Origin of the sequence: Actinoplanes sp. NPDC020271 (genome assembly GCF_044388125.1) — a bacterium.
Classification (GTDB): domain Bacteria; phylum Actinomycetota; class Actinomycetes; order Mycobacteriales; family Micromonosporaceae; genus Actinoplanes.
Genome location: NZ_JBIRWQ010000004.1, coordinates 1 through 56,847 on the forward strand (window position 1 = coordinate 1; position 56,847 = coordinate 56,847).

A 56,847-nucleotide genomic window follows, 5' to 3' on the forward strand; every position below is an offset into this window, starting at 1 on the left:
CTCCCACTGACCACCAAAGCGATCAGCCGGGGTATTGCCATAATTGGCACTGGCTTTTAAAGCACCCTGTTGAGTTCTCAAAGAACAACCGCACATCAAACTAGAATCCCCATTCGGAGATCCTCGTCCGAGGCAACCGTTCAAGCTTACCTGGTCGTTTTCGCGCGGCGCGATCCGGGGATCTCGCTGGCCTCGCCCAAGTAGTTTCCCGCTGTTACGCGGAAGCGGCTCAAGCAGACCGGCCGACAAACTTCGTCCGCCCGGTTCCTGCTGGCCTGGTTACTCTACCCGGTTGGTTTCGCATCCGCAAGACCAGCTGACTGGATCTTTGCTGTGCACCACCCGGCGCTGCAGCAAGCGTAACTCGCTCCAGCGGCCCTTGAGGTCGCGATCCGGATTGTCACTTTCGTGGCCGTCCGTACCGGTTTCTCTCGGGCAGAGAAGAAATTACTTGACCACCCGTCCGGACTGCAAATCGACGAACATGCCCGCGACCTCTGGCGCGCTGGCACACAGCGACAGGAAAGCGTGACAGAGTGGCTTCATGGACGCATCCGAGACGCTGGCGGTCGACGCGTTCCTCGGCATGCTGGTTCCGCTCTGGCAGGTGGTGATCGGCCTGCTCGTGCTGGTCACGGTGGCCGTCTCGGCGCGCAAGCTGCTCCTGCGCGGTCCGTCCCGGATGGGTGGCGCGCTGCTGCTGGTCGGCTCCGCGGTGGTCGGGCTGGCCGTCGTCAGCTACCTGCTGCAGAGCTTGTGACGGCCGATACATTCCGATCAGAGGCGCCGGTTCGCCAGGCTCGGTAGTTCCGCACGGATGGTCTCCAGCCGGCTCAGGTCGAGATCCGCGAGCACGACTCCCTCGGTGTCCGGCGCCTGCGCGAGCACCGTCCCCCACGGGTCGATGATCATGCTGCGTCCAAAACACGTACGCCCGGGGTCGTGATCTCCGATTTGCCCTGCGGCCAGGACGAAGCACTGGTTCTCGATCGCACGGGCGCGGAGCAGCACCTCCCAGTGGTCCCGCCCGGTGTGGAGCATGAACGCCGCCGGCACCACGAGAATCTTGGCGCCGGCGATGGCGAGCTGCCGGTACAGCTCCGGGAAGCGCAGGTCGTAGCAGATGCTCAGGCCGGTCGGCACACCGTTGACCTCGGTGACGACAACCTCGGCGCCCGGCGCGACGGTGCGCGACTCCTGGTACGAGACACGGCCGGCGATCTCCACGTCGTACAGGTGGATCTTGCGATAGCTCGCCGCGAGCGAGCCGTCGGGCCGGAACAACAGTGTGGTGTTGAAGGTGCGCCCCTCCTCCGGGCCGGTCTCGTGGAAGGAACCGGCGTGCACCCAGATGCCCAGCTCGCGCGCGGCGGCCGCGAAAAAGGCGGCGAACTCGCCGTCGGGCCCCTCCGGCTTCGGCGCGTCGGCCGCGCGGCCGAGGAAGTCCACATATTCCGGGAGGACGGCGAGCTCGGCGCCGCCTGCGGCGGCACGCTCGAGCAAAGATCTCGCGACGGAGAGATTGTGGGCGCGGTCATCCCGCGCGTTCAGCTGGCAGACGGCGACACGCATGAATTCGAGGGTACGGCGTGAGCCCCCGCCCCGGGCATCACCAGCCCGCAGTGCCCGGCATCAGCAGGACCTCGGAGCCGACCGGCTGGAATCCGGCGGCCAGCAGCACGCGCAGACTCGCGGAGTTGCCCGGCGCGCACTGCGCCCAGATCGGCCTGTCCCCCGCGATCAAGTGCCGGGCGGCCGTGGCCAGCAGACGGCCGTGACCACGCCCCTGCGCGGCCGGGTCGACCTCGAAAGCCACCTCCCAGCGCCCGGCGAGGCCCCGGCCGACGACCAGCAGCCCGTGCTCGGACTCCCACAGCCGCACGTCGGTCCGGTATCGATGGGCCCGCAGCGCGCGGGGATGTTCGCTGGCGTCGAGCGGGGTGAGCGGAAGCGGCGGATCGCCCGGCAGCGGAGTCGCGAGCAGGGAGACGTCGAACGCCCCGGCGTGGAGGCCGAAACGGTCCTCCAGAGCGGTCAGGAAGCGCGGGCCGGTCGGTGCGGCGAAGTCCTCACCGGCGAGCTTCTCCGCCCAGCTGAACTCGACGTCGGCCGCGACGACGACATGGCTCGGGAACGACACCACCGCCGCCCGGTCGGGCGACGGTGGTGGAACGACCTCGAGCCACGGGACCGGGACGTGCCGGTCGCCGCGTTCGATGCCGGTGAGGATGTCCGCCAGATCGCGGGACATGCTCAGGCCGATTTCTCCTCGCGGGCGTGCCGGCGACGGCCGACGAACTCGCGCGGGACGATCGTCGGGATCACGTTCTCCACGACGACCTCGCGGGTGATGACCACGCGGGCGGCGTCGGGGTTGCTCGGGACCTCGAACATCACGTTCTGGAGGACTTCCTCCATGATCGCGCGCAGGCCACGGGCACCGGTGCCGCGCAGCATGGCCTGATCGGCAATGGCTTCCAGCGCGCCCTCGTCGAACTCCAGCTCGACGCCGTCCAGCTCGAACAGCCGCTGGTACTGCTTGACGTAGGCGTTCCGCGGCTCGGTGAGGATCTTGATGAGCGCCTCACGGTCGAGGTTGCGCACCGTGGTGATCACCGGGAGACGGCCGATGAATTCGGGGATCAGGCCGAACTTCAGCATGTCCTCCGGCATGACCTTGCTGAAGACGTCGTCGGTGTTCTTGTCCGAGATCGAGCGCAACCGGGCGCCGAAGCCGACACCGCTCTGGCCGACCCGCTGCTCGATGATCCGCTCCAGGCCGGCGAACGCGCCGCCCACGATGAACAGCACGTTCGTCGTGTCGATCTGGATGAACTCCTGGTGCGGGTGCTTACGGCCGCCCTGGGGCGGAACGTTCGCCACGGTGCCCTCGAGGATCTTCAGCAGGGCCTGCTGCACGCCCTCGCCGGAGACGTCCCGGGTGATCGACGGGTTCTCGCTCTTGCGGGCGATCTTGTCGACCTCGTCGATGTAGATGATGCCCTGCTCGGCCCGCTTGACGTCGTAATCCGCCGCCTGGATCAGCTTGAGCAGGATGTTCTCTACGTCCTCACCGACGTAGCCCGCCTCGGTCAGCGCCGTGGCGTCCGCGATGGCGAACGGCACGTTCAGCATCCGGGCCAGGGTCTGCGCCAGGTGCGTCTTGCCGCAACCGGTGGGGCCGATGAGCATGATGTTGGACTTGGCCACCTCGACGTCGCTGCCCCCGCCGGGAGCGCCGCTCGATTCGGCCTGGATCCGCTTGTAGTGGTTGTAGACCGCGACGGCGAGTGCCTTCTTCGCCTGTTCCTGGCCGACCACGTAGTTGTCGAGGAACTGGCAGATCTCCATCGGCTTGGGAAGCTCTTCCCACTTCACCTCGCCGGTCTCGGCCAGCTCCTCCTCGATGATCTCATTACAGAGATCGATGCACTCGTCGCAGATGTAGACCCCAGGGCCCGCGATGAGCTTCTTGACCTGCTTCTGTGACTTCCCACAGAAGGAGCACTTGAGTAGGTCGCCACCGTCACCGATCCGTGCCACCTACGTTCTCCTTGCGCTCAACGACTGACCACTGGCCGGTCCGTGTACGAGGACGGAATGCCTCGTTGCCATCTCATCGTCTGCCGACCCGCGTAACTGAGGCTGCTGGCTCGACGTTACCCGCAAAGGGGCTGTTCTCCGACCCCCCAAAACGGGCGTGTCAGGGACCGGCCAGTCTAGTCCGACCGGTTCGGCCCCTGACATCGAGTGTCTCAGCTGCCGGAGCCGACGGACTGCAGGCTCTTCTTCCGGCTGACCAGCACCGTGTCGACCAGGCCGTACTCCTTGGTCTCCGCGGCGGTCATGATCTTGTCGCGGTCGATGTCCTTACGGACCTTCTCCACCGACTGACCGGAGTGCCGGGCCAGCATCTCCTCGAGCTGGGTCCGCATCCGCATGATCTCGCGGGCCTGGATCTCGATGTCCGACCCCTGACCGTAACCACCCTCGGTGGCCGGCTGGTGGATGATGATCCGCGAGTGCGGCAGCGCCATGCGCTTGCCCGGCGTGCCCGCCGCCAGCAGCACCGCGGCCGCGCTGGCCGCCTGGCCGAGGCAGACCGTGCTGATGTCGGGCCGCACGTACTGCATGGTGTCGTAGATCGCCGTCATGGCGGTGAACGAGCCACCGGGCGAGTTGATGTACATCGTGATGTCGCGGTCCGGGTCGGTGCTCTCCAGCGTCAGCAGCTGGGCCATCACGTCGTTGGCCGACGCGTCGTCCACCTGGACGCCGAGGAAGATGATCCGGTCCTCGAACATCTTGTTGTACGGGTTGGACTCCTTGATGCCCCACGAGGTGCGCTCGGAGAACGAGGGCAGCACGTAGCGGTTGTGCACCGGAGCGAAGCCGGGAGGCATGGAGAGGTCGGTCATGGGTCAGCTCCTCAGTTCAGCGTTCCGGCACCGTCCGGGACCTGGACGGCCCCGGTGATCACCTTGTCGATGAAGCCATAGTCTTTTGCTTCGGAAGCCGTGAACCAGCGGTCCCGGTCGAAGTCGGCGGCGATCTGCTCCTGGGTCTGGCCCGTGTGGAACGCGATCCGCTCCTGGAACATGCGCTTGGTGTACAGCATCTGCTCCGCCTGAATGGCGATGTCGGCGGCGGTGCCGCCCATCCCGCCGGACGGCTGGTGCATCATGATGCGCGCGTGCGGGAGGGCGTAACGCTTACCCGGCGTCCCGGCGCAGAGCAGGAACTGCCCCATCGATGCGGCCATGCCCATGCCGACCGTCGACACGTCGTTGTCGATGAACTGCATCGTGTCGTAGATGGCCATACCCGAGTAGACAGAACCGCCGGGCGAGTTGATCCACAGGTGGATGTCCCGCTCCGGGTCCTCGGCGGAGAGCAACAGGAGCTGCGCGCAGATGCGGTTGGCGACCGCGTCGGTCACCTCGCTGCCGAGGAAGATGATCCGCTCACGCAGCAGGCGGTTGAAGACCGAGTCGTCGAGGTTGCCACTCAGGGAGTCGCCACCGCGCCGCGACACCGGCTCGGCAGGGATGTGGAGATCGGTCATGGCAGCCCTTCACAGCTTGCTGTGTCGGCCGAGAATCCGGCCGGCAGGTTGTCCGTCGTACGACCAACCTAACCGGTCGATTGCGCATCAGCTTCCCGCTCAGGCGGGTGTTCGCTGACAGCGCACCGGCCCCCGGCCGTACCTCTGAAAAGACACCGGCCACCGCGCACCGGAAGCGGTGCGCGGTGGCCGGATGAAGCGTGTTCCGATCAGTGGTTGTGACCGGCGTGCTCGTCCTCGCTGGCGGCGCGCAGGTCGTCCAGGGACAGCACGTTGCCCTCGCTGTCCTTCATCGTGACCTGCTCCATGACCGACGCGAGAGCCTTGCCCCGGCGCACGTCGCCGAAGACGGCGGCCGCGGCACCCGAGCGGACCAGCTGGTCGTAGTACTGCTGGGGCTGCATCTGGGCGCGCTGCGCCCGGTGCACGATCTCGTGGCCGAACTCGTCGTCGGTGACCTGCACGTCCTGCGCGTCGGCGACGGTGTCGAGCAGCAGCTGGATCCGGACACCCTCCTGGGCCGCCTCGGTCAGCTCCTGGTCGATCTGCTCCTCGGTCTTCTCCTCGGAGGCCAGGTAGTCCTGCAGGGTGGCGCCGATCCGCTCGAGCTGGTCGGTCATCGCCTGCTTGCGGCCCTCGACCTCGTCCTTCACGACGCCCTCGGGCGCCGGGATGTCGGCGGCCTCGACGAGCTGCTTGAGAGCCTCGTCACGGGCGGCGTAGATCTGCTCGACCTTCTTCGCCTTGGAGAGCCGCTCGCGCAGGTCGCCCTTCAGCTCGTCGAGGGTGTCGAACTCGCTCGCCAGCTGGGCGAACTCGTCGTCGATCTCGGGGAGCTGCTTGTCCTTGACGGTCCGGACGACGACCTTGACCTCGGCGTCACGGCCGGCGAAGTCGCCGCCGACGAGCTGCGTGGTGAAGGTGGCCTCCTCGCCGGCGGACAGGCCGACCAGCACCTCGTCCAGCCCCGGGAGCAGCTGCTTGCTGCCGACCTCGTGGGAGATGTTGGTGGCCGAGCCGCCCGGCACCTCCTCGCCGTCGACCGTGGCGTTCAGGTCGAGCTGGACGTAGTCACCCTCCGCAGCGGCGCGCTCGACGGTCTTCAGCGTCGCGAAGCGCTCACGCAGGCCGCTGATCTGCTCGTCGATCTCGTTGTCGCCGATCTCGACAGCCGGGACCTCGACCGTGATCGCGGACAGGTCGGGGATGACGATCTCGGGGCGGACGTCGACCTCAGCCGTGAACTTCAGCGGCGCGTTGTCCGAGAACTCGGTGATCTCCACCTCGGGGCGGCCGAGCGTCTTGACGTCGTGCTCCTGAACCGCGGCCAGAATCTGCTGCGGAATCGCCTCCTGGACGGCCTCGTTGAGGACCGCGCCACGGCCGACGCGCTGGTCGATGACCGCCGCTGGGATCTTGCCCTTTCGGAAGCCCGGCACCTGAACCTGCGCGCCGATCTCCCGGTACGCCTTCTGCAGGCTCGGCTTGAGCTCCTCGAACGGCACCTCGATGGCGAGCTTCACCCGAGTAGGGCTCAGAGTCTCGACGGTGCTCTTCACAGGCGTACTCCTTGTTGCTGCGGATAGTTGATGATCAGTCGGGGTGGCGGGATTTGAACCCACGGCCCCTCGCTCCCAAAGCGAGTGCGCTACCAAGCTGCGCCACACCCCGTGGCGTCGGCCAGTGTATGCGGTCTGCTTACCCGCGTGTGCGCTGGAGTCACCTGCTGGGGAATCCGGTTCGCGCGGAGGGCAGATGATTCAGTAAGCTGTGCCCGAGACCCGGGAAGTTCGCCGGGCCTTGCGGGCGTAGCTCAATGGTAGAGCCTCAGTCTTCCAAACTGATTACGCGAGTTCGATTCTCGTCGCCCGCTCCAAGCGTTTACGCTGGTGACAGCGTCCTAGATCTAGCTAGACATCGATAGTCTTCTATTGCTTAGCCAGATTGCTAGGGCTTTGCTAGGGATCTTGGCCCCGTGCTACCCAGCCCGCCGCCGGGGAACCACGGCCGCCGCCGCTTCGGCGGCGGTTTTGCCGACCGACCCGACCAGATGACCGTAGGTGTCGCTCGTCAGGCCGATCTTGGAGTGGCGGAGCCTCTTGGAGACCACCGCGATGTCGACGCCGGCCTCGATCTGGAGAGATGCCGCCTCGTGCCGCAGGTTGTGGAGGGGGACGTCCGGCATGTCGTGCAGTTTGATCAGGCGTTTGAAGACCCGGTAGACCTGAGTCGGGTCGAGGGGTGATCCGTCGGCCTTGGTGAAAACGAGGTTCTCGGCATTGCGGTGTGCCCGTCCGAGCGCAAGCCGCTCCTTCGCCTGTGCCCTTCGCCACGCGCGAAGTACCGCGACCGTTTCCGAATCGAGATCAACCGGGAGATCCTCGCCTTCGCTCGTCTTGAGGCGAACCCGATACTCGATCTTCAGTCCTTCCTTCTCCGCCCTCCGTGCCTTCCGGTAACTGATGCCGGTAATCTGCCAGCCAACGACGATCCGTGCCGCGTCGAGGTCCACGTCGTCCCAGCTCAGTCCGCACAGCTCGCCTCGCCGCAACCCGGCGAACACCCCCAGGTGAAACAGCGGGTACAGCCGTTCGGCCTCGATGGCGTCGAGCCACTCCCCCAGCCGCTCAGGGCTCCACGGCTTGACGCGCCGACGCCGGACCTTCGGCACCGTGGCGAGCGCGGCGACATTGCGCGGAACTTCCTCGGCGCGCACAGCGGCGTTCAGCGCCGCCCGGAGGGTAGCGCGTACGCGTTGAGCGGTAGCGGCACCGAAGGGACGCGGCACCGGAACTCTCTCCGGCTTGACGGGCCGCTTGCGGCCAGCGCTAACCCGCTTCTTATCGGCCTTCGCCGCCTCGCCCGCATAGCGGGCATTCAGCTCGACGGCCGCATCGATCTGCTTCTGCCGTTCGCGCATGAGGGTTCGCAGAGTGTCGGTGACGTGGCGAGGGCGGAGGTCAGCCAGCTTGCGGTTGCCGACGCTCGGAATCCAGTAGCTCTCGATGTGGCGCCGATAGTCCACGATCGTGCCGTCGCGGAGCCCGACAAGTTCCTCCTGTGTCACGAGCCAATCCCGCAGCCACTGCGTGACAGTCAGCTTGCCGTTCTGCGGCAGGGTTCCCTCTCGATGTTTGCGCTGCACTTCAGCCCGCGCTTCGGCGGCGTCCTTGCCGCTGGCGAAGCCTCCCTTGGTCTCCTGTCGGCGGCCCCCATCCGGCTCGGCCAGCTCCACGATGAAGCTCCACTTGTGGCCTCGCTTGCAGGCGGTCTCCGGGCAGTCCTTCTGACAGCGTTGAAACACGCCGGGCACCCGGTTGCCCCGGCGGACATACGGTCGATTCACGCTTTCCTCCAGATCGGCGGCTCTCACGAGCCAGGCGACCGGGCGCTGAGGTCCTCCTAACCTCAGCGCCCGCACGTCACCTACTCGCCGTCGTCGGATATGCCGAGCGCGGCGAGTAGGTCGGCGCGTCTGACGATCAACTTCCGTCCGAGCCGTATCGGAGTGATGGGAAGCTGCCCGGCCGCGAGCGCCCGGTAGGCCGCGCTGCGGCTGATTCCGAACGCCTGCCGTACGGCCGGATCGAACGGGAACGCCACCGGCAGTGACCGCAGTTGGGCGGGCGTCATCCCACCGTCGTCTGGTCCGGACGGCATGATCGACATACGCGCGGTTAATGGACGCTCCGCCTCGTCGAGGCGGTCAAGCCTGACGTCGCCGGTCACCTCGGCACCGCCCCACCTCGTCGGAGGATCAGGACGTCTTCGTGCTGTGGGAGCCATTGCGGGTCGCCGTTGGCGATGGCGTCACGGACGTTTTTCTGCTGGAAGAAGGAGGCCCTCGGGACGAGGAGGCCGTTGCGAACCCCGGCCATCAGGGCTACGCATTCCTCGACCAGTTCGAGTCCGGCGGTTTCTCCGGCGGCGACGACCATGCCGGGAATGTCGATAAGTTCGCCGTGGCGGCGGTAGGGGCGAGCGGTGACGACGACGTGGCCGCCGGGGCGCAGGATGGTCCGACATCCGGTGAGGATTTCGGTGAAGCCTTCGGCGAGGGTGTCGTGGTCGCGGTAGGCGAGGTTGTCGCTTCCGCCGTATCGATGGTGGATCTTGCGGACCTTGCCGCGTCGGGGGCCGGGGGTGCGGACGTGGCCGTGGGTGGAGGACCCGTACGGGGGCGAGGTGACCACGAGGGCGACGCTGCCGCGGATCTGCGCGGGCAGTAGCGAGGGTAGCCGTCGGGAGTCGCCGGTGTAGATCTCGCCGGTGCCGGCCGCGCCGTTCTTGATGGCGAGGGCGATGTTCACGGCGGCCAGGGCCGCCCAGCGGTCTTCGTACTCGACGCCGATGCCGCGTCGGTTGAGGTGCATGGCTTCGACGACGGTGGTGCCGATTCCCGCCATCGGGTCGGCGACGAGGTCGCCGGGTTCGGTATAGGTGTTGATGGCGTAGCGGGCGATGGTGGGCAGCATCTTGCCGGGATGGGTGATCGCCTCGGCGACGTAGCGGCCTTTACGCAACTCCCGAGAGGGCTGCTGACCGGTGAGCCAGACCGAGCCGGGATAGCCCTGGGCCAGGAGCCGATCCACGGCGGGGTTGCCGTTCTCGGTGCCGTGACGGGAGGCGGACGGTGTGTCAGGCATCGGTGGCCTCCGGGGTGGTCGAGGCGAACGCGAGCAGGTCGCGGTGGGCGCGGACGTGCTTGCCGTCGAGCAGCGGCGGCCGGCTGGCGGCGTCGAGTCCGGTGCGGGGCTCGGCCTCCGGCAGCGGTGCGAGCAGCGCCGGGATGTGCTGGTGGTAGACCAGTCCGGCAGCGCGGGCGGCGGCGATGATGCTCGAGCGATGCCCGATCGTGCCGGTGCCCGGCCCGGCGGTGAGCAGTGTGAGCAGGTACCCGCCGGGGCGTAGATACGCCCGCCACACATCGATGGCGTGGCTGAGGGCCGGAGTGTCGCGGCTGTCGACATCGAGGCGCGGGAGGGTCGCGACGACCAGCCCGGCCGAGGGCGCATCTGACGCGATGTGCGGCTCATCAGGCACGGACGGTGCCTCACGCTGCGTGTGCCGAACGGCCGTCCGGCGGTGTAGGTGGCGGGCGGCTGCGGCGATGGTCGGGTGGGCGTCGAGGTCGAGCACGGTGTCGCCGTCGCGGGTGTAGCGGGCGATCAGGTGAGCGACGTGCTGGGGGTGGATGCCGTACCAGTCGGGCAGGGTCGCGCCGGAGTGCTGGCGCGGTCGGTGGGTGTGCGCCGGGACGAGCAGCAGGCCGATGGGGGCGCGAGGTAGGCGATTGCTGGTGGGCTGGGTCTGCGGCATGGGTGGTGGGCCATGTCCGCCGACGAACGCTGACATATAGAGATACAGATTCCGGCCCAGTTTTCGACATCGAGCCGTCGCGTAACTCCGGAACCCCTGGGTCACAAGCGCAAACGTGGCTCCCTGAACAAGATCCTCTAGAGGTTGAACACCCAGCTCACAGCCATGATCGTCCGGCCTATCTCTTGCCGTGGCGCTGGCCCACTCGGAATTTTCAGGTAGCTACGTGGACTGCACGTCTCAGCCCTGGCTTGAACAAGATCATCAAACTCCTTGAACAAGATTCAGAGGCTCTTGAACAAGATCAGGCTGGATGCTGAACAAGATCAACTACAGGGGCATTTGCCCTCAACGGGCTTGAACACGCCATGCCGCGTCGTCCCTCCGAAAAGACTTTGACGCTTTCACCGTTCCGGACTGCATCGATGTTCACGCCCGCCGTCGCCGTTTAGTGCGTACGTGTTTCCTGCCGCCGCGAAGGCGTTGAACAGCGAGGCGTGGGGCCAGGAACACGGCGAGACCGGTGGACCGGATAGCCCCTTGTGCTCGATGCACCTGCCGTCATCGCGTACGCAGAGTGACTCATTGAACAAGATCGGCGTGTTCAAGATCTGTTCAACCCGAGTGGCGGGATGGGTGTCGTTCCCGCCGGGCGGCCAGTGAGCCGCCGGGCATTCGTCACCCACATCTCGGGGGATTCCTGATGTCCAAGTCTGTTCGCTCCGCCGAGCCCGCCGGCGTCGACGCTCCGCGTCTGGTGCTCGGTGAGCAGCCCTTCGACGTGGCCGCGACGGCGCTGCGGCTGCTCACCACCGGCCCGGAGCCGCTGTCAATGGACGGCGCGGCGCTCGGCGGTGGCCTGCCGCGCCGCCGGATCGTGCTGTCGGAGCTGGCCTCGATCCTGATGCACCCGTCCTGCGGGCACATCACCAGTGACCAGGTGTGGCGGCTGCTGATCGAGCGCGCCCGCGCCGACGGCCCGGCCTGGGTGGTCGGCGCGGTCGGGGTGGCGCTGCCGGGCCTGCGGCAGGCCGCCTACCGGCTGCGCCGCTACTCCGGCGACGTGCAGGCCGAGCTGCTGACCGGCTTCGTCGCCGCGTTGCGCACGGTCAACCCGGCCGGTGCCCGGGTGGTGCAGCGCCTGCTCAGCACCGCGTTCACCGCCGCCCGGACCGAGCTGCGGGCCAGCGAGCCGCGCCGGGAGGCCGACTACCTCGACAGCACGGCGCTATGGCCGGGAGCCGGGCACCCCGACGTGGTCTTGGCCCGTGCGGTCACGGCCGGTGTGATTACTCTCGCTGACGCGGAGCTGATCGGCGCGACCCGGCTGGGCGGAACGCCGGTCGCCAGCTACGCCGAGAGTCTCGGCAAGGGTGCCAAGGCGATCTATCAGGCGCGGGGCCGGGCTGAGCGTCTGCTCGTGGCGGCCGTGAACGCCGGGTTGCTGTCGGACCCGGACGAGCAGGTCATCGCCGAAGCAACCATGACCCTGCGCGCCGATTTCTAAACACCCGCGCTGACCTGGGCCTTGTCGAAAATCGGGCCGAAATCTGTATCTCTTAGTGCGGGACTTTTCCGCACCTGGTGACCCCGCTCGACCGGCCCCGCTGACGGCGCTGACAACCCGTGACGGCTCGCCCCTTCCTGATGAGGAGGACGGCCATCCGCGCCGGTCGCACTGGGTTCACCGCATCCCTTCACCCGTGCCGCCCGGCCCTCGCGCGCTCTGACGCCGGGGCCGGGCCACCCGGAGGTGCTCACGTCTCATGAACCGCCACCCGTTGAAAAGGCCCACCCCGCCGCCGCGCCGACCGACCGGCGACCGCCGCCACCAGCTCATTCATGCCGTCCGACTCTTGAGCGCCGCCGCCATTGCCGCCGCGGTGCTGGTTCTCGGTGCGGCGCCGGAGGCGGCCTTCGCCGCCGCGCCGGCCGACATGGTGCTCGCCGCCGACTCCATCGCCACGGTCTTGGGCAACGTCCGAGCGTGGGCGATGACTTTTCTCGCCGCCTGGGCGTCGTTGTGCCTGACCATCGGTTTCCTGCGCTACACCAGCGGCGAGCCCGGCGAGGTTGAGCGCGGCAAGACGGCGTTCCGTAGTGCCGCGATCGGCTACGCCGGAGCGCTGCTGGTTCCGCTGCTGCTCACGATCATCGCCGCGTGGACTAAGTGATGGGCCGCCACCCCACCGTGCGCCGCCTGCTCGGGGCTGGGCTCGTTCTCGCCGCGATGCTCGTCGGTCTGGCCGCTGCCGAGGCCGCGTGGGCGGACCCGTCCCCGGCTCCCGCCCCGGCCGCGAACGTGCCGTCCCCGACGCCGTCCCCCACGACGAACACGCCGTCCCCGATTCCGACGCCTCCGCCGAACGGCCCGAGCCCGACGACGCCGTCGTCCCCGCAGGTGCCGCAGCCGTCCCCGCAGCCGTCCCCAACTCCGGGCAGCGGGGACGATGACGATCCGGGGCTATTCGACATCCCCGGGCAGATCCGTAAAGCGATCAACGACTTCTTGATCTGGGTCGCCAAGAAAATCATCGACCCGGTCCTGACGGCACTCGGTTCCACGGTGCTGTCCACACCTGATCTCACCAGCAATCCGGCGGTGAAGGCCGTGTGGACCACGAGCATGGTCACCGCCAACGCCCTCTACGGGCTGCTCGTGCTGGCCGCCTGCTTCATCATCATGTCCCGCGAGACCGTCCAAACCCAGTACGGACTCAAGGAGATCGCACCTCGGATCGCCGCCGGCGCGCTGCTCTCGAACCTGAGCCTGATCATCTGCGAGAAGATCATCGAGGTCGCCAACGCGCTGACCGTCGGCGTGATGAGCGAAGGCGTCGACCCGCAGGCCGCCGCCGATGCCATCCTCGAATACCTGATGTCGGCGCTGACCGGCTCCTCGGTCAACATCATGTTCGGGCTGCTCGGAATCGCCGCCGCCGCGCTGGGCATCGTCGCACTGATCACCTTCGTGGGCCGAGTCGGCGTGTTCATCGTGCTGGTCGGCATCGGCCCGATCGTCCTGGTCCTGCACGCCACACCGCAGACCGAAGGCATCGCCTACACCTGGTGGCGAGCCGTCGGCGCTTGCGCGGGCCTTCAGGTCGGTCAGGCCGTGATCGTGCTGTCCACGGTCAAGGTGTTCCTGACCCCCACCGGCATGAAGGTGCTGGGCATCCCGGCCAGCACGCAGGGCCTGCTCGGTGTCCTGGTCTGCATCACGATGCTGTGGCTGCTGATCAAGCTGCCCGGCCTGATGAAGCAATTCGTCCTCGCCCCGATCGGGCTGCAAAGCCAGGGCCGAGGGCTGCTCGGGCAGCTCCTTCAGGCATACATCACCTTCAAGACCCTCGGCGCTGCCGCCGGGCTGCTCGGCGCGAGCCGCACCGCCGCGACGAGCCGGGCCGCCACGAGCACTGCCAGGGCGGGGACGGCAACCCGGCCCGTCCCCACCCGGCGAGTAGCACCGTCCCCGGCCAGGTCACGGCCGGGGACGGCCGCCCCCGTGCAGTTCAGCCATGCTCCGGCCGCCCAGACCCCGCTACCGGCACCGGCAGGGGTCAACGGGCCGCCCGCGTTCAGCAACCCGGCGCAGCCTGCTACACCCGGACCGACCCCGTCCGGCCCCGCTCCGGCCGCGTCGTTCTCCCACCCGCCCACGCCCGGCCCGAGCACCGCCCGGCCGAGCACCCCAGCCGGAAACCCGGCCTTCAGCAACAGCGCCTCTGCGCCGTCGAGCCCGTCGCCGAGTGGGCCGCCACCTGCGGCAACGTTCTCCTCGGCGGAGAAGCAGATGGCACCGCGTCGGCCTCCAGCCCCATTCACACCGGTGTTCTCCAATGCGCCGGCCGCGCGGCCGAGCCCGCCGAGCACCTCGAAACCGGCGGCGAACCAGGGAACGGCGAAGAAGGCCCCCGCGAAGCGGCCGACCGCGGCGCGGCGAGCCGCCGACCCGCCGGCCGCGCCGAGTCCCGGCCGCTCCACCAGCACGCGGCGGCAGGCACCTCCGGCCACCGGAGCGGCATCGACACCGCTACCCGGCTCGTCGGCGCAGCCGCCCCCGCGACCCGCGCCGCGCGGCACCACCACACCGGTGTTTCGCCCCGCCGCGCCACCGCCATCTTCGCAGGCCAGAGACACCGGGACGGAGTCGTCCCTGGAGTCGTCCCCGCCGTCCCCGCCGCCGGTGCGGCGCCGTCCCCGAGGAGGTAAATCGTGAGCCGTCAGAGCGACGAGCCGCCGATGCGCGCTCGTATCCCCGCTGACGTGGACCGCGAAGATCGGGTCGCGTTCGGCATGACCTGGCACCAGCTCGTCATCCTGACCATCACCGGCTTGCTGCTCTACGCCGCCTGGACCGCCGTGGCCACGCTGATCCCGCCACTGCTGTTCCTCGTCCTGGCCGTCCCGATCGCGGGAGCAGCGTTCTTCCTGGCCGTCGGCCGCCGCGACGGCATCAGCCTCGACCGGTGGCTGCTCCACGCGCTCCGGCACCGCCGCGCACCGCACCGGCTAGTCCCGGCCGACGGCCCGATCCGCCCGGCCCCGGCCTGGGTCGCCACCACGGCCGGGCCGGGCGACCGGCTCGCGCTGCCCGCCCCGCTGCAACTCCCGGCCCGCGGCATCACCGACGACGGCTTGATCGACCTCGGCCCGGACGGCACCACCGGCCTGGTCAGCGCCTCGACGGTGGCCTTCGGGCTGCGCACGGCCGCCGAGCAGAACGGCCTGGTCGCCGCGTTCGCACGCTGGCTGCACAGCCTCGACGGCCCCACCCAAATCCACGTCCGGGCTCAGCGCGTCGACCTGACCCACCTCGCCGATCGGCTCCGCGCCGACGCGCCTGGCCTGCCGCACCCGGCCCTGGAAGAGGCCGCCCGCGCGCACGCGGCGTTCCTCGACGACCTCGCCGCCCGGCGGGAGCTGCTGCACCGGCAGGTCACCGTCGCGGTGCGCAGCACCCGCAGCCCCGGCAACACCGTCCACCAGGCCGCCGAGACGGTCCGGGCGCTGTCCGGCTGCGAGGTCTCCGCCCGAGAGCTCGGCCCGGAGGACACGGCCTCGATGCTGGCCGGCGCCCTCAACCCTTCTGCTCATCTCGGCCCCGCTGCCCACAGGTCGGGTGCCGCCTTCGAGGAAAGCGAGCAGCCGTGAGTTTGTTGTCGCGTCGCCGTCCCGGCGTCGTCCCCGAGCTGGGGACGGTCGTCCCCGGCAGCCCGGACGCGGTCGAAGTTGGGGGACGATCCGTGCGGGTCGGGGACGGCTACACCGCGACCTTGGCCGTGACCGGCTACCCGGCCGAGGTCGGTCCCGGCTGGCTCGAGCCGCTGCTGTCTTATCCCGGCCGGGTCGATGTGTCGCTGCACATTGAACCCGTCCCGCCGGTCATCGCCTCCCAAAGGTTGCGTAAGCAGCGCTCGCGGTTCGAGGCATCGCGCCGGCAGGACGCAGGCAAGGGTCGTCTCGATGATCCGGAGCTGGACGCGGCCGCGGCTGATGCCGCCGAGCTGGCCTCGCGCCTGGCCCGAGGCGAAGCCCGCCTTTTCCGCCTCGGCCTGTACCTGACGGTGCAAGCCGACAGCGAGCCGGAGCTCACCGACCGGGTGACCGAGGTTCGCGCCCTGGCCTCGTCGCTGCTGCTGGATGTCGCCCCGGCGACCTGGCGGCAGCTGCAGGGCTGGATCACCGGCCTGCCGCTCGCCTTCGACGCCCTCGGCGTAACGCGGATCTTCGACACCGACGCGCTCGCCGCCGCGTTCCCGTTCACCAGCCCTGACCTGCCCTCCACCACCGGCGAGGGCGTGCTGTACGGGCTGAACCTGCACTCGCCCGGGATCGCGATCTGGGACCGCTGGGCCCAGCCGAACTACAACTCCGTCATCCTCGCCCGCTCCGGGGAAGGCAAGTCCTATTTGGCGAAACTCGACCTGCTGCGCAACCTTTACCAGGGCGTCGAGGCGTTCGTCATCGACCCCGAAGACGAGTACGTGCGGCTGGCCGAGGCGGTCGGCGGGACGATCATCCGGCCTGGCGTCCCCGGCGTGCGGATCAACCCCCTTGATCTGTCGGCAGGTGACGGCGAGGACGCGCTCGTACGCCGGGCGCTGTTCATGCAGACCTTCGTCGCTGTGCTGACCGGCGGGGCCGGGGTGTCGCCGGAGGAAGCCGCCGCGCTCGACGTCGCGGTGCTGGCCGCGTACCGGGCCAAGGGCATCACGAGTGATCCGCGTACGTGGCGGCGGCCCGCGCCGCTGCTGGCTGACGTCGCCGCCGCCCTGGACGAGTCCGGCGAGGCGGGCCGCGTGTTGGCCGCCCGGCTCTACCCGTACGTCGCCGGGTCGTTCAAGGGCCTGTTCGACGGCCCGACCAGCACGGCCGCCGCCGGGCACCTGGTCGTGTACGCGATCAAGGACCTGCCGGAGGAACTGAAACCGGTCGGCACGCTGCTGATCCTCGACGCGATCTGGCGCACCGTCAGCACCTCCCACCACGCCGGCACCCAACGCAGACGCCTTGTCCTGGTTGACGAGGCATGGCTGATGCTGCGCGCGGGACTCGGGGCGCAATTCCTGTTCCGCCTGGCGAAGTCAGCGCGCAAATACGACACCGGGCTCGCCGTGATCACCCAGGACGCCGCCGATGTCCTGGCCACCGATGTGGGCCGGGCAGTCGTCTCGAACGCCGCCACGCAGGTGCTCCTACGGCAGGCGCCGCAGGCCATCGACGCCGTCACCGAGGCGTTCGGGCTCACCGACGGCGAACGCGCCTTCCTGCTGTCCTGCCAACGCGGCGATGCGCTGCTCGCCGCCGGGGCCTCGCGGGTGGCGTTCCACAGCATCGCCTCCGACGACGTCGAACACGACCTCGTCGTCACCGGCCCCGCCGGGCCGCGCCGCTGACCCCTCTACGGATCGGAGACCCCGTCATGATCCTGTCCGCTCTGTCGTCCCCGCTCATCACGCTGTCGTCCCCGCTGCTGGGACCGTCGTCCCCGGCGTCGTCCCCGTCCCCGCAGCCGTCCCCGCTCGGCTGCATCCCCGGGCAGAACGGCATCCCCGGCTCTGTCATCGGCGAGCTGCTGTGCGGCACGTGGGGCCAGCACGCCCCGGAGGCGCTGTGGCTCAGTCTGCGCGACTGGTGGCCGCTCTGGGCGGCCGGCATCGCCGTCCTCATCGCGCTCATGGTGGCGTGGCGAAGCTGGAAGCGCCGGGTGTGGCGTAAGCACATCCGGGCGGCCCGGTGGTTGGAAATCATCCCGCCGGTCTCGGCGAGCCCGGCCGCCACGATCGGGCTGTGGCGGCTGCTCGCCACGCTGCTGCCCGCACCGGGCCGGTGGGCGCTGCGCCCCGCGCGCCTCGTTTGGGAGGTCCGCGCCGACGCGCACGGGATGCGGTGCGGCCTCTGGCTGTCCCCGGGGATCACCGCAACCTCGGTGCGCCGCAACCTGGAGAGCGCCTGGCCCGGTGTGCGGGTCGAGGAGGCTGCCGCGCCGCGCGTCGCGGTTACCGCGACGTCGACCACCGTGGCGCTGCGTCCCACCCAGCCCGATTGGCTACCTCTCGTCGAGGACCCGCCGACCGCGACACCGCGCTCCTGGGCGAACGCGCAACCGGACGCCGACCAGCTCCGCGCGGTGTACGAGGGTTTGGCCGCGGCCGGGCGCACTGGCGGCGGCCTTCTCCAGGTGCACCTCAGCCGTGCGCCCGCCTACCGCCTGCGGGTGCTGCACCGGGCGATGACCCACCCCGAGCGCGCCCGCCGCCCCAGCGGCACCCTGCGGGTGGCCGTCCTGCTCACCGACGGCCTGCGCAAGGCGCTGCTGGGCGTGGCCAGCGTGTTCATGCCCGGCCCGTCGAGCCACACGAGCTACCGGCGGACCACGGCGACCGACCCGTACCTGACCGAGCTTGCCCGCCGCGCCCGGCTCAAGTACGGCGCTGGGCCGCACTTCCTCGTCGCGGTCTTCGCCACCGCCGGCGGCCCGACGAAGGAGGCCGCTCGCTCGGCTGCCGCCGCGATCACCGGCGGGTTCGGCCTGCTGTCGGCGCACTTCAGCCGTCGGCGCCTGCGCCGAGGCGCGAGCGCGGCGGCCGACCGGTGGGTCCGCCCGCAGCAGATGAGCCTCGCCGGGGTGGACGAGGTGGCGGCGCTGGCAGGGCTGCCGATCGAACCGGCCGTGCACGGTCTTCCGGCTGCCGCGTCGCGGCGGCGGCCCGGTGGCCGCGACGTCTTCCGCGCCGGACCGGCCGCCGAGCCCCGGCCCACCAGGAGCCGTCCGCAGCAGCGGGACAGCGGTGACGGCGGCGAGCCGACGGTGTGGAGCGCCCCGTGACCACCGCGGCGAACCAGGAGCGGAGGCTCCAGCTTGTGCCGCTCGATCAGCGGCACGGGCTGGGCGGCAAGGTGATCGGAGTCGCCAACGCCGGCCCGCGCACGAGGATCGGGATCTCGCTGGCCGACTGCCGGTATCACCTGCACGCGCTCGGCCCGACCGGCACCGGCAAGACCACCCTGCTCTTGCGGTTGATCCTTGACGACATTGAGGCCGGGCGCGGGGTCGCCGCGTTCGACCCGGCCAAAGGCGACCTCATCCGCGACCTGCTCGACCGGATGCCCGCCGACGCCGGAGACCGCCTCGTCCTCATCGATCCGGACGAGAAGCACGCGCCCCCGGCCATCAACCTGCTCGACCCCCGAGTGCACGGCGGTACCCCGCACGACGTGGCCGCCAACGTCACCGCCGTGATGTCGAAGGTCTTCGCCCGCTGGTGGGGACCACGCCAAGCCGACCTCTGTTACCACGGCCTGCTCACCCTCGCCTACCTCGACGGCTCCACCCTCCCGCACCTACCCCGCTTGCTTTCGGATGCCAAGTGGCGCGCCGCCCGGGTCAAAGCAGTCACCCGCGGCTTGAACGCGTGGGAGGGCAACACCCTAGGCGAGTTCTGGGAAGGCTTCGACGCGCTCTCCGTCGGGCAGCGGGCCGGGCTCGCCGCGCCGCTGCTGTCCCGCCTGCGGCTGGTCCTGTCGCACCCGTTCGCGATGGAGTTGTTCGGGGCGCCGGCCACCACCTTCTCGTTCCCGGAGATCCTCGACGGCGGCATCCTGCTCGCCCGCCTGCCCAAAGGCGTGATCGGGGAAGACGGAGCCCGGCTGATCGGCTCGCTGCTGCTCGCCGGACTCTGGCAGGCCACCACCGGCCGCGCCCGCATCCCCGAGGACCGGCGGCCGGACGCCAGCGTGGTCCTGGACGAGTGCCACAACTTCCTGCACCTGCCGATCGGCATCGACGACGCCCTCGCCGAGTCCCGCGGCCTGCACGTCTCGTGGCTGCTCGCCCACCAGTTCCTCGGCCAACTGTCCGGCGAGATGCAAGAGGCGATCGACGCCAACGCCCGCAACAAGGTGTACTTCGCGCTCGCACCGCGCGACGCCATTGACCAGGCCCGGCACCTGCGCCCGTACCTCGACGACGGCGATCTGATCCGGCTCGGCGGCTACGAGGTCGTTCTCCGGCCGGTGGCCGGCGGCCGTGCAGTCCCGCCGGTCACCGCCGACACCCTCCCGCCTCCCGACGCGATCAAGGGTCGGGCCAGCGAGCTACGCCGCTCAGCACGCAAGCTCACCGGCCTTCCGAGGGCAGACCGTAAGCGGCTACTCGGTCAGGCAACGGTCGCGGCCGGCGCCGATGCCGAGGTCGGCGAGGAGTCTTCGGTGCTGCCGCTGGTGGGTCGTAACACCTTCGCTGTTCAGGGCGAGGGGTCTAACGAGACCTCTAACGAGCGGTCCAACGAGGAATCCAACGAGGCCGAACACTCGCCTGAACACACCCCCATGAACACGCCACCTGCGCTGGTGGATGACGGTGTGGAGGACTGGTGGACCGGAACCGACTGATAAGAGATATCCCTGCTACTAGCGCCACCGGCGCTGCCTCCATCGGAGGAAGGCTCACCGCCTCCGTCGTGGCCGGCGAACTTACGAGACTCACCCCCCGAGACCGTCACCTGCTCGAACTGCTCGACCAGCACAAGACCTTCACCACCGAACACCTCGTCGAGCTCGCCTTCGGCTCCATCGGCCGGGCCCGCAACCGGCTCAACACCCTGCACGCACGAGACATCCTCGACCGGTTCCGGCACTACCAGCGCCCCGGCTCGCAATCATGGAGATGGACCCTCGGGCCCGTCGGCGCGGCCATCATCGCCGCCGCAAGCGGTGCCACGATGCCGCGCCCGGCCACCGTACGCGACGCCACGGCCCGACTCGCCATGTCCCCGACACTGGCGCACCTGCTCACCGTCAACGGGTTCTTCGTCGCGCTGACCGGGCACGCCCGCACCCACGACGGCGCACGCCTGATCCGGTGGTGGAACGAAACGCGGTGCCGGGAAACCGTCGGCGCGGTCGTGCGCCCGGACGGTCACGGGGTGTGGCAGTCGGCCGGGCGGGCGGTGCCGTTCTGGGTGGAGGCGGACCTCGGCACCGAAACGTTGTCACGGGTCGCGGGCAAACTTGCCGGGTACGCCGCGCTTCCGCCGGGCCGGGCGTATCCGGTGCTGTTCTGGCTACCCACCGGCACGCGTGAGCTGAACTTGCACGCCCACCTGACGCGGTCCGGGGTGCCCGACGGGCTGACCGTGGCGACCGCCGCCGACGACGACGCGGCCGAGCTGGGTGGCCCGGCCGGGCCGGTGTGGCGGGTCGCCGGGCACGGCGGGCGGGTGAGCCTGGCCGACCTCACCCCGGCCGGGGGCGGTGCCCGGTGGGACGCTTAGCGGCCGGTGTCGCGGTCGCGTTCCTAGCCGTCGTGGTGATCATCGCCGCCGGGACGGCCGGGGTGATCGGGGCCGTGTTCGGCGGGGGCGGCGGGTACGGGTCCGGGTGCGCCGCGACGGTGACCACGCCGGGCGCGAGTCCGGCCGGGCTGACCGCCGAACAGGCCGGTAACGCGGCGGTGATCGTTGGCGTGGGTGAGCGGATGCGGGTACCCGTGCGCGGGTGGGTGATCGCCGTCGCGACCGCGTTGCAAGAGTCGGGCCTGGTCAACCTAGGGAATCTGGGTGCGGGCAACGATCACGACTCGTTGGGCCTGTTCCAACAGCGGCCGTCGCAAGGTTGGGGTACCCCGGCACAGATCATGTCGCCGGACTACGCCGCCGGAAAGTTCTACGAACACCTCCTAGCGGTGCCGGGGTGGCAAACGATGCCGCTCACCGTGGCCGCACAGCGGGTGCAACGGTCGGCGTACCCGGACGCCTACGCCAAACACGAGGCACGCGCCTCGGTGATCGTGGCCGGGTTCACCGGCGGGACGCTGCCCGCGTGCGACGGCGCGGCGCTGAGCCCGGCCGGGTGGACACGGCCCGTGACCGGTGACGAGGTCGGTTCCGGGTTCCGCACCGCCGACCGGCCCGGCCATGACGGGGTGGACCTCATCGTCGGCCGGGGAACCGTGATCCGGGCCGCCTCGTCCGGGGTCGTCGTCCGGGTGCGGTGCAACGTCGCCGGGAACTCATGGGACGCCCCGTTTCACGCCGCCATGCCGTGCGACACCGACGGATATCCGGGCCTCGGTGGGTGCGGGTGGTACGTGGAGGTCCGGCACGCTGGCGACATCGTGTCGCGGTATTGCCACATGGTGCGGCAACCGTTGGTGAAGGTCGGCCAGTCCGTGACCGCCGGTCAGCCGATCGGCTATGTCGGCACCTCCGGCAATTCGTCCGGGCCTCATTTGCATTACGAAATCCACACCGGCTATCCCGCCACGGAAAGTAACGCCGTCAACCCGGTGCCCTTCATGATCAGCAAAGGCGTCCGACTATAAAAACGGTGAAGTGATTCTTCGCACATTCATGGACTTGACTTCATGGCCGTATCGAGGGTCCATGGACATGTAAGCAATTCCCGCCGGGAAGGAAACCGAAATGACGAACACCACCGGAAACGCTATCACCATCGATTCTGTTCGAGTCGCTGTGAAAGCCGTAGCGGCCACGTGCGACGCCCCCGCGCTGGTCACCCTGACCGGCGACGGTGCCACCGTCACCGGCGAAACGGTGGCCGTTCCCGGCGGCCCGCTGACCGCCGACACCGCCCCCGCCGCGCTGGCGACTATGGCCGCACTGATCGGCCGCCACCCCGGCCTGTTCCCCGGCGACGTGTACGGATATGCGGTCATTCTTCCTGGTGAGCGCGTCGCTTTCGCCGCCGACCGGCGCGGCATCACCCACCACATACTGTTGTCCGGCACCGCCACCGAACCGGTGTGCCGCGACCGGTGGGGCGCAATCAACGACGGGCTCACCGCCATGATCAACGCCGCACGCTGACCTACCCCGCCCCACCCCGCGCGCCCGGCATCGGCCGGGCGCGCGGGCGCGTTTAACGCCCGATTCCCGGCGACCCGCCCACGGCGCGCTACGCGCGCCGACGCGGCCCACCCTGACGTATATACCGGCCCGGCCCGAAAATGGGCGAGCAGCCACGGTAGGCCGCTTAAATGCGGCCCCGGGCCGCGACCCGTTGCCGCGCGACCGAGGTAAATGGGGTGCCGGTCATCGGAACGCAAAGAGTCTTGAAAACGGGGGTTGACATTCCCCCGGCGCAGAGGGTCCATGGACGTGGGCAACAAAACGCCCCGCCAAACAAAAGCGCACCGCGCATTGCGGGAACGCTATTCCCATCCCTATTTCCGGAGGTTTCTGCGCCATGACCACCACCGCCACCCCGAACGCCGTCGACTCCATCACCGCCGCCCTGACCAGCTACCCGGACGGCATGACCACCCGCGACCTCGCCGACGCCACCGGCCTCACCGTCACCGTGGTCACGAAGACCCTGACCACCATGGCCGCCGACGGCACCGCCCGCCGCGAGCCCGACCCGAAGGGCCGCAAGACCGCCGACACCTGGCACCCCGTCACCCCGGCGGACGAGGTGGCCGACGGCGCGGCTGACGACACCACCCCGACCCCGGCGGACGAGGTGACCGACGGCGCGGCCGACGACACCACCCCGACCCCGGCGGACGAGGTGACCGACGGCGCGGCCGACGACACCACCCCGACCCCGGCCGACGACACCACCGACGGCGCGGCCGACGAGGCGACACTGCCGGAGGTCCCGGTGTCCGCCCCGCCGGTCGCCCCGCGTAAGCCCGACCTGAAGGTCATGATCATGGCCGGGGTGCTGGGCGACCACGAGGACGGCATCACCGCCGACGCGGCCATTGACGAGAGTGGCCTGTCGGTTGCCATGGGCGAGGTCATCCTCGCTGCTATGGAGGTCGCCGGTGCCGCCCGCCGTAAGCCGATCACCGCCGACGGCACGGAATTGTGGGTGCAGGGGGACAACACCGACCTCGCCACGGTGGACCCGGCCAACGCGCCCGCCAGCATCGCGTGCCCGACGTGCGGTCACGAGCGCAAGATCCGGCGCGTGTCGGCGTTGCGGCGCACCCCCACCCCCGGCGCGGTCCGGGTAACCGCCGACGTCAACAGCGATGGTGCGCCGAAGCTGGCGAAGGGTGAGTTGGAGCGCATCGTCGAGGCGTTCCACCGCGACCGTGGCCCCGCCCACGAGCTGACCAACGGCGCGATCGCGAAGGAGATCGGGCGCAGCCCCGGCGCGATCGTGAACGCGCAGCGCAAGCTCACCACGCGCGGCGTTCTGATCATGACCCGCGTCGCCCCGGAGACGTACGCCGTGGCGGACAACGCCCCTGCCCCGACGCCCGAAGTCCGTGCCCTCATGGCCCCGGCGGTGACCGACCACACCGACACCGACGGCCCGGCCGGTAGCGACGACGCGACCAACACTGCCGCCGCCGACACGGACAACGCCGACACGGCACCCGCCGCCGACGCGGCCTGACACCAAACCTCCACCGGGGCCGGGCATCACGCCCGGCCCCGGCATCACTCAATCCCCATCCCGGACGGAGGCACCTTCATGACCCCGCAACCGCGCCGCCGCAATCCCGGCCGCGCCCGGCGCTACGAGGTCCGGCGACTCAGCGGCTATCGCAAGGGTGATCGGCGGTGGGTCGTGTGGGACCGCGAAGTCGGCGGGTGGGCCGACGACGCGCACCGCACCCGCCGCGACGCGCAAGACGTCTGCGACGAACTCGAAGCACAGGCCGACACCACCACAACGGCACTGGTCACCCCGGCACCCGCCGATCCCACGACAACCCCGGAAGGACAGCACACGATGACCACCCACCCCGGCCTGTTGCGGTGCCCCGAGTGCGGCGAACCGGCCCGCACCGTCGCCCCGTCAGACTGGCCCATGCCCGAGGCCATGCCGCGCCCGGCCACGTCACACCATGACGGCACGCCGCTATGCCCGGTCCCCGGCCCGCGCGGCTCGCAACCGGCCGACCCGATCACCGACCCGGCCGCCCCGCCGACGGATGGCCTCGTGCACCTCGTCGCGGGCGGCGACATGGTCGCCGTGTTCGACCACGCCGACACCGCCGCTACGCAACGGGCCGTCATGGAGGCCGCCGGACTCGACACCGTCAGTTCCCGGATTACCCCCGAACAGTGGGACGCGGCCCGCGCCCTGATTCTCACGGTGAACCCCGGCCTCGTCATCACCGACGTTCGGCGCGGCACCGATGGCGACCCGGTATGACCGACCCGCCAGGCCCGGCGGACCGCAACACCGGCCCGGCCCGCCGGGCGTGTCCACGTCGCTGACCGCCTATCCCGCGACGTGCGGCCCGATCTTGCCGATGCCGCCGGTCAATGTGCACCCCGGCCCGAATGGCGGCACGGGGCCGCACGTGGACTTCACCGCGATCAACACGACGACCTCCGCCGAACTCCGGTGACCCTTCATCGGCCACCCCATGTCGAGAAAGGCGCACACTCCATGCCCACAGAGCGATGGATCGCCGAACACTACCCACCCGCCTTCATGGCGGACATGCTCGCCGATGTCGTCGGCGACTTCACCGACATCCAACTTCATTCCGAGATCAGGGCCGCCCGGGACGATGGCGGGCAGATCGCAACTCTCGCTGCCCGACTCGGTGCCGCCCTCAACCGCCTGATTCAGGACCGCATCGTCACCGTGACCGTGTACGCCGACGCGTATGTGATCACCGACCGCGCGGGCGACCAGCGAGGATGCCTGCTCGGAGACTTCACCGTCGCGCAAGTCGCCGACCTGTTGCATCTCGCACCCGAGCTAATCCGCGATCAACGGGACACCGATGCGGGGTTCCCGGACGTGTGAAGGCTGCCGTCAAGGCCCCAGCGTCGCCGTGACCGGTTCCCCGCCGTCTATGGCGGGGAACCGCCGTCTATGGCGGGGAACCGCCGTCTATGGCGGGGAACCGCCGTCTATGGCGGGGAACCGCCGTCTATGGCGGCTGACCCGCCAGATTCGCTGGAGAAACCTCGGCCGACTCCGGCCGGCGGCCTTGATGCACTCGTGCAGGTAGGAAACATTGACATTGACCGGAAGTCGCCGGGGGCGCGAATCCCCGGCGACGTGCCGCACCCCATTTCACCAGCACGGAAAGGGAACACAAGCCATGGCACACGAGCTCGAAACTCTGGCCAACGGGCAGACCGCCTTCGCCTCGGCCAACCTGTCGGCCTGGCACCGACTCGGCCAGATCACCGAGGGCTGCATGACCGCGGAAGAGGCCATGAAGCAGGCGTGGCTCGGCGGCTGGAACGTCCGCAAAATCGCGCTGTCCGGCATGGAGGTCACCGAGAACGGCATCACCCGGATCGACTCGCCGGACAAGTGGATGACCGTACGGACCAACCCGCAGACCCAGGCCACCGAGTACCTCGGCGTGGTCGGCGACGACTACACCTGCGTGCAGAACGAAGAGGTCGCCGAGGTCCTCAACCTCCTGGCCGACGAGTCCGGCGCCCACTTCGAGACGGCCGGCTCGATGCGAGGCGGCAAGAGCGTCTTCGTCACCATGAAGCTGCCGGAGGCGATGAAGGTCGCCGGAGTCGACGACATCGACCTGTATCTGGCCGCGACCACGAGCCACGACGGCACCGCCTCGCTGCGCGTGGACGCCACTCCGGTCCGCATCGTGTGCGCGAACACGCAGCGCATGGCCTATAAGCGGTCGAAGGGCTTCTACACCTTCCGGCACACCTCCAACGTCAAGACCAAGATCTCCGAGGCGCGCGAGGCGATCGGTCTGGTCTGGAAGCACTTCACAGCGTTCGAGGCCGAAGCCGAGAAGATGATCAACGCGACGCTCACCATGGGCGAGTTCGAGAAGATCGTCGCCCAGGCGTGGCCCCTCGCCGACGACGCCTCCGACGCCACGAAGAACAACGCGAAGCAGCGGATGAGCACGCTGCGCTACCTCATCCGGGACGCGGACACGCAGAAGGCGATTCGGGGCACCCGGTGGGCCGGATACCAGGCGATCACCGAGTTTGTCGATCATTTCGCCCCGGCCAAGAGCGACGAGGCCCGCGCGACCCGTGCTCTGACCAGCGCGGGCACGGACATCAAGGGCCGCGCGTTCGAGCTGCTCACGGTCTGATGAACCGCCGTCAGTACCGGGGCCGCCACCACCCGGCCCCGGTCCCGGCGGGCGTCGCGGACACCGTCCGTAGCGCCGCGCCGGATGCGGCACCGGCCCGGCCGCCGACGACATCCGGCGCGCGCCCTATGCGGCACCGGCCCGCCCCGGCGATACCGCCGAAGTACGCCGCCGGGCCGGTGCTTTCACCCCTGACTCGAACGATCTCGCTTTCCAGGGAGAGCAGCACGATGACCAGCCGAGACGACATCCTCGACCTCATCCACAACCTGTGCATAACGTACGCGGACTCGCAGGTCGCTCACGAGCGGTCCCGTGTGGCGGCCACTGCCGAGGTCCACGCCGACCAGCTAGCCCGCTCGGTGCGGGCCCACGAGGTGATGCAGGGCTACTACACCGCGCTCGTGGACCTGCTCGCCGACAGCGTGCCGGACGACGTGAGCGCGGAGGCGTTCCTGCCGGTGCAGCCACTGTCGACCGGCGAGGTCGCCATTCACGCTCGCGACGACCAGGCGAACTCGGTACGGCTGCGGCTCACCGGTGCGCAGGCCCTGACGGTGGGCGCGCACTTGACCGCGTACGCCGCGATCAGCCTCGACCGCTCCGGGTTGAAGGTCGCCGAGGTGCTACCGCCGCTCCCGGCCGATCCGGCCACGCCGATGCACCCGCCTTCGGTCGCACCCTCGTCGCCCGCTCCCGCTGCGGCACCGGTTCCGTCCCCGTTGCGTGCCACCGGGTCGGCCCCGGTGGTGCCCGGCCCGCCGTCGCCCGCCGTCGTGGCTTACCCGGCGGTCCGCTAACCCGACACCGGCGCGGCCGGACCAACACCACCCGGTCACGGCCGCGCCGCCACCTCTGTGGAGACAGCTCATGCCTTTGATCGCCATACCCGATACCGCCTTTACCGCACTCTCGCGCCGCGCTCACGCCGACGGCGTCGACCCGGCCGACCTCCTCGACACCCTCTTCCGGCCCCTCGTCGCCGAGAACGCTGACGACTCCAACGCGGCGCCGGCCGCCGCTGAAGTCGACCCTGACTCGACCAACGACCTCGAAACGGATCGCCTCGACGGCGCACCGGAGGCCCCGCCGCGGCCGGCACGAGGAGAACTCGATGAACAACTCGGCCGAGGCACACGAGGGGATCGGCGAGGTACAGCACTACCTCGACGGAGCCCGACTCATCGACGCGCTCACCGCACACGATCCCGCCACGCCACTGGCTCCGGCAATCGCCGCCGTCCTGCGTGACCTCAACCTGCGCGTTTACCCGACATCGAGCGCCAACAGCGACTACGTGGTCCTCGACATCCACGGCGTCTCCATCGCGTTGCAACGCCGCCGCGACGCCCTCTACCTGCACCTCGACACCACCGAGACCGCCGACGAACGCATCGCCTACGAAGTCAACGGCTGCGGCGAAAACGACTACGAGCTGTTCTGAACGAGGAGCCCCTCATGCACTCCCACACCACCGACGAACAACCACAGCTACACCTCTTCGACGTGGTGACCAGCCGCCACGCCTTCGAACCGTTCGAGCAGCGACCCGGCGTCATCATGGACATCTTCCGAGTTCCGTACATCCCGAATGGTTACAAATACCGCGTCGAGTACCGCGACGGGCATTCCACCTGGTACTGGATCGACGAACTGATACTCCAGACGGACGCCTTCGATCGCTCTAGCGTCATCGCGGAGCTCACCACCCTCCGAGCCCATCTCTTCCGGATGATCAGCACCACCGAGCAGCACGACGTCCTGAACACCCGGCTCAGCGCACTGCTCGATCAACTGACCGCGACCGCGCGAACCTACCTCGGGAGCAACCTCGACCACGAGCCGGATCACAGCCGCGGTGAGAGCAGCGAGAACCAGGGCAAGCCGATCAATCAGGTTGCCGAAGGAGGCGACCAGGCATGACCGCTAAAGCCACCTCGACACACGGCCGATCCGCCCGGCACTCCGGCGCGGTCTGCGGGGCCGACGACGGGCCGGGTACTCGCGTCACCGACGAACCGAGCCTCGTCACCTGCCCGGACTGTCCCGACGCCGCCGAGACGGAACTCATCCCGGACGACGCCAGCACCGGCGACCCGCACGTCATGCAGACGCTGCGGGAGGCGGCAGCGGGACACACCCGCAAGATCGACGGCGTCGTGGTGGACGCCACCACCGCCTCGGCGATCCTCGCCGTCTACGACGCCGCGACGCCCAAGACGAAGGCGAAGATCGCGGGCCTGCCGCTGACCCTCATGGTGTCGCTGGCCTGGAACATTTTGAACGCCGAGCGGGACGGAGCCGCCCGATGACCCTCACTCCGGCCTGGACGTCGCCGACGCCCGACGAGATTCCTTTCCATTGCCGGACCTGCCGCCGGGCACTGCACCGGCGCTTGGCCGCCGGTGGCGCGCTCACCTTCTTGCACCCGGTCGAGGTCCGCGGAGGCGAAGTCGACCATCCGGCTCGGCCGGCGCCGGTAACGGAGATCGAGAATCCGATCATCGAGTGCGACTTCTGCTCCGGACCGGACGCGGCCTGGATCTACGTGTGCGCCGACCAGGAAAGTGACGTCCGATACGTCACCCGGCGCACCGTGGATGTCGGCGACTACCAGCGCCGCCACCACGCCGCCCGGACCCGCAACGTCGAGACGGCTCTCGGCCCGATCCAAATTTGGGGTGAGCGATGGAGTGCCTGTGACGGCTGCGCCACCCTGATCGAGGAACGTGATCTCTACGGCTTGATCGCCCGGGTCACCGACGCCATGCCCGCCAAACTCACGCGCGGCAAGAAGCTGGCGAATGTGCGCGGCCATCTGCATGGCAACTACAGCACCGTTCTCGAAACGCTTCATCCTGGCCGCTATCAGATCACCCCAGATCACCCACTCGGCCTGTGGCAGGCTCCGCCGCAACTGCCGGGCGCGACTTCATCGGAGAACGCCGACGATCCGCGCGCCGGTGGTGGACCAGCGGTGGCACGATGAGGCTGGTTACCGGCTGACTACTTGGATCGGCGTGCTCCTGGTGGCGACGGGCGTTGTGCTGGTGTGGGCGCTGCGTCTGCGGACTCGATTCGGTATCCGGCACGCGGCGACGCCCCGGGCACCGCGCGACGCCCGAACGACTTCCACGCCCGAGTAATACCCCTGGTGACGTGCTGATTCACGGCTCGGCGGCGGCCGGTCAGGGCACGCTCTCGACGAGCGCGCGCGAATCCCCGACCGGCCGCCTCGCCGTCCGAGGCCACCCACGGCCACCAGCAGCCATAAAGCCCCGAGCAGCGTGCCGCCGATGCTATCTCCGCCCTCAACGGCGTTCCGGCACCGTCAGCGCGCTCGCGACCCGGAGACCGCGACAATGACCACCGTGGCTCGCCGTACCTTCAACGACCGTGTAGCCCTCGACCGCGAGGGCGTTGCCGCGCACACCGGCGCGGCTCGCACCACCGTCCTCAACTGGATCCACCAGCGCGACCGGTTCGGCTTCCCGGAGGCCTTCACCGACGCCTCCGGACACGAGTGGTTCTGGGCCGAGGACATCGACGCCTTCCACACCGCGCATCAGGCCTCGAAGCTTGCCGTGCTTACCGAGGTCGATCGCAGCGGCGACCCCAACGAGCTGGTGACCTCCGGCGAGGCCGCACGAGTCCTCGGCTACAGTTCGTACCGCAACCTGCCGGACGAACTGACCGAACACCCCGACGACGTCGAGATCCTGTCCGACGGCCGGAGGCGGCGGTTCTGGTACCGGCGCACCGTATGGGCACACGCCGACGCCCGCACCGGCCGCCAATCCACCGGTCACGCGCCCCGCACCACCGGCCCCCGCAAACCCCACCCCTACGCCGACGACCCCCGCCTACAAGCCGCCACCGACCTTCTCGCCGAGGCGAGAGCTGCCGGACGCGACCGGCGCGGCCTCGGTGCCGAACTTGCCAGCCGCCTGGGCATCGCCTCGCGCACCGCCCGGCGACTGCTGTCCGCTGCCGAAGACGATCAGCCAGAGTAGGCGCGAAGTGGTGTCGGCGTACGGGTTCCAGCCAGGTACGCCAAATGTGCAGAGGTCCTGGGCAAGAGTAGGGCGGGGAAGTTGCGGCCGGCCGCCTCGGCGACTCACGTCCGTTTGCTCACAACGAGTAATCAGCGGACGTGGGCTGCCGCCCGGGTTGCGGCAGACATCCCATGTTTTTCGATGTCAAGTGTTTGGCTGTAAATGGGCCCAGGCGGTGGCTTCGTCGTAGGCGGTCTTGGTCTTGAGGCAGCCGTGCAGGATGCCGACGAGGCGGTTGCCGAGCTGGCGCAGGGCGGCTTGGTGACCGATGCCGCGTGATCGTAGTGCCTGGTAATAGGCGCGGGCGCCGGGTGAGCCGCGCATGGCGCAGAACGCCCACTGGTGCACGGCGTCCGCGAGACGACGGTTGCGGGCGTAGCGGGCCAGCACGACCCGGCGGCGGCCGGAAGCCCGGGTGATCGGTGAGGTGCCGGCGTAGTTCCGGCGAGCTTTCGCGTCGGTGTAGCGGTCCGGGTCGTCGCCGAACTCCCCGAGGATCCGGGCACCGAGCACGACGCCGAGGCCGGGCAGGCTCAGATAGCGGGCGGCGTCGCGGTGGCGGCGAAAGTGGTCGGCCAGTAGCCGCTCGAGCTCGGCGATCTCGATGTTCAGGACGGTGATCAGCTGGACCTGGCTGGACACGATCGCGGCGTAGGCCGCTTGAACCGGCTGGGGCTGACGCAGATGCTGTGCCTGGAAGATCTGCTGGAGTGCGGTGGCGCGGCCTTCGAGGTCGCGGCGACCCGCTCGGCGCAGCACAGCGACGAAGGTCAACCGGGCCAGCCGGGCGGCCTGGTCCGGGTCCGGCGCCCGGTCCAGCAGCTCCAGGGTGTCCGAGGCGGCCAGATCGTCGAAGGCCTGCAGGGCGGCGGGGAAGAACTCCCGCAGCACCGACCGCAGTCGCAGGACTTGGCGGGTGCGGTCCCAGACCAGACTTTGATGGGCTCTGGCCAGCAGCTTCACCGCTTCAGCGGCGGGGCTGTCGCCGGCGACCTGCCGGTGATGGTCGTGGTCCAGCCGCACGATCTCGGCGAGCACGTGAGCGTCGCCGGCGTCGGACTTGGCGCCCGAGGTGGAATGCCGTTCCCGGTATCGGGCTGACGACATCGGGTTGATCGCATAGACCTGGTAGCCGGCTCCGAGTAGTGCCTGGACCCAGGTACCGCGATCGGTCTCGATCCCGATCCCCACCCGGCCGGACGCCTGCACCGGGTCCAGGTCTGCCCAGGACACCGGCAGGTGCTCGGCGATCAACGTGTGCAGCCGGGTGATGCCGTCCAGACCTTCGGGCAGCCTCGCCCGGGCCAGCCGTCGGCCGTCCTCATCGAGGATCTCGATGTCGTGGTGGTCCTCGGCCCAATCGTCACCTATCCAGATCATCTCGCACCTCCGACTCCCGAAACTGCTGGTAGCAGCGCGGAGGAGACGCCAGCGATCTAATAGCCAAGTGCTCACCACGACCGCGGGGCACGTCATCTCATCAGCTGTCTCATCTCCTCACGACCAGCGGGCGCACGGTCTGCCGCAAGACCTCAAAGGATCCGAAGAGTGGAGTGCTGACCCGCCGGCCGCTACTGGAGCCATCCTGCACCCGCAGGCTGACGAAACCTATTAGAAGAGGACGCCACTTCAACGGTGGGTGGTCGGGATTGGTTTCCTCAGGGTCGGCCGAGTTCTGCGATGAGTCGGCGCAGGGTGTGGAATGCCGGTTTCGGTGTGTAGTCACTGTGCAGGACACCGAATTGGTGGAAGAGGTCATCGTTCGAGCTGTCCGCGTCGCGGAGCGTGAATAACTGCCAATGGGTGACGTTCAGCTCGGCTCTCATCCGGTGGACTGTCCGGATGATGGTTTCCAGGACCTTTGCCTGCAGGTCGTCGGGTCGTCCGGGTCCTGTCGGCCAGCCGTTCTCGCAGATCCGGATCGGCACCGAGACCGGAATACCCGCCGTGGTCAGAGCTTTCTCGCGGAAGTCGCGCAACAGCCTGTCCACGGTGCTCGGCAGCGCCTCGAGGCTCACCCGGGGCCCGAACACGTCGGGGTAGATGTTGATCCCGGCGTAGTCCAGCGCCGCGGCGAACGAGGGGCCGCCCAACTCGGCCACCCCGGTCCAGAAGCCGTCGGTGGCCGGGTCGATGTCGGGTACGACCGCGATTCCGATCGCCGCCGAACCATCGGTCGCCCGTTTGGTCGCGGCGGCGGCCAGTACGCCGTGTACCAGCGCGTCTCGGGCGCCGGGAAACGCACCGTCAGCCGCGCCTCCGGCCCACGTCAGATTCGGCTCGTTGGTGACCTGCACGGCCGACAGTTGTCGTCCGTACCGCTCGACGACTCCGGCCACGAACCGGCCCCAGGCGGCTATGTCACCGGCCGGATCGCGATAGCACAGCACCAGATCCCATGGAATCTTTCCGGCGGTCAGCGCGGCGATCTGCGCGTGCGCGGCCGCTGTGGAAAAGGCACCGTTCCATGGAACGTACATCCTGGCCACCAGGGCTGGGCCTTCGCCTTGCAATTCACGGATCGCTCGTCCGATCGCATCGAAGTCGTCCGGCGGCCCCGCAGCGACACCGGACGGCGTGCCTGCGACGCCGAGCGGGAAGAGCCCGAAGGTCAAGGGCGTCGTCATGGCATCGAGCCTAGATCGTCAGCGCAACGGAGGTCCTTGGCTACATTCGTCCATATGAGAATCGACGACGCCGTTGGCGACTGCACCGTTCTCGTGGTCGGCGGCAGCCTCACCGGTTTGTCTGCCGCACTCTTCCTTGCCCGGTACGGGGTCGACTGCATGGTCGTCGAGCAGCACACCGGCACATCCGTGCATCCCCGTGGCCGCCTGGTGAGCGCCCGGTCCATGGAGTTGTTCCGATCCGTCGGACTCGAGGAAGATATCCGGGCCATCGGTGAACCTGGGCCGATGGGTTTCGTACTCGTGGACACCCTCATGGATGATCATTACGGGCTGATGGGCGACGGGCGTGACGAGACGCGGGACGTTAGCCCGACCGGGATGTGGCTGTGTGATCAGCAACTTTTGGAGCCCCTGTTGCTTGACCGCGCCCGCCAATTCGGTGCTGAGGTGCACTTCGGTACCCGCTTGGTGGACTTCGCGACGGACGACGACGGCCTCATGGTCACGCTGACCACGGGGGAACGCGACGTCGGTACGGCGCCGCGCCGGTGGACGGTGCGTTGTGACTACCTGCTCGCCGCCGACGGAATCCGCAGCGGCGTCCGCGAGAAGCTCGGCATCGGGCGACACGGCCAGGGTTCGCTCAGCCGGGCGGTCAGTGCGGTCTTCGACGCTGATCTCGCACCGGCGCTGCGCGGGCGGCGCGTCATGGCGGCGATCTGCCAAGGCGGTGGCGGCATGATCTGGGCGCGTGGCATGCCACGGGCACGGCTGTGGCAAGTCGGCTTTCCCTTCGCGGAGGGTGACGACGACCCGGTCCGGGTGGGTGAGCGGGCTCGCGATGTCGCCCGCGCCTGCACCGGCCTGCCCGATCTTTCGGTGCAGGTCCGCAGCGCGCAGGCGTGGGAGACCGCCGCGCTGGTTGCCGACCGCTTTTCCGCCGGCCGAGTGTTCCTGGCCGGGGACGCCGCGCACGCAATGCCGCCGACCGGTGGACTCGGTGGAAACACCGGCATCCAAGATGCGCACAACCTCGCTTGGAAGCTGGCCGCGGTGGTCGCCGGCACCGGTGCTCCGGCGTTGCTCGACACCTATGACGCCGAGCGGCGGCCGATCGCCGACTGGACGGTGGCGCACGCGTTGCAGTGGGGCGGCCCGCAGCCCGGCCGAGCGGCCACCGTACAACTCGGGTATCGCTATCCGGGCCTGGACACCGAGTCCGGTGCCGATCGCAGTCTCGCCGAGAATCCGTTCCAACCGACCGGGCGACCCGGCACGCGGGTCCCGCACGTCAGTCTTGTGCACCACGGGGCCAGCGGATCGACGCATGACCTACTCGGCGCAGGATTCACGCTGCTGGCCGGAGCCGACGGTCACGTTTGGGAGACGTTACCCAGTCCTGGCACACCGGTGACCGTACATCGGATCGGCGCTGACACCCCTTGGCGGGACGTGACGGGCCAATTCCATCGAACCTTCGGCATCGAACCGACCGGCGCGGCGCTCGTCCGTCCGGACGGATTCATCGGCTGGCGCTGTCCAGCAGCGAAATCCGACGCCCGCGAACAATTCGAGAGTGCGCTCGCACGACTCCTCGGCCGGACCGAGAGCTGATTAAAACTGAGGAAAAGCTCCAGGAAGAAGCCACCGCCGCCATCACCTCCCATATGCACTCTTCTCGGCTACTTATCTACTGGTGGTACGACCGCAGCCCGGCCAGGCTTGGTCGAGGTGACCGGCGGGGTGGCTCTCTCATCGGCTGTCCGCCGCTTGTCGGTGTGGCTCAGATCTGGCATGCGTCCTGCCGGTCACCGTGGCGCGGAGAGGCTCAAGAGGGGACTGCCCAGCTCAAAGTAGCGCTGCCCTCCTCGCCGGATTCAACCCCGGGTTCGATCGAGGAGAGCAGGCATGGGACAGGTCATCATCGGCATGGATCCCCATAAACGGTCCGCGACCATCGAGATCATCAACGACCGCGAGAAGATTCTCGCGCAGGGCCGGTTCGGCACCGACCGCGACGGCTACCAGACGATGCTCAACCTCGGCCGGCAGCACAAAGACCGGGTCTGGGCGGTCGAGGGCTGCAACGGCATCGGCAAACACCTCGCCCAGCGTTTGATCGCCGACGGCGAAACCGTCCTGGACGTGCCGGCGAAACTATCCGCCCGCGCCCGAGTGTTCGACACCGGCCAAGGCCGCAAGACCGACCCGGCCGACGCCCACCACATCGCCGTCGCCGCCTTGCGCAGCAAGGGCTTGCGGCAGGTCGTCGCCGACGACGCGACGGTGGCGCTGCGGCTGCTGGTCGACCGCCGCGACGAACTGGGCCGCGCCCACACCGACCTGCTCAACCGGATCCACAAGCTACTGCTCGAACTGCTGCCCGGCGGCGCCAAGAAGTACCTGTCCGCCGCCCAGGCCCGCGAACTGCTCACCACGATCCGCCCGCGTGACCTGGTCGGCCGGACCCGGCGCCGGCTCGCCTCCGAGCTGATCGGCGAACTCATGCAGGTCGACAAGAAGGCTAAAGCTGCCGACAAGGAACTGCGCGAGCTCGTCGAAGCGATCGGCAGCAGCCTGCAGGATCTGCACGGCATCGGCCCGTCCGGGGCGGCCCGGCTGATCGGCGACGTTGCCGACATCAGCCGCTTCGCCAGCCGCGGACACTTCGCGTCCTGGAACGGCACCGCACCCCTGGACGCCTCGTCCGGCGACCAGACTCGGCACCGGCTGTCACGCGCCGGGAACCGGCGCATCAACCGCACCCTGCACATCATGGCCGTCGTCCAACTGCGCAACGACACCGAAGGCCGCGCCTACTACCGGCGCAAACTCGCCGCCGGCAAAACCCCGATGGAAGCCATGCGCGCGCTCAAACGACGACTGTCCGACGTCGTCTACCGGCAGATGGTCAACGACACCCGCCACGTCGAGACAGGCACGGAAGGACACGCGGGGGCGACTCTGCAATCCAGCGCGGCCGATCCGATCCCCATGATCGACACTTCGGACAAGTCACTTCCCGGACCCGCCAAAACCCAGCCTAGAACACCACTTCTGGCCGCCTCTTGACACAGAGGGGTGCCAGATCCGGACGGCGCCGGTTCGACTACCATTACTCAATGTAGTTAACGTTGCTGCATCGCTTCGGGCGCCAGGCTGCGGCCCTACTCGCAGATGTCGATGCCCGCTGTGTACTCGGTGGCGTACGGGGTTCTGCACTTGCAGCCGTACGCCGACAAGTGGCAGGGGGCGCCGCGGGACGGAGGTTCGGCGGCGCCCCCTTTAAATGAGTTGTTACTCCTCGTCGCGGTCCTCAGCCGGTTCGGCCGGCATGGCCGGAGGCGTCAGCAGGTAACGCAATGCTCCGTTGATGTCCGTGCCCCGCGCGCTCGCTGTGCGGGAGAGCACGTCGAAGACCTCCTCATCAACCCTGATCTTCTTGGTTCCGGGCGTGGGCGTAGTCATGGCATCCCTCCTGGTGATCATGAGTGGCGATACCCGGGGGTGGGCAGCACCGCCCCTATCCATCCGGGCATGTGTCGAGGGATCAAGCCGGTGGCGTCGGCAAAGCCGTGCCGGGCGTCCGTGAGCCACCATCGAGCGCCACCGGAGTGACGGTGAGCTGCGGATCGGTGGTGTCGGCGGCCTGTAGAAGCGCGGCGGCGAAAGCGCGTGCCTGCATCGGGCTGAGGTCGAAGTGCGCATCGTCCGAGCCCGGTCCGCGGACCTCGACGAAAGGCATCTCCAAGTCGGCGGGATCGGTGCCGATCAAGGCTTGCGGTTTGTCCCAGTACACAGCTCGAATGTGAAGCTCGGCCAGGCGGCGGTACTCGTCGTATAGCGTGGCGATGATCGCCGACCCCTTATGGGTGATCGCGCCGGGTGGATCGAATTCGTGGTGAGTGCAGTCGCAGCACCAAGCTGGACAGTGCCCCGGATGGGGCAGAGATCTTCCGCCGCCGACGAGTCCGCCTCGGTCCTCGCAGTTCTGCTCGGGGTTCGGAGACGTCGTCATGCCGGCACCTTGGGACGGTCATCGCGACTCGTTTCCGCCTCGCGGCGCAGAGCGTTGAGCAGCTCGGAGACGCGGTTGTTGCGGATGGCGTGACCGTTGCCGCGCATTTGCTGGGCAAGGGCGTCGCGGCTAACCGAGCGTTCTGCGGCGACCAGTTGATCGCGGGCAGCACGCGCCGCGGGCAGCAACGGCACTAGATCATCGGATAGCTCGGCATTGCCGTCCGGCTCGTCCTCGTCCGCCCCCTCTTCCTCTTCGTCGTCGGGCGGGTCTGGGTTGCCGGTCTCGGGTTCCCGGTGGGAATCCGGGTTATCGGCCTCGTTGAGGGCGTCGTCCTTGCCCTCGGGCGATTCGGGTTGCTCGAGCGGCGGCGCCGCGGCGGGCGCGGAGGTATCGGGCTTGCTGGTATCAGTGGACGGTGCTGGAGGTGGGGTGATCGCGGGCGCGAGCCGGTCAGCCCAGGACTGATAGTCGACGCGGGCGACCAGTTCCTCGGCGAGTCGATCCAGGTCGAGGGTGCTCACCGCGACGTCGGCCATGTATGGGTCACGCTGATCGGTTTGGACGACCTTCTTCACGGCGTGCGCGATGGCGGGACGGCGTTTCTCGTCGCCGAGCATCAGCTCGGCGGCGCGCAGCGACTCGTACAGCTTCAGGGGCCGCCACTGGCCGGTGTCGTCGGTGTGGCCTTCGCGGGCCAGCTCGGCGGCCCGGGCGGTCCAGATGGGGTGGCGGATGCGCCGCCAGAGTCCGTAGTCGGGGGCGGTGTCGCGCAGTTTGCCTGAGGCGCGTAGGGCGTCGCGGCGGCGGGCGGCGGCGTGCAAGAGCCATAGCAGGTAGGCGGAGCTGGACAGCAGCCCGAAGACGCTGGACCAGTAGAGGTCGGGCCAGTGTCCGGCGACCTGGATGCCGACCGCGACGATGGCGACGAGGGCGGAGAAGGCGCGGAAGCCGTAGGCGTGCTCGCCCAGGCGCATCCGTTCGTCGGCCATCGCGGCGAGCACCATGGCCAGCAGTTCCAGGCAGATGGCGAAGGGCAGTACGAGCAGCACGCGGGTCCAGACCGGCATGGAGGCGGGCCATGGCATGTGGTCGAGGGCCACCCAGCTTTGGCCGATCACTGCGCCGGTGGCCGCGACTGCGTAGAACGAGTACGCCCATCGCGCCGGCGACCACGAGCCTCGCCGGTCTCGATTTGGCTCGTGTGCGCCGCCGGCCGGTGGGGGGAGTAGCGGGGAGAGGTGACGCTCGATGGTGGCGCGGACGTGGGCCGTGCCGTTGCTCAAGGTTTCGGTCATCGGTGGTCTCCGCTGGTGACGGGCCGTAACTGCCGTTCCGCGACGCGGCGGGTGGCGTCCGAGGGTTCGGCATCGAGGTCGGCCAGGCGTTCCTCCAGACGGCGCAGCGTCTGCCGGACGGCGTCCGGGCGCTGCGCGCGGCCGTGGATGCGCATGATCCGCTGGTATAGCTCCTCGTTGATCGGGTCGAGGCCGATAGCTTTCTGCAGGACGGCGATGGCCTGCTCCGGCTGATCCATCTCGATGATCTCGGCGATGCGCGCGTACACGGCGAGGATCTGGTGCCGGTAGCTGCCCGCGTAGTCGGTGATCCAGGCGCGGTCTTGTCCTTCGGCGAAGTCCCCGCCGTACAGGTCGGCGGCCTCGCGCAGCGCGGCCAGGGCGGCGGTGTCGTCGGGCGCGGTGTTGGCGCGCTCGATGGCGGTCAGCGTTTGCCACAGGTCGACGGCGAACAGCTGTACGTCGAGCTGGTAGCGGCCGGTCGCCGGGTCGTAGACCACGAACATTTCCTCGGCGCTGCCGGTGGCGGTGCGCAGCACGCGGCGAGTGGTGTTGATGTCGGTGCGGATGCGCTTGGCGGCAGTCGCCGGGTCGGTGTCCGGGTGTAGGTCGGCGGCGAGCTGGTCGAGGCTGCGCCCGGCCGGGTGCACGGCGAGGGAAGCGAGGACGGTGTAGGAGCCGCTGCGCATTCCGGTCGTGACCGGGCCGGAGTCGGTGGTGATCCGGACTGGGCCGAGCACCTGCAGCCGGATCGGTGCGGTGATCTCGACGGGTTGGGCCGGTACGGGCTCGATCGGGGCGGCTGCTGTCTCCGCCGGTGTCGTGGTGGTGTCCTCGTTGGTGCCGGCCGGGTCGTCGAGGTCGTGCCCAATCTCAGGCCGGGGTGTGATGTCGGCCAGCGCGGCGAGTACGGCGGCGAGGTCGGCGGCGGCGAGGGTGGACAGCCGGCGTAGCCCGAAGGGCGGCTCGTCGCCGGTGGTGCCGTCGGCGGCGACCTCGACGGCGGTCATGCCCTCCAGGTCGCCGAGGACGACCTGGTGCAGGTGCAGGGTCGTGCGGTGCGCGCCGACGGCCAGCAGGCGGGCCGCGTGCCGGGTGCTCGTCTCAAGGAGCAGCACGTATGCCGGTTGGGCTTCGGCGTGGTCGGTGCGGGCGTTGAGGTCGGTGACGCTGTCGGCGTCGAAGGCGTCGAGCAGACGGCGGCGCAGGATCATTTCCTCTTCGGCGTGGGTGACGGCCGCCGCGGCGTCGGCGAGTACGACGAGCCGTTCTCCGTCGTAACTGGTTCCCTCGGGGTCCAGCCCGAGCAGCGGGGCACCTTCGGGCAGCAGGCGCGCGAGAGTCTGCGCCGTGGTGATGACGACGGGGCGGCCCTCGGTGCTGGGGGTGGCGCCGGTGGCGAGCACGGCGCTCAGCAGGGCACGAGCTGCCGAATCAGTGCCTTCGCCGTGCAGGGCGAGGCCGCGGCCGGGCACCTCGAACAGGCTGACCTCTGCCCCGGCGGCATCCACACCGATGGGTGCGGCGACAGAGGGCGCGATCGGCTGCCGCTGGGCATCCTCCGAGCGCGGCAGCCGATCAGCTACGCCTTCAACCGCGGCCAGAGACTCAGGAAGTGGTGCCGGTTGCGGCTCGATCCGGGCCGGGGTGGGCACGGCGAGCCGGGCGCGGCGGCGGCGTTGCAGCCGGACGAGGGAGGCGACGGCGGCCAGCAGCGCGGCCAGGCCGAGGCTGACCCACCCCTGCGCCGGGAGGACGATCCCGATCTCCTCGCGGTCCTGGTCACCGTCGTCAGCCGCCGAGGAGGCACTGGCTTGCGGTGCGGCGGTCGCGGGACTGCTGGTCTGTGCCGGAGCCGTGGTCGTCGAAGTCGTCGCAGAGGTGGGCGCGGCCGGCGCGGTGCTCGCGGGTTCGCTCGGTGCTGGGGTGCTCGGACCCGGTGAGGCAGTGTGCTTTAGCGCGTCGGTGGAAGGCTGCTCGGTGGCCGTCGAGCCGGGTGTGGTGGCGGGCTCGGCTGGTGGTGTGGCGGGCTTCGTGTGGGCTGGCGCGTGGTCGCGGGCGGGTAGTGCCAGCACCCAGCCCACGTGGATCTCGTCGGGGTCTCGCAGGGCGTACCCGTTGGCCTGCGTGTGTCCCCGGTTGAGCTTGTAGATCTCGCGCCATCGGTGGGCGTCGCCGAGCTTGTGCTCGGCCAGGTCCCACAGGTTGTCGCCCTCGACGACGTGGTGCACGCCGCCCGGTGCGTCACGCGCCCATCCGGGAATGCCGGTTGCGGTGTGCGTGGCCACCGGCCGGGCGGTGGCAGCGGCAACGGTGATCGCGGGACGGGGCCGCGAAACCGTCGCGGTGATAGGGGCCGGGTGTGCCGGGGCGACGGCGACGGCGGGCCGGTGTGCGGCGGCATCGGCGGCGGCTGCGGAGGCGCTGGCTCCGCCGACCGTGGCGGTGCGAGCGACGTCGAACAGCAGGCCGCCGATGATCGCGCCGACGAGTACGGCCGCGACCCAGCGGATCGGGCCGCGCCCGGAGACCGGCGTCCGGAGCCTGCCGTGGCGGGTGGCCGTCGCGGCGGCTGACGCCTCGATCACCTCGATGACGGTGTCGCGGACGAACTGCGCCCACAGGACCCAGCCGATCGAGGCGAGCAGGGCCACGATCATCTGATCTGACCAGGGGCTCGTGATCGTCGTCATCAGCTCGGACATCCCGGGCGGTGTGCCGAGCTGCGCCCAGCCGAGCCAGTCCAGGGGCCATCCGGCCGAGGCGATCAGCAGCCACGGCACTCCGGCGACGAAGCCGAGTAGCACGGCGGTGGCGGCCAGGACGCGCAGCAGGCGTCCCAGGGCGGCGAAGGCGCGGACCATACCCGGTGCTCCTCGAAAAGGCTCTAAGCGTTGGGGCCGTTGATGCCCTGCACCGCGACCGCGGTCGCGGAAGCCGAGACCCGCAGGCTTCGCACCCCGACCAGTTGCAGAAGCTGGGTCCGGCTCGTACGGCGCACGGTCACGGTCACGGTGGTGGTCGTGGCGGACGCCTCGCCGTCGGCGCCGGCACGGGCGAGCCAGGACCGAGCCGCCGACGCGGCTCGACCGGGGTCGAGCTGGGCTCGGCCCTGCGTGCGGTACAGGAGAAGGTCGAGTTCTTGTGCTCCGGCGCGGGCGGCGGCCTGCGCCGTGTCGAGAGCGGACACCTTGACCGACAGCGCGAGACCGAAGTCCAGGACGAGCCCGGCGACGGCGAATAATGCGACGCTGAACAGCATCGCGAAGGCCGTGACGTGTCCGGCGTCCCGGCCGCCGGTACGGCGGCGAATCCATGCCGCCATCGCATGCAGTCTGTTGATCATGATCCCGCCCACCTGTCCACCGGCGAGGTCGCGCTCGCCTCTACCGTCCGGCTGCCGGGGATGCCGAGCATGACCAGGTCCGACAGCTTGACTCGGCACGAGACCCGGACGGTCACGGAGCCGCCGGGCCGCTGATCGCCGGACACCGAGACCCTGGCCTGGCGGCAGGTCGCACCATGGGCGGTGAGCGTCGCACGAGCGTTGCGTTCGGCCTCGGCGACGCCGCCACCGTGACCGAGCAGCGACGCGGACCGGGCACCACTACTGGCGGCAGCCTGCACGTCGATCTGCGCGGAGACGAGCCGACCGCACATCACCACGAACAACAGGATCGCGACCAGCAGAGGCGTCACCAGCGTCAACTGCGCGGTACTCGACCCCGCGTCGGGTATAGCAGCCACCTGCCGGAAACGAGCGGCAACGGCACGGCAAAGTCGCATCATGGCGCACCGGCCCCCGCATCGGTGACCCACCGTTCGACCGGGCGCACCACAACGGCCCGCACACTCCAGCTCATGCCAGGGACCACCGTCGCGGCCCGGCCCCGGATCTCAACCCGGACCTCGGTGGCGGTGCGGGTCACCGACACCGACGGGTTCTTCAGCACACCGCTGCCGATCGCGGTGAGGGTGTCACTGCCTGCGCCCCGGCCGGCACCGGCACTCGACTCGTAGACAGCGGCGGTGTTCGCGGCCCGGCTCGCGGCGGCCTGCGCGACGTGGGTGGCGTGCATCCACACTCCGGCTTGAAAAACCATCATGATCATGAACAGCAGCAGCGGCATCCCGACGGTCAGCTCGGCCGTCGCCGCGCCCTCGTCGGGCCGGGCGGCGACTCGCCGCCACCGGGTACGCAGCCATCCCGCCGGGCCGAGCGCCCCGTCCGGTGGACGCTCGGCACGACGGATCCGTACGGCGGTCATCAGCACGGCCTCAGCCGAGGTCGATGGTGTTGGCCTTGCCGGACACCTTGGTGTAGATGATCCCGATGGCCAGGATCGCCAGGGTGACCAGCACGGCCGTCGCCACCACGGCCTCCGTGGTGTAGCCGCCGTCCTTGGTGGCGCGCACCATCCGCCAGCGGTGCCGCATCTCCGCGGCGATGTAGGTCAGTAGAGCCGTCATTTTTCCCTCCTTGCAAGGGACGACGATCGGATTCGTCGCCAGACGTTCTAGAGGCCGCTCATCACGGCGGCCATTGCCGGATAGCCGAGGAAGATCAGGAACCCGGCGAAGAGGAACACGATGGGCAGCGCCATGCGCTCGGTCGCGGCGTTCGCCTCACCTTCGGCATCGGTGAGCTGCCGGTCCCGCAACGCCACCGCGCGGGAGCGCAGCGACGCCCGGACACGGGCACCCTCGGTGCCCGCGAGCCCGACGGTCGCGGCGAGCTGCTGCAATTCCGCGACGGTGACCCGCCGCCCCAGCGCGCCGAGCACCTCCCACGGCGGCACCCGAGCCAGCCGCGCCTCGGCCAGGGCGTAGCGCAGCTCGGTGTACGCCGACCCGGAGCCGACCTTCGCGGCGTCGTCGAGCGCCTGGTCCACCCCGGCCCCGGACGCGAGGCTGATGACCACCAGATCCAGGAACGAGGACAGCGAGTCGCGAAAAGCCGCCCGGTACTTGGCCGCGTCCGTGCGCACGGACAGCTCCGGGGCTAGGAACCCGGCCGCGCCGAGAATCAGCGACGCGAAGACCGGCATCGTCGCGCCGGTGGCTATGCCCGCGAAGCCGAGCAGCGTCGCGGCGGCCGGAGGCAGCAGCAACCCCACCACGGCGGCGGTTGCTTGCTCGGCCAGGTGCACGTCGACCGGCTTGTCCAGCGCCGCGAGGTCCCGTCGGGTACTGGCCACCGGGAGCCCGGTCGCCCGCAGCCACCGCACCGCCGGGCGGCCCCACCGCCCGGTCCAACCGGACGGCGCGTCCCTGGTCTCGGCGGCCAGCGACATCGCCTGTGGGGCGTCGAGGGCCTTGTCCAGGCGCGGTGGCCGGGGGAACCAGCCGATGACGATCAGCCAGATCCCGAGGCCGGTGCCGAGACCGGCCAGCAACACCACCCCGGTCATGGCCGCACCATCTCCGGCTCGGAGGGCGCGGCGACGCCCGCGAGGACTCGTGCGGTGTCGCGGTCGCGCATGAGCCGGGCGAGCCACCAGAACGCGAACGCGAAACACGCTCCGGCGGCCAGCAGGATGAGCTGTCCGAACGTCGAGTCGAACGGCGCCAGATAGCCTCGGTTAAGCAGGGTCAGCACGCCGGCCATTGCCAGAGTCGCCCCGACGATCACCCGCGCGGAGGTCCGGTTGCGTTTGCGCCCGGCCGTGATCCGCTGCCGGGAAGCGACCTTCGCCCGCGCGGAATCCGCCAGCTCGCCCAGCACCTCGCCGAGCTGCCCGGCGCTGCCGCGCGCCGCCGTCAACAGCCCCGCGACGACCAGGTCAGCAGTCGGGTCGGCCAGCTCGGCGGCGAACGCGCGCAGCGCATCGGTCAGCCGCCAGCTTCGCCGCAACCGGGTCGCCAGGCGGGCCACCTCGTCACGGATCGGCTCCGGAGCCTCGATCGCGCTGGCGGCGATGGCTTGTTCCAGCCCGGCCGCCCCGGACAGGTTGTCGCGCAGTGACTCCGTCCAGGTGGCGATGGCCTCGATCCGGGCCACCCGGCGGGCGTGGTCGCGGTCCGGGCCGATGACCGCCGGAAGCACCCATGCCCCCACGGCCGCCAGCCCGGCCGCGACCGGCCAGCGGGTCAGCACCGCCACGACCAGCGCCACGGCCACGCACAGCCCGAGCCGCCGCCGGTCGACCGGTTCACGGTTTGAGGTGAGCCTCGACCACCATGAAGGCGCATCGAGTTCCGCGCCCTCATCCTGACGGCCCGACAGCCCGATTGCTATCAGCACCACCCCGAACGCCGTTCCTAGCCCCAGCAGCGCCGCTAGGGGCACCGTCATGGTCATGACGACCACCCACCGCTCGGCGCGGACCGGGCCTGATCCAACAGACCGGGATCGAACCCGGCCGCTGCGAGGGCTTGCAGCAGCGCGGTCGAGGGCGGAGCACCGGGCACCGCCCACCCGTCCAGGCCAGGCCGGAAAATCTCGTTAGAGGAAACCCCGGTGCCGTCGCTGTCGACCACCTCCCGGATCGAGGTCACGACCCGGCGGCCGGTGTCGGTCAGCGCGAGATGCACGATCAGGTGCACCGACTCCGCGACCAGCAGATTCGTGGTGGCCGGATCCAACCCGGCCTGCGCCGCGTAGAGCACCAGCTTCTTGAACACGCCGGCCGACGAAGAGGCGTGAATGGTGCCCAGCGAGCCGTCATTGCCCTGCGACATGGCGTTGAGCATCGGGATGACCTCGTTGCCCCGGACCTCGCCGACGATGACCCGGTCCGGCGACATCCGCAGGCCCGACCGGAACAGCTGCGACATGGTGAACGCACCCGCGCCCTCGACGTTGGCCTCACGCGCCTGCATCGGCACCACATCCGGATGCAAATCCTCGTCCGCGTCCAGGGCCAGCTCGTAGGTATCCTCGATCGTCACGAGCCGCTCGTCCGGCGACATCACCGACGCCAAAGCCCGCAGCATGGTCGTCTTGCCCGCGCCGGTCTGCCCGGCAACAAGAACGTTGAGCCTGGCCCGCACCGCGGCCGTCAAAAGACTGCGCAGCACCGGATTAAGAGTGGCCAGCTGCTCCAGCTCGGTCAGCGTGACCTTGACATAGCGATGCCGGCGGATTGAGAGCGCCGGGCGCCGGGTCACCGACATGATCGCGTGCAGACGCGAACCGTCCGGTAGTTGCAGGTTCAACTCCGGTGAGGCCCGGTCCCAGCGCCGTTCCTCTGCGCCTTCGCCGTCGGCTTCAACGCGGCCGGCGTCGGCGGCGAGCCGCCGGATCAGCGCCACCATCTCCGCGTCCGAGTCGGCGATCGGACCGACCCGCTTGCGGCTACCGTCGGCGTAACGGACGAAGACCCGATCGCAGCCGTTCGCGGAAATGCCCTCAATACTTTCGTCGGCGAGCAGCGGTTGCAGGCCACCGGCCCCGAGCAGCATGTCCGCCACCGTGCGAGACACCCGCGACTCCACGTCGGGCCGCAGCGGTGGCCGACCGGCGCGCATCTCCTCCGTGGCGAACGCATCCAACGCCTCGGTTATCAGGCTCTTCGTGGTTTCCTGCTGCTCCACGGCGGACATCGGCGTACCGGTCTCGGCCTCGTGCGCGCGGGTAACACGAGTCAGCCGCTCGGCCACATCCCGGCGGATGCGCCGGACCACGGTGATCTCACTGACCTCGCCAGCCGGTTGCAGCACTCCGGCGGGACGGTGTCCGCTCAATGCCAACGGTGACGTCATCCGATGGCCTCCTCACGAGCCGGGTCGGCACTGGCAGGCGGCGCGACCGTCAGGTCGGCGGCGAGGCCGTCGAGCACGCTGGCGAACGCACGCATCAGCGGAAGCCGCCGCCACCGCTTCCCCGGCAGCAACTCCCCGCCCAGCACCGCCGCCGCCTTCCGGTCCTCCGGCAACGGGCCCAGCACCTCCACCGCGCCGGGGTCACGCGCGAGCTCCTCCGACACGTGGGTTTGCAACACGTGCGCGACCTCGGCGGCCGGGTAGACGCCTCCGGCGGCGAGCAGCACCACCAGCCGCCCCGGCCCGACATCCACCAGCTCGGCCAGGGCCTCCCGCAGATGCGCCAACTCGTCCGCGCGGGCACGCGCCATCACCAGCACCACATCGGCCAGCCGCAGCACCGGCCACGCCGCCGACCCGGCAGATAGCCGCCCGCAGTCGGCCACCACGAGCCGATCCGGGGCCGTCAGCACCGCCCGGCCGGTCCCGGCCAACTCCGGCAAAGCGGCCCGCGTCTGCGCGCCACCGGCCGGAGCCGCCACCACCGGCACCACGGCATCGCCCACGGCCACCGGCTGCACCCCGGCGACGAAGGCGGTATCCGCATCGGTGGCACCGCGCGCGACGGCAGCCACATCCACCAGACTCGGCGTCGCGGCCAGCTCGAGGCGGCGCATCAAATCCCCGCCGGCCGGATCGCACTCCACCACCGTGGCTCCGGCATCAGCCGGGGCCGACGCCGCCAGCCCGAGCGCGGTCGTGGTCACGCCGGGACGGCCCTTCAAATAGGTCACAGCCAGCAACGGCATCCTTAGTTACCTCCCGGCGCGGTCTGCATCAGCACCACCGCGCCCTCCGGAGCAGCGGCCAACTGCGGCCCGTCCGAGGCATCCAGCAGCAGCGTGATCACCGTGGAACCCTGACCGTCGCCCGCGAGGTCCACGCCGAGCACCACGGCCTGCAACCGGGTCGGCGCCGCCGTGGCCTTGGCCGCCGGAGCCGCCTGACCCTCTGCCCCGGTGCCGGTTGCCGAGACGAACACCGCCACCTTCGCCCCGTTGGCAAGGCCCTGCGGATACTGGCCGGGTTTGAGCGCAAGCGACGCGGCGACCTTCCCGGTTGGGGGAAACGCCGCGTCTCCGATCAGTGATGGAGTCAGCAGCGTGCCGGCCACCAGAGGCACCACCGCTGTACGACCGATCACCTCGTCAGCCTGGGCAACCGGGACGAGCAGCACTCCGGGGTCCTCGGCGGCCGATACCTGGGTGAGGTCCGCGGCGGTGATGCTCTGACCCGCCGCGACCGGCCGAGCCACGGCGAGCACCTGAATCCGGTCACCGAGCCGGACCGCGCCCCAGGCGTACGCCAGCACGCACACGATGACCAGCAACGAACCCAACGCGACGAACGGCAGCCTGCGGCGACGCCGGGCCGCCCGCCACGGGCCGCGTCCAGCACGCGGCGCGGCAGTCGGACGATCGTCCGAACCTGTTTTTGGGCGCACGGAACCTAGCGCCATGACCAACGTCCTCCCCGATGCGGCGCTGCTACGACTGAACGAGCTCGATGGTTAGCGGTTGATGAGGGTCTTCGACTCCTGCACGCGAGCCTGAACCTGGCCGGTCGTGGTGAGCCCCGGCACGGTGCCGGTCTGACCTGCACCGGCCCAGGTCACCTCCCACTCCACCGTTGCGGTGACCGTGAAGACGCCGGGCGTCTGATAGGTGTGGCCGCAGTCGGGTGAGGGCTTCTCTGGATCGATGCCGGGATTCCACGGGGTGCCCGGTCCGGCGCAGGTCACGCCCGAGCCGTCGCCCATGGACCAGGTCACCTTCACCGGCCGGGCGGTGGCGGTCACACTGACTCCAGGAACGGAGGCCGTCGCCGACTCCGTGGTCCAGGAACTGCGATCCAGCGCCATCCAGACCGGCAGGTAACGAAGTTGATCGCCCGGTGGGTTCAACTCGATCTTTACCTCGGGCAACCGCAGCTTCGACCGCGCCTGACGAGCCAGAACCTCGGGTGACACCACTGGCGGCGCCCCTGCAATCCACACAGCACCGCCGAAGCCGGTGCTCGCCTCACCATCCGGTCCGTAACAAACCTGCTCGTACCAGCCGCCCTCGCCCTCAGGCTGGCCACCGAGGTTCGCGATCATGTCGGGCGACAAGTCGACGGGCTTGTAATAGCAGCCGTCGGATCCGGCCCAGCCGCCGTCCCGCTCGCACGGGATCACCTCACCCTTCGGGTTGCGGCATTTGCCATCACCGGTATTGCCGCCACCCGTTCCACCCGTGTCGTTGCCAGGTTTGTGTGGAGTCTCCGCGTGGACGTTGCACTCGGGCCGTGTGCTTCCAGCCGGGCAGGTAATGCCTCCCGTGCCGCCGTCAGCAAGCGCTACCGTCGGGATACACAGCGCTGCGGCAGCACCAAAAAACAGCGCGATGATGACGGTACGAACGTTCGTCAGCACGTTCCGACCTCCTGCAACACGAGCGAGTCGACCTTCCAACCGTCGGACGTACGCTTCACCGTGGCGGTGGTCGCGTGCCTACCACCGGGTACGTCATTAACCAGGCCGCCGCTCGCTTTGTACTTCAGCCACTCCTCGTCGCTGACGCAGTCGGAAATGGTGACCTCGGTCGGAGCGCCGGTTGGATCCAGGGCGGACACCTTGGGGTCGAGTCTCACCTGCCCCTTTGTGACCTGCTTCCGCTTGCGATCCATGTAAAGCGAGTTGGCGACCAACCTAAGTGCCTGGCCAGAGGCGTACTTGCGCAATTCGGGCATCTCGGCGTCGGACGTTACCGCTGCGCTGACGAAGACATCCCAGAATCCGCGATAAGCAGCCACTGCATCACGTTCGGGGGCAGTCGCCGGCCCTAAAGCCGAGGACGCTGGGGTTGTCGGCGACAGCGGACTGCCGAGATCAGCAGCGGGTCTCCCGGAGCTGCACGCGTTCGTAAGCAGCGTGAGTGCCATGATCGGGATGAGAGTGGCCAATCGTTTGATCATCGCCATGCCTCTCCTTGTCGTAGCCGTCAACGAGTCCTCTGCCTGGCTACGACCAGTCGCCGAAAAGCGGGCAGCGTCCTGCTGGCTCGTGTTCTCAACGTGTCTCGTCGATCTTCAGGCCGATGCGCAGAGTCCGGTCTACCGCATCCTTCGGTACCGGCGCTACATCGTTTAGAAAACGCATACCTAGATGCGCATTCTCGAATGCGCAGTCCAAGCGATGTATTGGCGACACTGAAACTCTCCCTCTTATTGACTGTTGGCGATTAATGACTGCACGTCAGGGCACGTGGTCGATTGGAAAGGCTGGCGCTCTTGGCGTTGGTGCGATCACGAGTCACTGTCTCGACCTCGGCTTCGTCGTCGGAACTAGTCGAGACCCATACACTTACGAGTGGCGTATCTCACACGGCGGTGGCAACGAAGGCCCAGCAAGAGGGCGCGATCGGCACCCATGTGGGCCGGGAGTTCGCTCCGCGGCGGGAAAATATATTGACTGGGTGCGATATACAATGATCGCCAAGTGATGGAGAGATGCCGCGCGCAACGGGCGTAAGTCTGTGGGCGACGAGCCTCGTACGGGAGTGGGACTGTTCGTGACCTTCGATCTTCAAGATTTGATCAAGGAAGCCCTTACCCGCGTCTGGCACGTGCCGATCTTGCGAGTCCTCGCCGCCGGCCCCGCACGATATGCCGACATTCGCGAAGGATTGACCAAGCTGAAAGGCCTTTCGCCGGGCGATGGCACCATCAGCACAGAGTTGCGCGCGTTGGGCTCCAAGGGGCTGATCGAGCAACAGCCGCAGCCGAATACCCGAAGGCGAGCATGGGCTCTTACCGATCTGGGCCGGACCGTTCTGCGTCTGGTCGATGAGTTCGAGGGCTTGACCAAGCTCGACAAGATTCAAGCCGAGGAACGGCGGTTCGGGATGTCGATGGACGAGTTGCAGGCACGCGCCGCTGCGATAGATCCCACGGTGCCGCACCCCGCGCGGCGTTACGACTACCTGCTCGGCGGCAAGGACAACTTCTCTGCGGACCGAGAGTCGGCACACGAGATCGAGGCCGTGATGCCCACCGTCAGGCTCGCCGCGATGGAGAACCGTGGCTTCCTCCAGCGCGCCGTCAGGTTCCTGGCCCTACAGGGCATCGACCAGTTCCTGGACGTCGGCACCGGTATCCCGACGTCGCCGAACACTCACGAAGTCGCCCAGGCGATCCGCCCGGACGCTCGCATTGTCTACGTCGACAACGACCCGATCGTGCTGTCCCACGCCCGTGCGTTGCTCACCAGCGTGCCCGAAGGCAAGACCGCCTACATTCACGCCGACCTGCGGAATCCCGCCGGCATCCTAAACGACCCTCAACTTCGCAGCACGCTGGACCTGTCCAGGCCCGTCGGGCTTCTGCTCGTCGCCGTCTTGCACTTCATCCGCGAGGACGAAGACCCAAAGGGCATCGTCGCCGAACTCATCGACGCCCTACCCCCGGGCAGCTGGGTCGTGGTCTCACATTCCACCTTCGACTACGTTCCGGTCGAGATGCTGCCCAAGCTCGAAGCGCCCAACCGCGACGGTCGCTTCCGAGCCCGCTCGCGTGACGAATTAGCCGCCCTGCTGAACGGCCTCGACCTGGTCGAGCCCGGCATCCAGTCCGTTTCGCAGTGGTGGGCCGAACAAGCATCTCAACCGCGGCCGGCCATCGAAGACGTCGCCATCCACGGCGCCATCGGGCGGGTGATCGACTGATGATCCGACGTGCCCGGCTCCTGCGCCGGGGCGAGTAGCGAGGGCGCGCCGTGGAAGGCCCGACCGTGCTTGCTGCCGGACTGGCCGCCGGGGCAGCAGGCGTCCCTGCCGCCGCGCTCGCCTACACTGCCGGCCCCGAAGGGCCAATACGACTGTCCCGGCGGTGGTGGCTAGGAGAACCTGCGGCTCTCCCTGCGGTTGCACTGGTAACGGCTCTGACGGCAGGCAGCGCCGGGTTCGTGTGTGCCGCTGTGCCGCCGTCACTCGCCCTCCCGGCGTATTGGCTCTTCGCGGTAGTTGCCGTAGTACTCCTGATCATCGATCTACGACAGCGCCGGCTGCCCCACGTACTGACGAGCGTGCTCTGGTTTGCCTCCGTCGCCGGCTTCGCGGCGGAGTCCCTGGCCAGCGGTGAATCCCGCCGTTTCATCGAGGCCGTGATCGCCGGAGTAGTTGTGACCATGCTGGCACTCGTCATGGCAATCGGATTCCCCGGACAACTCGGCTTGGGAGACGTAAGCCTTGCGGGAGCGGTAGCGATGTCCCTCGGATGGCTGGGCCTGCCAACCGCCGCACGGGGCCTCGCCACCGCTTTGATCGTCCAGGCCTTTGTCGGCATCTTCGCGATCTGGCGCGCCGGGAACCGTCAGATCGCCGTACCTTTCGGACCGGCCTTGCTCATCGGATGGCTTCTGGCGATCGGCCTGAACGTCCGATAGACCGAAGCCGGAGATCGTCATCCGCGCGAGCAGCCGAGAAGGCGTTCTGCAGGTACGTGGCCGGAGGGTAATTCAGGTGGGTCGGGGGATACTGCCTTCAGCGCGACGCCGGCCTACCGCGCTGGTCCATGAGCTGGTGCGACGGAAGTAAATTCCGCCGGTCAGCGCCGAGTGACGAACCGACCTCGGCCCTGGCGTCCAACTACATCTCCGGCAGTTATCAAGATCTTCATGGCTCGGTGGATCGTGGTGATAGAGGTCCCGTACATGTCCGACAGCTCCGAAGCCGAGGGGAGCTGCGTGCCATAGGGCCACGTCCCCTTGTCGATCTCCGCGCGGATCAACTCAGCGACCTCTTTGTATGTCGGCGGTAGCCGGAATTCCTCCTCCACTCCATAAGTGGATCATGTGCAGAATTGCCACTTGTCCACTACTGCATAATTGCCTACGGTCAGATGATCGATCGTGCGTAAGTGATGAAGGGGGTTCAGATGGCGGCCACCGACGACGTGCTGCGGAACATGAGCATGATTCGTATCGACGTGTTGCATGCAGCCCGACTGGACGACTACAGACCAGGAGAACGGACTGCTTCGAGGCGGGCGAACACTGCGGATGGTGGGTGTGCACGGTGAAGCGCTCGCGTGCGGACGCCTCGCTGAGCGGCGTTCTGCGGTTGGTGGGGGCTCGGGAGATCGCGGTCCGACTTGGGCTATCGCGGCAGCGGATCCAGCAGCTGGCCGATCGTGACGACTTCCCGGTGCCATTCCAGGAGTTGAAGATGGGGCGTGTCTGGTGGGCGCATGAGGTTGAGGAATGGATCTGTAGGTGGCAGTCGGGTCAGTCACCGTGCGGAGTCGCCGATCACGGCAGTAAGGACGCTGCTCGGCAGTCGGCTGAACGGGTCGCTGACCATCTTGCTGAGCGGAGTCAGGTCTTCCTCGAAGAGGAACAGATCGACGCACTCGCGAGATTGCTATGCCTGTTCCTCGGCAATAACGAGCAGGCGGCAGGTTTGGAGGGCCGTACCGTCCTGCCCAGGTGCACACCGATACCGTGGACGGCATCCGGTGAATGAGCGTCCGCGGACGTGGCGCTGGACATTCCGCCGGGCGCCGACTGCGCCCGGGGCCTTGAGCCTGTTACTTGACCAGGTGCGTGGCATCGGCCTGCGCAATCCCGCCCATGCCGCCGAGCATCTGCTGTCCCTGCTCGCCGCCGGACCGCATCTCAACCCCGGGATGGAGGCCGAGCTATGGATCTTGCTTGCCGAGTTTCTTAACCAGCAGGACGACATCGCTACCGCGCTTACCGCCGTACACCGAGCCGCCCAGCTTCTTGAAACCGACGCCCGCACGGACTGGTCGCGCCTGATCACCCTGCTCGCTGTCAGCGCGGATCTCAGCGTCCGAGCCGACGACTCCTCCGCGGTGGAAGTCTGCGATCACTACCTCAGTGTCATCACCAACACCCACGCTCCGGATCCCCAGCGTCTGATCACGGGACAGGCTTTGCGAGCGGCAGCCGCCTACCACCGCCAGTGCGACTACGGCCGCTCGCAACTCGACATCCTGTGCCGTGTCGCGTCCCGCCACAGCCTCATAAAACAGATGCTGAAAGCTGGCGTGGACGCGATGCGTGACCGCTGCAAAGGCGTCCCGCCCCCGACCCGTACCCGGATACCCGCACTACCCGGCGGTCTGCTGAATCCACACCCCGCCAGGGCCGACCCTGACTTCCTCGCAGACCGCATCTGGCATGTACGGACGGGCGGTCACCGTTGTGATCAGCAGGCTCACTGACGTATCTGCACCTGCCAGCGGGTAGCCCGATGAACCATAGATAGTCACCTCGCGCCGCGGCGATGATGCCGGGCGAGCAATTCCACAGAGCAGATCATCAGGCCACTGCGTCGGCTCTTCCGAGCCGGTAGAGCTCAGCCACTACTGCGGGTCGGGAGTGCCGTTCTCCCAGATGCATGGTGAGTCCGCGCTGAGCCCGTAGTCCAGGTGGTCACCGCGGTTCCAGCTCTGGACGAGGACGATGTAGCCATCGGACGTTTCTACGCTGTAGCGCGGTTCCTGTTTGCTGCGGTCGTCGGTGCGAGTCTTATAACCCTTCTGCTGCCAGAAGGTGACAAGCGTCGGAATGATCTCGTTGCTCGGCCATGTCCCCGTGGCTGGCGGGACGATGTCGTACGCCTTCTCGGCGAAGATCCGCCCGGCCGGCCCACCGTCTGTGGGATCGTCACACGGCACGCTGTCCTCGTCGGTGCTGACCTTCAGGGTGGCGCCGGATGGCAGTTGCTTGAACGCCTCCTGCACGAGTTCTTCCACCCGCTGGGCTGCCTGGGCTTTCGTCTCGGTGGGCTGCAAGTCTTTGTCCTTCCCAGCGCACGCGGCCAACGCCAACATCATCACCGCGGCCGCCAACGCATAGCCAAGTCGTCGGATTGTCATAATCAGTACACCTCGCTACAGCTTCCCGGTGACGATCAGGGCGATGTTCTTGCGGGCGATGTTGTCGTTGTTCCAATAGGCGGAGTGGGTGACGCCCTCGGCGTTCGGGTCGCCGGGGTCGCTGGCGAAGACTCGGGCACCGAAGTCCAGGTCGCTGGGATCGTTGCCATGAGCGATGTCCCAGTCCGGAACCTTGCGGATCGCGTCGTACTCTGCCCGGGTCGCGTAGACCTGGTCTGGTCGGACACCGTGCAGGTCGGTGGCGTGGTCCACGTCGACGCCGGGTGATCCGACGAACACCACGGCGTCAGCGCTGATGCTCGAACTCGTGGCGGCGTGCCCGATGACGGTCGAGCCGTAGCTGTGCCCCAGGACGGTGTTTCGCGATGGGATATCGCCCTCGTGGGTGGCGCGCAGCCCGGTCTGGAAGCGATCGAGGATGGGGCCGCCGTCCTGGGCGTATGAGCTGTAGCCCGCGTCCGGCAGGATGTCGTTTGGGGCGTCGTAGCCGTACCAGTAGACCGCGGCGGTGCTCTTCGTCGGATCCTCGTGAGCGGCATCTCCTTGCATGACGCCTGCGCGCGCCATACCCGCCCCCACCTTGGAGAGATCCTCCCCGGTGCCCGGCACGTAGGTGAGAATGTTGTCCGCAGTGTCGGGATTGCCGACAGACACGATGGCCCTGCCGTCACCGTCGGCGGAAAGCCCGATCAGGTATGCGTCGGGCTTGGCCGGATCGGCGAGTCGAGAGCTGATGGCGGCCAAACCCTTGAGCTTGCCGGCCAGTTCATCACGCTGCGATCCCAGCTTGGACATTTCAGCGTCCATCGCGGCCTTCGCATCGGGCACCCCCGGATAGACTTCGTCGATCCGGCCCTGGTCGTACATGCCCTGCAGATAGTTCATGCGGCCGTCAACCGATGCCACGTCTTGCCGGAGCACGTCGGTGTCACGCCGCAGCAGCGAACGGTTCGCGACGTCCCGATCGGCGATCGGGACGCCATCCATCCCGCCCACCAGGTCGGGGAACTCCAGGATCGCCTGTTCTTGCTGCTGCGGAGTGAGCGATTCCCACCAGGCACGGATTTCGGCTGGGGACCGCTTCCCTTGGGCCTCAAGATCAGCGCGGGAAAGCGCCTGCATCTGGCCGGTCCCGAAACCAGTCGTCGTCGACGGTGTGTTGACCGTGATGGTGTTGGCCGTGGAATCGTCGAGCGATCGAGCCTTGCCTACGATGCCGCGCAGGTCGTTGAGCAGGGCTCCGGTCTCCCGCGCCGTGTGATCCAGGTTGCCTGCCGAGTACGCCGCAGCCGGCGCGGTGATGGTGGCGGCTGCCGTATCGACGGTGTAGCCAGCTTTTCGGGCGGCGGCGACGACGTCCTCGGCCTGCTGCCGCAGAGCTTTCATGCCATAGGCATGCTGATCCATCGCATCGTAGATGCGCTTGGCCGGGTTATAGGTGTTGCTGACCTCGGCCCGCAGATCGGCTGCCTTCTCCGCTGCGGCTTCCGCCCCCGTGCCATTCGACCAGGCATAAGGAAGGTCACGGGTACCCCGGATCAGCTCCTCCGCCGCGTCGTCGACCGCCTGGGCGAGCTGGTGCCAGTGATCAGCCGCCGTGTGCCACGGAGTCGCGTCGAATGACAACAGGTCGTCCAGCGTCAGCTCACTCATCGAGGCACCCGTGACCCACTCCGCCGGAGATCATCTGCGCTTGTTTCGTCGGTTGCTCGATAATCCTTCGACGCTTTTGCGAGATACGCACCGAATGCGCCCACATCATTGGTAAGTCTGTGGAGATCAGCAAGCCATGCCTTCGCTGCCGCGTGGGCCGCCGTCGCCGCGGCCGATCCGGTCGCGGGCATAGGGGCAAGCCCTGACCCAACCTTCTTCACGATCTTGCGCAGCGTCATAACCGACGAATCGACATCGGCCCCAATCCCATGCAGGGCCAGAACGTCAACCTCAAGCGGCGTAGGCTGCATCGACACCCTCCCTCGCACACGCGGACTCTGCACTCTATCTGCCGTACACCAACATCGATGTCCCGGTTCATCCCAGCCTGTAGTCGACCTACATCCGGTTCAATCCGAATGATCACGGTGCTGCCGGAACACTGACCGGCCCGGCTTCTGCTGCCGTTCACTCCCCCATGCCGACCCGAACTGGCCACTTGTGGGACATCTCTCTGCGGCAGGTCGAGGTTGCCTCCCGGGAACCGACGTCTCCTGATCTCGGATGTCCGCAAAGCGAGGCACGCCCAAGAACCATGCTGGTCTAGAT

At 68.8% G+C, this 56,847-nt stretch carries 57 protein-coding genes and 2 tRNA genes; 28 read left to right on the top strand and 31 right to left on the bottom strand.

Translation table 11 applies throughout. From position 1 onward, the window contains the following. Positions 1–544: 544 nt before the first annotated feature. Positions 545–760, top strand: a complete 216-nt coding sequence (locus ACH442_RS10145; protein WP_396337618.1) for a hypothetical protein — start codon at positions 545–547, stop codon at positions 758–760. Between the two features lie 17 nt (positions 761–777). Here ACH442_RS10145 and ACH442_RS10150 read toward each other — a convergent pair whose 3' ends face one another. The 7 genes from ACH442_RS10150 to ACH442_RS10180 all read right to left on the bottom strand — a co-directional run bounded on the left by ACH442_RS10150 (position 778) and on the right by ACH442_RS10180 (position 6,736). Further along, entirely contained in the window at positions 778–1,572 is a 795-nt protein-coding gene (locus ACH442_RS10150; protein ID WP_396337619.1) for a carbon-nitrogen hydrolase family protein, read from the bottom strand. 37 nt (positions 1,573–1,609) lie between these two features. Next, on the bottom strand, positions 1,610–2,251 hold the full coding sequence (locus ACH442_RS10155; RefSeq protein WP_396337620.1) for a GNAT family N-acetyltransferase: 642 nt from the start codon (positions 2,249–2,251) through the stop codon (positions 1,610–1,612). Positions 2,252–2,253: 2 nt separating this feature from the next. Continuing rightward, a complete protein-coding gene (gene clpX / locus ACH442_RS10160) occupies positions 2,254–3,543 on the bottom strand; it encodes an ATP-dependent Clp protease ATP-binding subunit ClpX (RefSeq protein WP_396337621.1) in 1,290 nt (429 codons plus the stop codon). Between the two features lie 212 nt (positions 3,544–3,755). Further along, entirely contained in the window at positions 3,756–4,418 is a 663-nt protein-coding gene (locus tag ACH442_RS10165) for an ATP-dependent Clp protease proteolytic subunit (protein WP_396337622.1), read from the bottom strand. An 11-nt stretch (positions 4,419–4,429) separates the two neighbouring features. Further along, positions 4,430–5,065 (bottom strand): ATP-dependent Clp protease proteolytic subunit, encoded by a 636-nt coding sequence (locus tag ACH442_RS10170; protein ID WP_396337623.1) that lies wholly within the window; start codon positions 5,063–5,065, stop codon positions 4,430–4,432. Positions 5,066–5,274: 209 nt separating this feature from the next. Beyond that, entirely contained in the window at positions 5,275–6,624 is a 1,350-nt protein-coding gene (tig, locus tag ACH442_RS10175) for a trigger factor (RefSeq protein ID WP_396337624.1), read from the bottom strand. A 38-nt stretch (positions 6,625–6,662) separates the two neighbouring features. Beyond that, positions 6,663–6,736 (bottom strand) — tRNA-Pro (locus tag ACH442_RS10180). 131 nt (positions 6,737–6,867) lie between these two features. Here ACH442_RS10180 and ACH442_RS10185 point away from each other — a divergent pair. Next, positions 6,868–6,941 (top strand) — tRNA-Gly (locus ACH442_RS10185). Positions 6,942–7,043: 102 nt separating this feature from the next. Here ACH442_RS10185 and ACH442_RS10190 read toward each other — a convergent pair. The 4 genes from ACH442_RS10190 to ACH442_RS10205 form a co-directional block, all read right to left on the bottom strand. Further along, positions 7,044–8,411 carry a tyrosine-type recombinase/integrase gene (locus ACH442_RS10190; protein WP_396337625.1) on the bottom strand — a complete coding sequence of 456 codons (1,368 nt, stop codon included), beginning with the start codon at positions 8,409–8,411 and terminating at the stop codon, positions 7,044–7,046. Positions 8,412–8,491: 80 nt separating this feature from the next. Next, positions 8,492–8,794 carry a helix-turn-helix domain-containing protein gene (locus ACH442_RS10195; RefSeq protein WP_396337626.1) on the bottom strand — a complete coding sequence of 101 codons (303 nt, stop codon included), beginning with the start codon at positions 8,792–8,794 and terminating at the stop codon, positions 8,492–8,494. Further along, the gene (locus ACH442_RS10200) at positions 8,791–9,711 is read right to left on the bottom strand and encodes a TRM11 family SAM-dependent methyltransferase (protein ID WP_396337627.1); all 921 of its coding nucleotides are present in this window, start codon (positions 9,709–9,711) and stop codon (positions 8,791–8,793) included. The genes ACH442_RS10195 and ACH442_RS10200 overlap by 4 nt, the downstream gene beginning before the upstream one ends. Then, the gene (locus ACH442_RS10205; protein ID WP_396337628.1) at positions 9,704–10,384 is read right to left on the bottom strand and encodes a hypothetical protein; all 681 of its coding nucleotides are present in this window, start codon (positions 10,382–10,384) and stop codon (positions 9,704–9,706) included. Before ACH442_RS10205 ends, ACH442_RS10200 begins: the two co-directional genes overlap by 8 nt. A gap of 703 nt (positions 10,385–11,087) precedes the next feature. Between ACH442_RS10205 and ACH442_RS10210 the strand changes: the two genes are divergently transcribed. The 20 genes from ACH442_RS10210 to ACH442_RS10305 all read left to right on the top strand — a co-directional run bounded on the left by ACH442_RS10210 (position 11,088) and on the right by ACH442_RS10305 (position 30,931). Beyond that, complete coding sequence (locus tag ACH442_RS10210) at positions 11,088–11,891, top strand: hypothetical protein (protein ID WP_396337629.1); 804 nt, start codon at positions 11,088–11,090, stop codon at positions 11,889–11,891. Positions 11,892–12,150: 259 nt separating this feature from the next. After that, positions 12,151–12,558 (top strand): pilin, encoded by a 408-nt coding sequence (locus ACH442_RS10215; RefSeq protein WP_396337630.1) that lies wholly within the window; start codon positions 12,151–12,153, stop codon positions 12,556–12,558. Next, the gene (locus ACH442_RS10220; protein ID WP_396337631.1) at positions 12,558–14,603 is read left to right on the top strand and encodes a hypothetical protein; all 2,046 of its coding nucleotides are present in this window, start codon (positions 12,558–12,560) and stop codon (positions 14,601–14,603) included. Before ACH442_RS10215 ends, ACH442_RS10220 begins: the two co-directional genes overlap by 1 nt. After that, the gene (locus tag ACH442_RS10225) at positions 14,600–15,538 is read left to right on the top strand and encodes a PrgI family protein (protein WP_396337632.1); all 939 of its coding nucleotides are present in this window, start codon (positions 14,600–14,602) and stop codon (positions 15,536–15,538) included. Before ACH442_RS10220 ends, ACH442_RS10225 begins: the two co-directional genes overlap by 4 nt. After that, on the top strand, positions 15,535–17,283 hold the full coding sequence (locus ACH442_RS10230; RefSeq protein WP_396337633.1) for a VirB4 family type IV secretion system protein: 1,749 nt from the start codon (positions 15,535–15,537) through the stop codon (positions 17,281–17,283). The genes ACH442_RS10225 and ACH442_RS10230 overlap by 4 nt, the downstream gene beginning before the upstream one ends. A 26-nt stretch (positions 17,284–17,309) precedes the next feature. Further along, positions 17,310–18,716, top strand: a complete 1,407-nt coding sequence (locus ACH442_RS10235; RefSeq protein ID WP_396337634.1) for a hypothetical protein — start codon at positions 17,310–17,312, stop codon at positions 18,714–18,716. Further along, entirely contained in the window at positions 18,713–20,281 is a 1,569-nt protein-coding gene (locus ACH442_RS10240; protein WP_396337635.1) for a type IV secretory system conjugative DNA transfer family protein, read from the top strand. Before ACH442_RS10235 ends, ACH442_RS10240 begins: the two co-directional genes overlap by 4 nt. 68 nt (positions 20,282–20,349) lie before the next feature. Further along, positions 20,350–21,162, top strand: a complete 813-nt coding sequence (locus ACH442_RS10245) for a replication-relaxation family protein (protein WP_396337636.1) — start codon at positions 20,350–20,352, stop codon at positions 21,160–21,162. Next, the gene (locus tag ACH442_RS10250) at positions 21,150–22,211 is read left to right on the top strand and encodes a M23 family metallopeptidase (protein WP_396337637.1); all 1,062 of its coding nucleotides are present in this window, start codon (positions 21,150–21,152) and stop codon (positions 22,209–22,211) included. Before ACH442_RS10245 ends, ACH442_RS10250 begins: the two co-directional genes overlap by 13 nt. Positions 22,212–22,311: 100 nt before the next feature. Beyond that, positions 22,312–22,716, top strand: a complete 405-nt coding sequence (locus tag ACH442_RS10255; protein WP_396337638.1) for a hypothetical protein — start codon at positions 22,312–22,314, stop codon at positions 22,714–22,716. A gap of 379 nt (positions 22,717–23,095) precedes the next feature. Beyond that, positions 23,096–24,259: a hypothetical protein gene (locus ACH442_RS10260; protein ID WP_396337639.1), complete on the top strand. Its 1,164-nt coding sequence runs from the start codon at positions 23,096–23,098 to the stop codon at positions 24,257–24,259. Positions 24,260–24,337: 78 nt separating this feature from the next. Beyond that, positions 24,338–25,024, top strand: coding sequence for a hypothetical protein (locus tag ACH442_RS10265; protein WP_396337640.1), 687 nt, complete (start codon positions 24,338–24,340; stop codon positions 25,022–25,024). 240 nt (positions 25,025–25,264) lie between these two features. Next, positions 25,265–25,630 (top strand): hypothetical protein, encoded by a 366-nt coding sequence (locus ACH442_RS10270; RefSeq protein ID WP_396337641.1) that lies wholly within the window; start codon positions 25,265–25,267, stop codon positions 25,628–25,630. A gap of 301 nt (positions 25,631–25,931) precedes the next feature. After that, complete coding sequence (locus tag ACH442_RS10275) at positions 25,932–26,918, top strand: DUF932 domain-containing protein (RefSeq protein ID WP_396337642.1); 987 nt, start codon at positions 25,932–25,934, stop codon at positions 26,916–26,918. Between the two features lie 230 nt (positions 26,919–27,148). Then, positions 27,149–27,718, top strand: coding sequence for a hypothetical protein (locus ACH442_RS10280; RefSeq protein ID WP_396337643.1), 570 nt, complete (start codon positions 27,149–27,151; stop codon positions 27,716–27,718). Between the two features lie 314 nt (positions 27,719–28,032). Beyond that, a complete protein-coding gene (locus ACH442_RS10285) occupies positions 28,033–28,362 on the top strand; it encodes a hypothetical protein (RefSeq protein WP_396337644.1) in 330 nt (109 codons plus the stop codon). 14 nt (positions 28,363–28,376) lie between these two features. Further along, entirely contained in the window at positions 28,377–28,841 is a 465-nt protein-coding gene (locus ACH442_RS10290) for a hypothetical protein (protein WP_396337646.1), read from the top strand. Further along, positions 28,838–29,230, top strand: coding sequence for a hypothetical protein (locus ACH442_RS10295; RefSeq protein WP_396337647.1), 393 nt, complete (start codon positions 28,838–28,840; stop codon positions 29,228–29,230). Before ACH442_RS10290 ends, ACH442_RS10295 begins: the two co-directional genes overlap by 4 nt. Next, the gene (locus tag ACH442_RS10300) at positions 29,227–29,907 is read left to right on the top strand and encodes a hypothetical protein (RefSeq protein ID WP_396337648.1); all 681 of its coding nucleotides are present in this window, start codon (positions 29,227–29,229) and stop codon (positions 29,905–29,907) included. The genes ACH442_RS10295 and ACH442_RS10300 overlap by 4 nt, the downstream gene beginning before the upstream one ends. A gap of 373 nt (positions 29,908–30,280) precedes the next feature. Continuing rightward, positions 30,281–30,931, top strand: a complete 651-nt coding sequence (locus tag ACH442_RS10305; RefSeq protein ID WP_396337649.1) for a hypothetical protein — start codon at positions 30,281–30,283, stop codon at positions 30,929–30,931. Between the two features lie 186 nt (positions 30,932–31,117). Here ACH442_RS10305 and ACH442_RS10310 read toward each other — a convergent pair whose 3' ends face one another. Further along, positions 31,118–32,353, bottom strand: coding sequence for an IS110 family transposase (locus ACH442_RS10310; RefSeq protein WP_396337650.1), 1,236 nt, complete (start codon positions 32,351–32,353; stop codon positions 31,118–31,120). Positions 32,354–32,631: 278 nt separating this feature from the next. After that, positions 32,632–33,600 (bottom strand): hypothetical protein, encoded by a 969-nt coding sequence (locus tag ACH442_RS10315; protein WP_396338136.1) that lies wholly within the window; start codon positions 33,598–33,600, stop codon positions 32,632–32,634. Between the two features lie 54 nt (positions 33,601–33,654). On the opposite strand from ACH442_RS10315, the gene ACH442_RS10320 reads away from it, so the two are divergent. Continuing rightward, complete coding sequence (locus ACH442_RS10320; RefSeq protein WP_396338117.1) at positions 33,655–35,217, top strand: FAD-dependent monooxygenase; 1,563 nt, start codon at positions 33,655–33,657, stop codon at positions 35,215–35,217. A 294-nt stretch (positions 35,218–35,511) separates the two neighbouring features. Then, positions 35,512–36,675: an IS110 family transposase gene (locus ACH442_RS10325; protein ID WP_396337651.1), complete on the top strand. Its 1,164-nt coding sequence runs from the start codon at positions 35,512–35,514 to the stop codon at positions 36,673–36,675. Positions 36,676–36,900: 225 nt separating this feature from the next. Here ACH442_RS10325 and ACH442_RS10330 read toward each other — a convergent pair whose 3' ends face one another. From ACH442_RS10330 to ACH442_RS10400, 15 genes are all read right to left on the bottom strand, one after another. Further along, positions 36,901–37,071 (bottom strand): hypothetical protein, encoded by a 171-nt coding sequence (locus ACH442_RS10330; RefSeq protein ID WP_396337652.1) that lies wholly within the window; start codon positions 37,069–37,071, stop codon positions 36,901–36,903. A gap of 82 nt (positions 37,072–37,153) precedes the next feature. Next, positions 37,154–37,621 (bottom strand): DUF6907 domain-containing protein, encoded by a 468-nt coding sequence (locus tag ACH442_RS10335; protein WP_396337653.1) that lies wholly within the window; start codon positions 37,619–37,621, stop codon positions 37,154–37,156. Further along, entirely contained in the window at positions 37,618–38,919 is a 1,302-nt protein-coding gene (locus ACH442_RS10340; protein WP_396337654.1) for a hypothetical protein, read from the bottom strand. Before ACH442_RS10340 ends, ACH442_RS10335 begins: the two co-directional genes overlap by 4 nt. Further along, positions 38,916–41,783, bottom strand: a complete 2,868-nt coding sequence (locus ACH442_RS10345) for a BTAD domain-containing putative transcriptional regulator (protein ID WP_396337655.1) — start codon at positions 41,781–41,783, stop codon at positions 38,916–38,918. The genes ACH442_RS10340 and ACH442_RS10345 overlap by 4 nt, the downstream gene beginning before the upstream one ends. Before the next feature lie 23 nt (positions 41,784–41,806). Then, positions 41,807–42,244, bottom strand: a complete 438-nt coding sequence (locus ACH442_RS10350) for a pilus assembly protein TadG-related protein (protein ID WP_396337656.1) — start codon at positions 42,242–42,244, stop codon at positions 41,807–41,809. A 17-nt stretch (positions 42,245–42,261) separates the two neighbouring features. Beyond that, positions 42,262–42,666, bottom strand: a complete 405-nt coding sequence (locus tag ACH442_RS10355; RefSeq protein WP_396337657.1) for a TadE/TadG family type IV pilus assembly protein — start codon at positions 42,664–42,666, stop codon at positions 42,262–42,264. A 38-nt stretch (positions 42,667–42,704) separates the two neighbouring features. Beyond that, positions 42,705–43,187, bottom strand: coding sequence for a TadE family protein (locus ACH442_RS10360; protein WP_396337658.1), 483 nt, complete (start codon positions 43,185–43,187; stop codon positions 42,705–42,707). Positions 43,188–43,197: 10 nt separating this feature from the next. Continuing rightward, positions 43,198–43,389 carry a hypothetical protein gene (locus ACH442_RS10365; protein ID WP_396337660.1) on the bottom strand — a complete coding sequence of 64 codons (192 nt, stop codon included), beginning with the start codon at positions 43,387–43,389 and terminating at the stop codon, positions 43,198–43,200. Positions 43,390–43,436: 47 nt separating this feature from the next. After that, on the bottom strand, positions 43,437–44,330 hold the full coding sequence (locus ACH442_RS10370; protein WP_396337661.1) for a type II secretion system F family protein: 894 nt from the start codon (positions 44,328–44,330) through the stop codon (positions 43,437–43,439). After that, on the bottom strand, positions 44,327–45,229 hold the full coding sequence (locus ACH442_RS10375) for a type II secretion system F family protein (RefSeq protein ID WP_396337662.1): 903 nt from the start codon (positions 45,227–45,229) through the stop codon (positions 44,327–44,329). Before ACH442_RS10375 ends, ACH442_RS10370 begins: the two co-directional genes overlap by 4 nt. Next, positions 45,217–46,623: a CpaF family protein gene (locus ACH442_RS10380; protein ID WP_396337663.1), complete on the bottom strand. Its 1,407-nt coding sequence runs from the start codon at positions 46,621–46,623 to the stop codon at positions 45,217–45,219. Before ACH442_RS10380 ends, ACH442_RS10375 begins: the two co-directional genes overlap by 13 nt. After that, the gene (locus ACH442_RS10385; RefSeq protein ID WP_396337665.1) at positions 46,620–47,432 is read right to left on the bottom strand and encodes a hypothetical protein; all 813 of its coding nucleotides are present in this window, start codon (positions 47,430–47,432) and stop codon (positions 46,620–46,622) included. The genes ACH442_RS10380 and ACH442_RS10385 overlap by 4 nt, the downstream gene beginning before the upstream one ends. A gap of 2 nt (positions 47,433–47,434) precedes the next feature. Further along, positions 47,435–48,037 (bottom strand): SAF domain-containing protein, encoded by a 603-nt coding sequence (locus ACH442_RS10390; protein WP_396338118.1) that lies wholly within the window; start codon positions 48,035–48,037, stop codon positions 47,435–47,437. 156 nt (positions 48,038–48,193) lie between these two features. Continuing rightward, positions 48,194–49,096, bottom strand: coding sequence for a PKD domain-containing protein (locus ACH442_RS10395; protein WP_396337666.1), 903 nt, complete (start codon positions 49,094–49,096; stop codon positions 48,194–48,196). Beyond that, positions 49,090–49,644, bottom strand: a complete 555-nt coding sequence (locus ACH442_RS10400; protein ID WP_396337667.1) for a hypothetical protein — start codon at positions 49,642–49,644, stop codon at positions 49,090–49,092. The genes ACH442_RS10395 and ACH442_RS10400 overlap by 7 nt, the downstream gene beginning before the upstream one ends. 590 nt (positions 49,645–50,234) lie before the next feature. On the opposite strand from ACH442_RS10400, the gene ACH442_RS10405 reads away from it, so the two are divergent. After that, entirely contained in the window at positions 50,235–51,386 is a 1,152-nt protein-coding gene (locus ACH442_RS10405; RefSeq protein ID WP_396337668.1) for an SAM-dependent methyltransferase, read from the top strand. Positions 51,387–51,637: 251 nt separating this feature from the next. Further along, a complete protein-coding gene (locus tag ACH442_RS10410; protein WP_396337669.1) occupies positions 51,638–52,105 on the top strand; it encodes a prepilin peptidase in 468 nt (155 codons plus the stop codon). Between the two features lie 161 nt (positions 52,106–52,266). Here the strand turns inward: ACH442_RS10410 and ACH442_RS10415 are convergent, their stop codons facing one another. Further along, entirely contained in the window at positions 52,267–52,497 is a 231-nt protein-coding gene (locus ACH442_RS10415; protein ID WP_396337670.1) for a GntR family transcriptional regulator, read from the bottom strand. A gap of 239 nt (positions 52,498–52,736) precedes the next feature. On the opposite strand from ACH442_RS10415, the gene ACH442_RS10420 reads away from it, so the two are divergent. Together ACH442_RS10420 and ACH442_RS10425 are read left to right on the top strand one after the other, a co-directional pair. Further along, a complete protein-coding gene (locus ACH442_RS10420) occupies positions 52,737–53,183 on the top strand; it encodes a helix-turn-helix transcriptional regulator (protein ID WP_396337671.1) in 447 nt (148 codons plus the stop codon). A gap of 76 nt (positions 53,184–53,259) precedes the next feature. Then, entirely contained in the window at positions 53,260–53,907 is a 648-nt protein-coding gene (locus ACH442_RS10425; RefSeq protein ID WP_396337672.1) for a hypothetical protein, read from the top strand. A 141-nt stretch (positions 53,908–54,048) separates the two neighbouring features. On the opposite strand, the gene ACH442_RS10430 is transcribed toward ACH442_RS10425, so the two are convergent. Beyond that, entirely contained in the window at positions 54,049–54,564 is a 516-nt protein-coding gene (locus tag ACH442_RS10430; protein WP_396337673.1) for a hypothetical protein, read from the bottom strand. A 15-nt stretch (positions 54,565–54,579) separates the two neighbouring features. Continuing rightward, positions 54,580–56,238, bottom strand: a complete 1,659-nt coding sequence (locus tag ACH442_RS10435; protein WP_396337674.1) for an alpha/beta hydrolase — start codon at positions 56,236–56,238, stop codon at positions 54,580–54,582. Positions 56,239–56,847: the final 609 nt, after the last annotated feature.

Coding starts and splice junctions, on each gene's coding strand:
- ACH442_RS10380 (WP_396337663.1), bottom strand. CDS start 46,623: ATGACGTCACCGTTGGCATTGAGCGGACACCGTCCCGCCGGAGTGCTG.
- ACH442_RS10385 (WP_396337665.1), bottom strand. CDS start 47,432: ATGCCGTTGCTGGCTGTGACCTATTTGAAGGGCCGTCCCGGCGTGACC.
- ACH442_RS10145 (WP_396337618.1), top strand. CDS start 545: ATGGACGCATCCGAGACGCTGGCGGTCGACGCGTTCCTCGGCATGCTG.
- ACH442_RS10280 (WP_396337643.1), top strand. CDS start 27,149: ATGACCAGCCGAGACGACATCCTCGACCTCATCCACAACCTGTGCATA.
- ACH442_RS10170 (WP_396337623.1), bottom strand. CDS start 5,065: ATGACCGATCTCCACATCCCTGCCGAGCCGGTGTCGCGGCGCGGTGGC.
- ACH442_RS10155 (WP_396337620.1), bottom strand. CDS start 2,251: ATGTCCCGCGATCTGGCGGACATCCTCACCGGCATCGAACGCGGCGAC.
- ACH442_RS10305 (WP_396337649.1), top strand. CDS start 30,281: ATGACCACCGTGGCTCGCCGTACCTTCAACGACCGTGTAGCCCTCGAC.
- ACH442_RS10315 (WP_396338136.1), bottom strand. CDS start 33,600: ATGACGACGCCCTTGACCTTCGGGCTCTTCCCGCTCGGCGTCGCAGGC.
- ACH442_RS10430 (WP_396337673.1), bottom strand. CDS start 54,564: ATGACAATCCGACGACTTGGCTATGCGTTGGCGGCCGCGGTGATGATG.
- ACH442_RS10255 (WP_396337638.1), top strand. CDS start 22,312: ATGACGAACACCACCGGAAACGCTATCACCATCGATTCTGTTCGAGTC.
- ACH442_RS10325 (WP_396337651.1), top strand. CDS start 35,512: ATGGGACAGGTCATCATCGGCATGGATCCCCATAAACGGTCCGCGACC.
- ACH442_RS10320 (WP_396338117.1), top strand. CDS start 33,655: ATGAGAATCGACGACGCCGTTGGCGACTGCACCGTTCTCGTGGTCGGC.
- ACH442_RS10330 (WP_396337652.1), bottom strand. CDS start 37,071: ATGACTACGCCCACGCCCGGAACCAAGAAGATCAGGGTTGATGAGGAG.
- ACH442_RS10265 (WP_396337640.1), top strand. CDS start 24,338: ATGACCCCGCAACCGCGCCGCCGCAATCCCGGCCGCGCCCGGCGCTAC.
- ACH442_RS10275 (WP_396337642.1), top strand. CDS start 25,932: ATGGCACACGAGCTCGAAACTCTGGCCAACGGGCAGACCGCCTTCGCC.
- ACH442_RS10310 (WP_396337650.1), bottom strand. CDS start 32,353: ATGATCTGGATAGGTGACGATTGGGCCGAGGACCACCACGACATCGAG.
- ACH442_RS10270 (WP_396337641.1), top strand. CDS start 25,265: ATGCCCACAGAGCGATGGATCGCCGAACACTACCCACCCGCCTTCATG.
- ACH442_RS10365 (WP_396337660.1), bottom strand. CDS start 43,389: ATGACGGCTCTACTGACCTACATCGCCGCGGAGATGCGGCACCGCTGG.
- ACH442_RS10215 (WP_396337630.1), top strand. CDS start 12,151: ATGAACCGCCACCCGTTGAAAAGGCCCACCCCGCCGCCGCGCCGACCG.
- ACH442_RS10300 (WP_396337648.1), top strand. CDS start 29,227: ATGACCCTCACTCCGGCCTGGACGTCGCCGACGCCCGACGAGATTCCT.
- ACH442_RS10435 (WP_396337674.1), bottom strand. CDS start 56,238: ATGAGTGAGCTGACGCTGGACGACCTGTTGTCATTCGACGCGACTCCG.
- ACH442_RS10220 (WP_396337631.1), top strand. CDS start 12,558: ATGGGCCGCCACCCCACCGTGCGCCGCCTGCTCGGGGCTGGGCTCGTT.
- ACH442_RS10210 (WP_396337629.1), top strand. CDS start 11,088: ATGTCCAAGTCTGTTCGCTCCGCCGAGCCCGCCGGCGTCGACGCTCCG.
- ACH442_RS10295 (WP_396337647.1), top strand. CDS start 28,838: ATGACCGCTAAAGCCACCTCGACACACGGCCGATCCGCCCGGCACTCC.
- ACH442_RS10235 (WP_396337634.1), top strand. CDS start 17,310: ATGATCCTGTCCGCTCTGTCGTCCCCGCTCATCACGCTGTCGTCCCCG.
- ACH442_RS10205 (WP_396337628.1), bottom strand. CDS start 10,384: ATGCCGCAGACCCAGCCCACCAGCAATCGCCTACCTCGCGCCCCCATC.
- ACH442_RS10370 (WP_396337661.1), bottom strand. CDS start 44,330: ATGACCGGGGTGGTGTTGCTGGCCGGTCTCGGCACCGGCCTCGGGATC.
- ACH442_RS10260 (WP_396337639.1), top strand. CDS start 23,096: ATGACCACCACCGCCACCCCGAACGCCGTCGACTCCATCACCGCCGCC.
- ACH442_RS10360 (WP_396337658.1), bottom strand. CDS start 43,187: ATGACCGCCGTACGGATCCGTCGTGCCGAGCGTCCACCGGACGGGGCG.
- ACH442_RS10400 (WP_396337667.1), bottom strand. CDS start 49,644: ATGGCGATGATCAAACGATTGGCCACTCTCATCCCGATCATGGCACTC.
- ACH442_RS10350 (WP_396337656.1), bottom strand. CDS start 42,244: ATGGCGGCATGGATTCGCCGCCGTACCGGCGGCCGGGACGCCGGACAC.
- ACH442_RS10290 (WP_396337646.1), top strand. CDS start 28,377: ATGCACTCCCACACCACCGACGAACAACCACAGCTACACCTCTTCGAC.
- ACH442_RS10285 (WP_396337644.1), top strand. CDS start 28,033: ATGAACAACTCGGCCGAGGCACACGAGGGGATCGGCGAGGTACAGCAC.
- ACH442_RS10335 (WP_396337653.1), bottom strand. CDS start 37,621: ATGACGACGTCTCCGAACCCCGAGCAGAACTGCGAGGACCGAGGCGGA.
- ACH442_RS10200 (WP_396337627.1), bottom strand. CDS start 9,711: ATGCCTGACACACCGTCCGCCTCCCGTCACGGCACCGAGAACGGCAAC.
- ACH442_RS10340 (WP_396337654.1), bottom strand. CDS start 38,919: ATGACCGAAACCTTGAGCAACGGCACGGCCCACGTCCGCGCCACCATC.
- ACH442_RS10150 (WP_396337619.1), bottom strand. CDS start 1,572: ATGCGTGTCGCCGTCTGCCAGCTGAACGCGCGGGATGACCGCGCCCAC.
- ACH442_RS10345 (WP_396337655.1), bottom strand. CDS start 41,783: ATGGTCCGCGCCTTCGCCGCCCTGGGACGCCTGCTGCGCGTCCTGGCC.
- ACH442_RS10165 (WP_396337622.1), bottom strand. CDS start 4,418: ATGACCGACCTCTCCATGCCTCCCGGCTTCGCTCCGGTGCACAACCGC.